37 protein-coding genes and 1 tRNA gene are annotated in these 46,227 nt (G+C 66.4%); 22 read left to right on the top strand and 16 right to left on the bottom strand.

Annotation, left to right across the window (positions count from 1 at the left end; translation table 11 throughout):
* Positions 1-154: 154 nt before the first annotated feature.
* Genes ABE472_RS16505 through thiS form a run of 4 tightly spaced genes read right to left on the bottom strand, consistent with a single transcriptional unit; the run spans position 155 to position 3,794 of the window.
* A complete protein-coding gene (locus tag ABE472_RS16505; RefSeq protein ID WP_121039313.1) occupies positions 155-2,002 on the bottom strand; it encodes an SLC13 family permease in 1,848 nt (615 codons plus the stop codon).
* A gap of 24 nt (positions 2,003-2,026) precedes the next feature.
* Positions 2,027-2,761 (bottom strand): tRNA (guanosine(46)-N7)-methyltransferase TrmB, encoded by a 735-nt coding sequence (gene trmB, locus ABE472_RS16500; RefSeq protein WP_313210056.1) that lies wholly within the window; start codon positions 2,759-2,761, stop codon positions 2,027-2,029.
* Positions 2,761-3,555, bottom strand: a complete 795-nt coding sequence (locus ABE472_RS16495) for a thiazole synthase (protein WP_313210058.1) — start codon at positions 3,553-3,555, stop codon at positions 2,761-2,763. The genes trmB and ABE472_RS16495 overlap by 1 nt, the downstream gene beginning before the upstream one ends.
* 38 nt (positions 3,556-3,593) lie before the next feature.
* A complete protein-coding gene (gene thiS / locus ABE472_RS16490; protein WP_121039303.1) occupies positions 3,594-3,794 on the bottom strand; it encodes a sulfur carrier protein ThiS in 201 nt (66 codons plus the stop codon).
* A 204-nt stretch (positions 3,795-3,998) separates the two neighbouring features.
* Here thiS and ABE472_RS16485 point away from each other — a divergent pair, with 204 nt between their 5' ends.
* Together ABE472_RS16485 and ABE472_RS16480 are read left to right on the top strand one after the other, a co-directional pair.
* Complete coding sequence (locus ABE472_RS16485) at positions 3,999-5,819, top strand: autotransporter domain-containing protein (RefSeq protein WP_346466650.1); 1,821 nt, start codon at positions 3,999-4,001, stop codon at positions 5,817-5,819.
* Between the two features lie 125 nt (positions 5,820-5,944).
* A tRNA-Gly gene (locus tag ABE472_RS16480) sits at positions 5,945-6,018 on the top strand.
* Between the two features lie 23 nt (positions 6,019-6,041).
* Here the strand turns inward: ABE472_RS16480 and ABE472_RS16475 are convergent.
* The gene (locus ABE472_RS16475; RefSeq protein WP_346466649.1) at positions 6,042-6,788 is read right to left on the bottom strand and encodes a hypothetical protein; all 747 of its coding nucleotides are present in this window, start codon (positions 6,786-6,788) and stop codon (positions 6,042-6,044) included.
* A 142-nt stretch (positions 6,789-6,930) separates the two neighbouring features.
* Here ABE472_RS16475 and rimK point away from each other — a divergent pair, with 142 nt between their 5' ends.
* The 4 genes from rimK to ABE472_RS16455 all read left to right on the top strand — a co-directional run bounded on the left by rimK (position 6,931) and on the right by ABE472_RS16455 (position 10,720).
* Positions 6,931-7,824, top strand: a complete 894-nt coding sequence (gene rimK, locus ABE472_RS16470; protein WP_121039296.1) for a 30S ribosomal protein S6--L-glutamate ligase — start codon at positions 6,931-6,933, stop codon at positions 7,822-7,824.
* Positions 7,825-8,074: 250 nt separating this feature from the next.
* On the top strand, positions 8,075-8,563 hold the full coding sequence (locus tag ABE472_RS16465; protein ID WP_346466648.1) for a hypothetical protein: 489 nt from the start codon (positions 8,075-8,077) through the stop codon (positions 8,561-8,563).
* A 152-nt stretch (positions 8,564-8,715) separates the two neighbouring features.
* Positions 8,716-9,393: a response regulator transcription factor gene (locus tag ABE472_RS16460; protein ID WP_019183933.1), complete on the top strand. Its 678-nt coding sequence runs from the start codon at positions 8,716-8,718 to the stop codon at positions 9,391-9,393.
* Positions 9,356-10,720, top strand: a complete 1,365-nt coding sequence (locus ABE472_RS16455) for a HAMP domain-containing sensor histidine kinase (protein WP_346466647.1) — start codon at positions 9,356-9,358, stop codon at positions 10,718-10,720. The genes ABE472_RS16460 and ABE472_RS16455 overlap by 38 nt, the downstream gene beginning before the upstream one ends.
* Positions 10,721-10,800: 80 nt before the next feature.
* Here the strand turns inward: ABE472_RS16455 and coaE are convergent, their stop codons facing one another.
* From coaE to ABE472_RS16440, 3 genes are read right to left on the bottom strand one after another with little or no spacing between them, the layout of a single operon-like run.
* Positions 10,801-11,412 (bottom strand): dephospho-CoA kinase, encoded by a 612-nt coding sequence (gene coaE / locus ABE472_RS16450; RefSeq protein WP_346466646.1) that lies wholly within the window; start codon positions 11,410-11,412, stop codon positions 10,801-10,803.
* A gap of 10 nt (positions 11,413-11,422) precedes the next feature.
* Positions 11,423-12,286 (bottom strand): A24 family peptidase, encoded by an 864-nt coding sequence (locus tag ABE472_RS16445; protein WP_346466645.1) that lies wholly within the window; start codon positions 12,284-12,286, stop codon positions 11,423-11,425.
* Positions 12,287-12,293: 7 nt separating this feature from the next.
* Positions 12,294-13,553 carry a type II secretion system F family protein gene (locus ABE472_RS16440; RefSeq protein WP_346466644.1) on the bottom strand — a complete coding sequence of 420 codons (1,260 nt, stop codon included), beginning with the start codon at positions 13,551-13,553 and terminating at the stop codon, positions 12,294-12,296.
* 362 nt (positions 13,554-13,915) lie between these two features.
* Between ABE472_RS16440 and ABE472_RS16435 the strand changes: the two genes are divergently transcribed.
* The 3 genes from ABE472_RS16435 (at position 13,916) to pilB (ending at position 16,887) form a co-directional block, all read left to right on the top strand.
* Positions 13,916-14,353, top strand: coding sequence for a pilin (locus tag ABE472_RS16435; RefSeq protein WP_346466643.1), 438 nt, complete (start codon positions 13,916-13,918; stop codon positions 14,351-14,353).
* A gap of 226 nt (positions 14,354-14,579) precedes the next feature.
* Entirely contained in the window at positions 14,580-14,987 is a 408-nt protein-coding gene (locus ABE472_RS16430) for a pilin (RefSeq protein WP_346466642.1), read from the top strand.
* A 172-nt stretch (positions 14,988-15,159) separates the two neighbouring features.
* Entirely contained in the window at positions 15,160-16,887 is a 1,728-nt protein-coding gene (gene pilB / locus ABE472_RS16425) for a type IV-A pilus assembly ATPase PilB (RefSeq protein WP_293983316.1), read from the top strand.
* 89 nt (positions 16,888-16,976) lie between these two features.
* Here the strand turns inward: pilB and ABE472_RS16420 are convergent, their stop codons facing one another.
* On the bottom strand, positions 16,977-18,362 hold the full coding sequence (locus tag ABE472_RS16420) for a sigma-54 dependent transcriptional regulator (protein WP_121039246.1): 1,386 nt from the start codon (positions 18,360-18,362) through the stop codon (positions 16,977-16,979).
* Positions 18,363-18,432: 70 nt separating this feature from the next.
* Positions 18,433-20,046, bottom strand: a complete 1,614-nt coding sequence (locus ABE472_RS16415) for an ATP-binding protein (protein ID WP_346466641.1) — start codon at positions 20,044-20,046, stop codon at positions 18,433-18,435.
* A 333-nt stretch (positions 20,047-20,379) separates the two neighbouring features.
* On the opposite strand from ABE472_RS16415, the gene sucC reads away from it, so the two are divergent.
* The 3 genes from sucC to ABE472_RS16400 all read left to right on the top strand — a co-directional run bounded on the left by sucC (position 20,380) and on the right by ABE472_RS16400 (position 24,392).
* Entirely contained in the window at positions 20,380-21,549 is a 1,170-nt protein-coding gene (sucC, locus tag ABE472_RS16410) for an ADP-forming succinate--CoA ligase subunit beta (RefSeq protein ID WP_313210085.1), read from the top strand.
* Between the two features lie 21 nt (positions 21,550-21,570).
* Positions 21,571-22,446 (top strand): succinate--CoA ligase subunit alpha, encoded by an 876-nt coding sequence (sucD, locus tag ABE472_RS16405; RefSeq protein ID WP_137190155.1) that lies wholly within the window; start codon positions 21,571-21,573, stop codon positions 22,444-22,446.
* Between the two features lie 311 nt (positions 22,447-22,757).
* The gene (locus ABE472_RS16400; protein WP_313213006.1) at positions 22,758-24,392 is read left to right on the top strand and encodes an NAD+ synthase; all 1,635 of its coding nucleotides are present in this window, start codon (positions 22,758-22,760) and stop codon (positions 24,390-24,392) included.
* Between the two features lie 160 nt (positions 24,393-24,552).
* Here ABE472_RS16400 and ABE472_RS16395 read toward each other — a convergent pair whose 3' ends face one another.
* A complete protein-coding gene (locus ABE472_RS16395; RefSeq protein ID WP_121039231.1) occupies positions 24,553-25,437 on the bottom strand; it encodes an outer membrane protein assembly factor BamD in 885 nt (294 codons plus the stop codon).
* 116 nt (positions 25,438-25,553) lie between these two features.
* On the opposite strand from ABE472_RS16395, the gene rluD reads away from it, so the two are divergent.
* The 3 genes from rluD to ABE472_RS16380 are packed head-to-tail and all read left to right on the top strand — an operon-like array spanning position 25,554 to position 27,750.
* Positions 25,554-26,549 carry a 23S rRNA pseudouridine(1911/1915/1917) synthase RluD gene (rluD, locus tag ABE472_RS16390; RefSeq protein ID WP_123730367.1) on the top strand — a complete coding sequence of 332 codons (996 nt, stop codon included), beginning with the start codon at positions 25,554-25,556 and terminating at the stop codon, positions 26,547-26,549.
* Positions 26,549-27,328 (top strand): peptidoglycan editing factor PgeF, encoded by a 780-nt coding sequence (pgeF, locus tag ABE472_RS16385; protein WP_346466640.1) that lies wholly within the window; start codon positions 26,549-26,551, stop codon positions 27,326-27,328. Before rluD ends, pgeF begins: the two co-directional genes overlap by 1 nt.
* Positions 27,313-27,750 carry a thiol-disulfide oxidoreductase DCC family protein gene (locus ABE472_RS16380; protein ID WP_346466639.1) on the top strand — a complete coding sequence of 146 codons (438 nt, stop codon included), beginning with the start codon at positions 27,313-27,315 and terminating at the stop codon, positions 27,748-27,750. Before pgeF ends, ABE472_RS16380 begins: the two co-directional genes overlap by 16 nt.
* Positions 27,751-27,832: 82 nt before the next feature.
* On the opposite strand, the gene otsA is transcribed toward ABE472_RS16380, so the two are convergent.
* From otsA to ABE472_RS16360, 4 genes are all read right to left on the bottom strand, one after another.
* Entirely contained in the window at positions 27,833-29,197 is a 1,365-nt protein-coding gene (gene otsA, locus ABE472_RS16375; protein ID WP_313213011.1) for an alpha,alpha-trehalose-phosphate synthase (UDP-forming), read from the bottom strand.
* Complete coding sequence (locus ABE472_RS16370) at positions 29,194-30,975, bottom strand: glycoside hydrolase family 15 protein (protein WP_313213013.1); 1,782 nt, start codon at positions 30,973-30,975, stop codon at positions 29,194-29,196. Before ABE472_RS16370 ends, otsA begins: the two co-directional genes overlap by 4 nt.
* Positions 30,976-31,061: 86 nt before the next feature.
* Positions 31,062-31,820: a trehalose-phosphatase gene (gene otsB, locus ABE472_RS16365; RefSeq protein WP_088433909.1), complete on the bottom strand. Its 759-nt coding sequence runs from the start codon at positions 31,818-31,820 to the stop codon at positions 31,062-31,064.
* A gap of 172 nt (positions 31,821-31,992) precedes the next feature.
* Complete coding sequence (locus tag ABE472_RS16360; RefSeq protein WP_313219711.1) at positions 31,993-34,443, bottom strand: TonB-dependent receptor; 2,451 nt, start codon at positions 34,441-34,443, stop codon at positions 31,993-31,995.
* Positions 34,444-34,684: 241 nt separating this feature from the next.
* Between ABE472_RS16360 and ABE472_RS16355 the strand changes: the two genes are divergently transcribed.
* From ABE472_RS16355 to ABE472_RS16340, 4 genes are all read left to right on the top strand, one after another.
* On the top strand, positions 34,685-35,167 hold the full coding sequence (locus ABE472_RS16355; protein WP_313219712.1) for a DUF3574 domain-containing protein: 483 nt from the start codon (positions 34,685-34,687) through the stop codon (positions 35,165-35,167).
* 35 nt (positions 35,168-35,202) lie between these two features.
* On the top strand, positions 35,203-36,063 hold the full coding sequence (locus ABE472_RS16350) for an SH3 domain-containing protein (protein WP_346466638.1): 861 nt from the start codon (positions 35,203-35,205) through the stop codon (positions 36,061-36,063).
* 84 nt (positions 36,064-36,147) lie between these two features.
* Positions 36,148-37,869 carry a thiamine pyrophosphate-dependent enzyme gene (locus ABE472_RS16345; RefSeq protein WP_313219714.1) on the top strand — a complete coding sequence of 574 codons (1,722 nt, stop codon included), beginning with the start codon at positions 36,148-36,150 and terminating at the stop codon, positions 37,867-37,869.
* Between the two features lie 138 nt (positions 37,870-38,007).
* A complete protein-coding gene (locus tag ABE472_RS16340; RefSeq protein ID WP_313212525.1) occupies positions 38,008-39,606 on the top strand; it encodes a hypothetical protein in 1,599 nt (532 codons plus the stop codon).
* Positions 39,607-39,861: 255 nt separating this feature from the next.
* Here ABE472_RS16340 and ABE472_RS16335 read toward each other — a convergent pair whose 3' ends face one another.
* Positions 39,862-40,572 (bottom strand): glutathione S-transferase, encoded by a 711-nt coding sequence (locus ABE472_RS16335; protein ID WP_313212524.1) that lies wholly within the window; start codon positions 40,570-40,572, stop codon positions 39,862-39,864.
* Positions 40,573-40,686: 114 nt separating this feature from the next.
* On the opposite strand from ABE472_RS16335, the gene ABE472_RS16330 reads away from it, so the two are divergent.
* The 3 genes from ABE472_RS16330 (at position 40,687) to ABE472_RS16320 (ending at position 46,120) form a co-directional block, all read left to right on the top strand.
* The gene (locus tag ABE472_RS16330; protein ID WP_313219715.1) at positions 40,687-42,036 is read left to right on the top strand and encodes a retropepsin-like aspartic protease; all 1,350 of its coding nucleotides are present in this window, start codon (positions 40,687-40,689) and stop codon (positions 42,034-42,036) included.
* Between the two features lie 72 nt (positions 42,037-42,108).
* Positions 42,109-44,694, top strand: a complete 2,586-nt coding sequence (gene clpB, locus ABE472_RS16325) for an ATP-dependent chaperone ClpB (RefSeq protein ID WP_313212522.1) — start codon at positions 42,109-42,111, stop codon at positions 44,692-44,694.
* A gap of 124 nt (positions 44,695-44,818) precedes the next feature.
* The gene (locus ABE472_RS16320; protein WP_346466637.1) at positions 44,819-46,120 is read left to right on the top strand and encodes an aminotransferase class I/II-fold pyridoxal phosphate-dependent enzyme; all 1,302 of its coding nucleotides are present in this window, start codon (positions 44,819-44,821) and stop codon (positions 46,118-46,120) included.
* Positions 46,121-46,227 lie beyond the last annotated feature (107 nt).

Below are 46,227 nucleotides of genomic sequence, written 5' to 3'. Positions count from 1 at the left end.
GCTCTTGATGGCCAACCGTACGTGGAGCCGGCCAGCGGCCGGCACTACTACGTCTTCAATGCCGGCCAGCGGCCGGCACTACTACGTCTTCGATGCCGGCCAGCGGCCGGCACTACCTGGGGCATCGGGCGAGCCGGCCAGCGGCCGGCACTCCCTAGAACATCAGGTTGATCATCAGCACCACCACCGCCGTATAGATCAACGACAGAGGGGCGCCGACGCGCCACAGCTCGCGCGGGGTGTAATTGGCCGGGCCGGTGATCATCGAAATCACCGGGTTGGAGGCTGTCATCAGATTGTTCGAGGCCGACAACGCCACGATCAGCGCGAACGCGGTCGGGCTGCCCCCGGCGGCCAGCGCCAGGTTCACCGCGATGGGCACCATCACGATGGTTGCGCCCACGTGGCTGATCACCAGCGAGAACATCGTGGTCAACAACGCCAGCGCGATTTCCAGCACCCACACCGGGATGCCGGTCGGCAGGCGGTCGATGGTGTGCCCGGCGATCCACGCCGCCGCGCCGCTGCTGTCCATCGCCCAGCCGAGCGGAATCAGCCCGGCCATCATGAACACGGTTTTCCAGTTGATCGAGGCGTAGGCCTCGTCCATGCGCAGCACGCCGGTCAGCAGCATGCCGGCCACGCCGGTCATCAGGGTCAGCGCCACCGGCAGCTTGGAGGTCAGCGCGATCAGGATGGTGATGGCGAAGATACTCATCGCGATCTTGAACTTGTGCGGCCGCTGCTCGCCCTTGGGGTAATCGGTCACCACCACGAAGTCGCGGCTCTTGGCCGCCTGCGCCAGGTCGGTCCAGATGCTGTGGAAGACCAGCATGTCACCGGCGCGCAGCGCCACGTTGCGCACGTCTTCGCGGATCACCTGCTTGTCGCGGTTGATCGCCAGCAGGCTGATCCCACGCTGCTTGCGCAGGCGCAGGTCCGAGGCGCTCTTGCCGATCACATCGGAGGTGGGCGGCACCACTGCTTCGGAAATGCCGGCGCGGCTGGGGTTGAACAGGTCGCCCAGGTGCTTCAGCCGCGAGGACATCCGCAGGAACTGGTTCTGTGCGAAATCGCTGACCTGCTGGCGCGCGCCCATCACGCCCAGCACGCTGCCCACCCAGATCCGCATCTCGGCCGGCGGGGCCAGACGGGTGTCATTGCCGGTCTTGAGCGCCAGCAGCAGCGGCGCATCGTGCACGTTCTCGGCCTCGCCCAGGGTCATGCCGACCAGGGGGCTTTCGGCGGTGACCACCAGTTCGAACACATCGCCTTCGATGCCGTAGGTCTTGGCGAAGTAGCTTTCGGTGCGTGACGGGGTGACGCCATCGTTGGCCAGCGTCTCTTCCTCCACCAGCTTGCGATCACCGAAGTAGCGGAAATACAGCAGCGAGGCGATCAGCAGCGCCACGCCGATCGGCAGCGGTGCGAACATGCGCAGCGGTTCGATGGTGGCCAGGCCCGAGGGCAGGTTGTTGTTGGCCGAGGCCAGCAGATCGTTGAGCAGGATCAGCGGCGAATTGCCGACCATGGTCAGCGCGCCGCCCATGACGATGGCCGCGGCGATCGGCAGCAGCAGGCGCTGCAGGGTCAGCCCGGTGCGCGCGGCCAGCCGCGAGGCGACCGGCAGGTACAGCGCCATCACCGAAGGGTTCTGCATGAACGAGGAGTTCAAGCCGGCGATCGCGGTGGTCATCATCAACAGGCGTGTCTCCACGCCATGCCCGCGCCGCAGCAGCCACGCCGCCAACCGGTTCAATGCCCCGGTGCGGTCCAGGCCCGCGCCGAGGATGGTGGTGGCGATGATGCTCATCACCGCGTTACCGGAAAAGCCGCCGAAGATTTCCTCCGGCGCGATCAGGCCGGTAACGCCGAGCACCACCAGCACCACCAAGGCCACCACGTCGGCGCGGATGCGCTCGAACAGGAACATCGCCATCGTGAAGCCGACCAGCCCGAGAACGAGCTTCATGTCGGTAGTCAGCGTCAGCGCGGTATCCATGGGGTGGCGCGGTTCCTTGTGGGATCAGGTGCGGTCGTACAACAGGTCCCACACGCCATGGCCAAGCTTCTGGCCACGGGTTTCGAAGTGGGTCTGCGGGCGCCATTCCGGCCGCTCGACCTGCCCACGCGGACCGGCGCGGTTGCTCAGCCCGGCGGTGGCGTCGAGCACGTCCCACATCTGCTCGGCATAGTCTTCCCAGTCCGTGGCGCAGTGCAGGCGGCCACCGACGCGCAGCTTGCGCACCAGCAGCTCGGCAAAGCCAGGCTGGATCAGGCGACGCTTGTTATGGCGCTTCTTGTGCCACGGATCCGGGAAGTAGATGCGCACTTCATCCAGCGCGCCATCGGCGATTTCCTTCTCCAGCACCTCCACGGCATCGTGGTGGTACAGGCGCACGTGGTCGGCGTTGTCGTCGGCCAGTGCATTGAGCAGGCGTCCCACGCCGGGCGCGTGCACTTCCAGGCCGATGTAATCGCGGCTCGGGTCCTGCTGCGCGGCGAAGCGCAGCGCGGCGCCATTGCCGAAGCCGATCTCCAGCACCTTGTGCGCATCGCGCCCGAAGGTGGCATCCAGATCGCGCGGCTCGCCGGTGAAATCCAGCCCGAAGCGCGGCCAGCGGTCGTCGAACGCACGCTGCTGGGCGGGAGTGAAACGCCCCTGGCGCAGCACGAAACTGCGGACCTCGCGGCGGCCTTCGGTGATGGTGAAGGGCTTGGGCGGTGCCTTGGCACCGGCGCTGTCGAAAGGATTGGTCATCAGCCGATCAACCCGTCGATCGGCGAGGACGCACTGGCGTAGCGCTTGCGCGGAATGCGCCCGGCCAGGAAGGCCTCGCGGCCCGCCTCCACGGCCTTGCGCATCGCGCTGGCCATGAGGATCGGGTTGCGCGCGCCGGCGATGGCGGTGTTCATCAGCACGCCATCGCAGCCCAGCTCCATCGCAATGGCTGCATCGGAGGCCGTGCCCACGCCGGCATCGACGATGATCGGTACCTTGGCGTCTTCGATGATCTGCAGCAGGTTGTACTTGTTCTGGATGCCCAGGCCCGAGCCGATCGGCGCGGCCAGCGGCATCACCGCAGCGCAGCCGATGTCTTCCAGGCGCTTGGCCAGGATCGGGTCATCGGAGGTATAGACCATCACCTCGAAGCCATCCTTGACCAGCTGCTCGGCCGCTTTGAGGGTCTGCACCACATCCGGGTACAGGCTCTTCTGGTCGCCCAGCACTTCCAGCTTGGTCAGGTTGTGGCCGTCCAGCAGCTCGCGGGCCAGCCGGCAGGTGCGCACGGCGTCTTCGGCGGTGTAGCAGCCGGCGGTGTTGGGCAGGATGGTGTAACGGTCCGGCGGCAGCACGTCGAGCAGGTTCGGCTCGCCCGGGTTCTGCCCGATGTTGGTGCGGCGGATCGCCACGGTGACGATCCGGGCGCCAGCGGCCTCGGTGGCCAGGCGGGTTTCTTCCAGATCCTTGAACTTGCCGGTGCCGGTGAGCAGGCGGGAAGCATAGGTCTTGCCGGCGATCACCAGCGAATCAGTGGGGGCAGGTGCATTCATGGCCCGAATTATCGCCTATCGCGCGTCACGATGCTGCCTCAGCCGCCGCCCAGTGCATGCACGATCTCGACCACGTCGCCCTCGCGCAGGGGGTGGCTGGCGTGCTGGCTGCGGGTGACGATCTCGCCATTGACTTCGACCGCGACGCGGCGCTCGAGCAGGTCCTCGCTGCGCAGCAGGTCGTGGACAGTGGCGGTGTGCGGAAGCTGGCGGTTCTCGCCGTTGAGCTGGATGTTCATGACGGTATTGTCCCGTAATCACATCCCAGTGCGTACCCTGTGCGCCCCGCGGCAGAGGTGCCGCGAGCGCCAGGCCAACGATGGCCGGGCGGCGGGCTGCGGCGTTCATGCCGCAGCGCAGCGTGATGCCGGCCAGGTGCAGTGGAACCATGGCACCGTGCGCCGGCGTACGTCCGCCGTCTTCCCCACCCTCAAGGAGTTTCCATGTTGCTCAGCAAACGCCCGATCCGTTCCCTCATGGCCGTGGCCATCGCCCTGGCGGCGATGCCGGCCATGGCCCAGTCGCCGTACACCAAGACCGTCTTCATCGGCGACAGCCTGACCGATTCCGGCTACTACCGCCCGCTGCTGCCGGCCGCTGTCCGCCCGGTGACCGGCCAGGCCACCACCAACCCGGGTTGGCAATGGGCGCAGCACGTGGCGAACTACTACGGCACCGATGCCAGCCCGAACGGTAACGGCCAGAACGGCGACAACTACGCCGTTGGCGGGGCCCGCGTGGGCGTGGACCTGACCCAGCCCGCGCTGGGCGGTGTGCCGATTCCTTCGCTGAAGACCCAGACGGCCAACTATCTGGCGGCCAACGGTGGCAAGGCCGACCCGAACGCGCTGTACACCGTGTGGGGCGGTGCCAATGATCTGTTCGCGATCCAGACCGGTGCGCCGCTGGTCCCGACCCTGACCGGTGCCGTCACCGACCAGGTCGGCATCGTCGGCACGCTGAAGGCAGCGGGCGCTGAATACATCGTGGTGCCGACCATCCCGGACATCGGCCTGACCCCGGGCGCCCGCGCCGGCGGCCCGGCTGGCATGGCCGCCGGCACCGCGCTGGCCAAGGCCTACAACGACGCCCTGTTCGGTGGCCTGAAGGCCGCCGGCCTGCAGGTGATCCCGGTCGACACCTTCCACATCCTGCAGGAAATCGTCGCCAACCCGTCGACCTACGGCTTCAGCAACGTCAGTGGCACCGCCTGCACGGTGCCTTCGTCGCTGACCTGCAACCCGACCAGCCTGGTCACCCCGGACGCATGGCGCACCTATGTCTTCGCCGACGGCGTACACCCGTCCTCGGCCACGCATGAAATGCTGGGCCAGTACACCCTGTCGATCCTGGAAGCGCCGCGCAACCAGCAGATCCTGACCCATTCGGCACAGACCATCGGCCGCTCGCGCGCTGACCAGGTCAGCTGGCACGTGGATGGCCGTCCGGCCGACGGCCTGAGCTGGTGGGGCAACCTGCGCGGCGACATGCAGCGTTACGCCCACGCCGATCTGTACGACGGCATGGCCCCGGCCGGCCTGTTCGGTGTGGATTGGGCGCGTGACGGCATGGTGGTCGGCGGCTTCGCCGGCTATGGCCGCATGGACGCCGATTTCGGCAACAACAAGGGCGACTTCACCCAGTCCGATACCACCCTGGGCCTGTTCGCCGGCTGGTACGGCGAGCGCGCCTGGGTCAACGGCCAGCTCAGCTACAGCTGGCTGGACTACGACGTGACCCGCAAGCTGCAGCTCGGCCCGGCAACGCGCATCCACAAGGGCTCGCCGGAAGGCAGCAACCTGACCGCCGCGTTGAACGCCGGTTACGAGTTCGGCACCGAAGGCGGCTTCCGTCACGGTCCGGTCGCCGCGGTGATCTGGCAGAAGGTGAAGCTGGATGGCTACACCGAGTCCAACCTGAGCGCCTCGGCGCTGGGCTATGGCGACCAGGATACGGATTCGACCGTCGGCCGCGTCGGCTGGCAGGCCCGCTTCGATGGCGGCAACGTCAAGCCGTACGTGCAGGTCACCTATGACCACGAGTTCGAGGACAGCAAGCAGGCCAGCGCCTGGCTGCAGACCATGCCGGACGTGGGCATGTACAAGGTGCCGGGCCTGGAGTTCGACAAGAACTACGCCACCGCCGTGCTGGGTGCGCGCCTGAACCTCTGGGGCCTGAGCAGCAACATCGGCATGAGCACCACCACGATGCAGAAGCGTGCACGTGACCTGTCGCTGTTCGCCAGCTTCGGCGGCAGCTTCTGATCCCACGTGCGCAGCGCCCGCCCGCGGGCGCCGTGCACGGCGGTGGAAAAGCGTGAAACAACGGGCGGCCCAGTGCCGCCCGTTGCGTTTGAGGGCCCCGCCCGAATAGACTTACGCCGCGCCTTGCGGGTGTAGCTCAATGGTAGAGCTGTAGCTTCCCAAGCTACTGACGAGGGTTCGATTCCCTTCACCCGCTCCACGCTTCACCTCCCATGCCGCCCGTCACCGCACGCGCGATGCCTCGAAGGTGAAGGGGTCGCTCTGATCCGGAAAGCGCAGCAGATAACGCGCAACGCGTGTCGTGCCATCCGATAGCAGATAGTCCACCTGCAGGCCGCTTGGATTCGTTTCCATCCCCGGGCCCAGATAGGTCGTGCTCGGATAACTGAATCCATCGCCCGCCGCCTTCTGTATGGCCACGCAACTGCCAAAGAGCGGGGGCAGGGTGTACAGATGCTCACCGTGCAACAGCATCACCAGCGTGTAGCGACCGCCTTTGCCACTGCTCACATAGTGCATGTCCAGGCACACCGACGTGCCCTGCTGCCAGGCGGTGACGTTCGCCAGATTCTCCGGGTCGATGGGGGTGCGGCTGGGCCAGTCCGGTGGTGCGAGAGCGACAGCGCTGCGCAATGGCCATCGCCGCGCACCGACCATCAGCGTCTGGCCGTCAAAGGCAACGTCGGGTGCGCCATCGGCCGGGTTCATCTGCAAGGTGCCCGGAACGATCCAGTCGGTCGCCTCGTAGCGCCGCAGGGCCTGCGTCATCGAGGTGGTCCACAGGCGCGCGCGCGGTGCGTCCGTGCAGGGCTTGTCGAGTGCGGTCCCCTTTCCCTCGAACAGGGGATCGCCCAACGACCTGTAGAAGTCGTTGTAACTGGTGAAATGGGCCGGCGCGGCCTGCGTGCCCGCTGAGAGCAGAACCGCGAGCAGGGCCGCGAAACAATGACGGGTGGGAGGCGTGGTCATCCGTGTTGCCGGGGCATCTCTGTGGGCGCCCATTATTGTGGAACAACCGCTGGATGCGGGCCGCAGCATCCTCGGGCCGGTCCGTCATCGCGGCCTACGCACCGCACGCTATGCTTCGCGCTTTCCCGTCCCCTGCGCCGCGATGAAACTCGCCATCCTGTCCCGCAACAGCAAGCTGTACTCCACGCGTCGCCTGGTGGAGGCCGCGCGTGCGCGGGGCCATACCGTGCGCATCCTCGATCCGTTGCGCTGTTACATGCGCATCGCCGCGGATGGCTTCACCATGCATTACAAGGGGCGGCCGATCACCGGGGTGGACGCGGTGATCCCGCGCATCGGTGCCTCGGTCACCCGCTACGGGACGGCCGTGCTGCGCCAGTTCGAGATGATGGGCGCGCGCACGCCCAACCCCTCCGATGCCATCCTGCGCGCCCGCGACAAGCTGCGCGCCCACCAGATCCTGGCCTCCAAGGGCATCGACATGCCGGTCACGGTGTTCGGCGACAACCCCGATGACACGGTCGATCTGCTCTCGATGCTGGGGCCGCCGCCGCATGTGGTGAAGCTCAACGAGGGCACCCAGGGCCGCGGCGTCATCCTGACCGAGAAGGCCAGCGCCTCGCGCGGCATCGTGGAGGCACTGCGCGGGCTCTACGCCAACTTCCTGATGCAGGAGTTCATCGGTGAGGCGCAGGGCGCCGACCTGCGCTGCCTGGTGGTCGGCGACCAGGTGGTCGGGGCGATGCAACGGCAGGCGCCGGAGGGGGATTTCCGCTCCAATCTGCATGCCGGGGGCAGTGCCCGCGCCGCCAAGGCCAGCCGGGCCGAGCAGCTGGTGGCGGTGCGCTCGGCCAAGGCGCTGGGCCTGGGCGTGGCCGGTGTGGACCTGATCCGCTCCAGCCGCGGCCCGCTGGTGTTGGAGGTCAACTCCACGCCTGGGCTGGAAGGCATCGAGGCGATCTGCCAGGCCGATCTTGCCGGGCGCATCATCGATCATGTTGCTTCCTTGAAAAAACCTGCAAATACAAAGGGTTGATGCGGTTTTCCAAGGTGGGGCAGGGCCTTAACATCGGTTTAATCGGCCCCGGCGTAGGCTCTGTCGAACCGCAGCTCTGCCCTCCTCAGCAGGATCGGTAATCGGGAAACAGCTTCAGGCCCGGCCAGCGTCAGTTGGTCGGGCCTTTTTCCGGCCTGCAGCGGTGCCAAGCCCCTGCCATCGGTAACTTGTCGGCCCGGTTCCATCCTCGTAGAGTTGGCGTTCATTCATGTGGATAAGGAAGTCGCAGATGTCACAGATGCATCGAATCATCGCTGTCGCGCTGCTCGGCTGTCTCTCGCTGGGTGCCCATGCCAAGCCGCCTGCGAACGCCGACGAGGCCGCGATGGCGCTTGCCGACGATGCGCCTGTTGCCGAACAGCTGGCCAAGGTCGAGCGCGCGCTGCACAGTGAGGACTACAGCGAGCTGAGCGTGGCCGACAAGAGCCGCGTTCAGGCCGCCTTGGACCGCATCCGCACCAAGATGGGTGATCGCGAGCGCTTCGATCAGCTCACCCCGCCGCAGAAAGTAGAGGTCTTCAATGACCAGGAAGTGGTCAATACCTTGATGACCAACGCCAAGGAAGACAGCCGCATGGTCTGCCGCAGCGAACGTCCGATCGGCAGCAACCGCCCTCAGCGCACCTGCATGACGGTGGCTCAGCGCCGCCAGGCGACGGAGGACGCCAGGCAGATGAAGCGTGATCTTCGGATTTCCGAACCCAAAGATGCCAGGTGATGATCGCCGGGTTTTGACGCTGCGCCAGCATTCGACGGTGTCTAATGTTAAGAATCGAAGCTGTATGGTCAGCTTGAGGTCGCGCAGTCCTGTTCCCATTGCTGCCCTGCGGCTCCGTTCTTTCCGTTGAACCCCACGAATCAGAGGTCCCAGTGCGAATTCTCGTCATCGAAGACAACAGCGACATTGCCGCCAACCTGGGCGATTACCTCGAAGACCGCGGTCACACCGTGGACTTCGCAGCCGATGGCGTCACCGGCCTGCACCTGGCGGTCGTCCATGAGTTCGACGCGATCGTGCTGGACCTCAACCTGCCCGGCATGGATGGGATCGAGGTCTGCCGCAAGCTGCGCAACGAGGCGCGCAAGCAGACCCCGGTGCTGATGCTGACGGCCCGCGATTCCCTGGATAACAAACTGGCCGGCTTCGATTCCGGCGCCGATGACTACCTGATCAAGCCGTTCGCGCTGCAGGAAGTGGAGGTGCGTCTGAACGCCCTGTCGCGTCGCGGCAAGGGCGTGCAGACCCGCGTGCTGGAAACCGGCGATCTGGAGTACAACCTGGACACGCTGGAAGTGCGCCGCCAGGGCAAGCTGCTGCAGCTCAACCCGACCGCGCTGAAGATCCTGCAGGCGCTGATGGAGGCCTCCCCGGCCGTCGTCACCCGCCAGGAGCTGGAAACCCGCGTCTGGGGCGAAGAGCTGCCGGATTCGGATTCCCTGCGCGTGCATATCCATGGCCTGCGCGCCGTGGTCGACAAACCCTTCGAGGTCCCGATGATCCAGACCCGTCATGGCATCGGATACCGCATCGCCGCGCCGGAAGCCTGATCCGGTGACGGGCAGGGGGGGGCGTCGCCGCGCGCCATACCGGCGCCGGCTGCGCAGCCGCATCATCGTCTCGTTCGTGCTGTTGGGCTTCTGCCTGACCACGTTGTTTGCGTTCGCCACCAACTGGGCGCGTGCCCGTGTGGAGAACCAGCTCGTCGAAGACGTGATGAACCGCAACATCGATGAGTTCGCCAAGCGCTTCTATTCCGACCGTACCCGTAATCCGGATCTTCCCGTGCAGCAGATGCGGGCCTTCGCGTATCCGCGCGAAATGCTCGACCGTGTACGGGTAGAGCGGGCGGAATGGGCGGCGTTGCCAAACGGCAACCACAACGTGAGCGGCCTGGACGAAGAGGGCAGGCCTTACGCCTACAAATTGGCGGTCCGCAAAGCTGACGATGCCTGGTTCTTCCTGGCGTACGACATGACCGAGGCCACGCGCGGGGAGGCCCAGCTCAAGCGCGCGCTGTGGATTTCGGTGCTGGTGTTCAGCGCCCTGTCCCTGGTGCTGGGCTGGTGGTCCGCCTCCAAGGTGATGAAGCCGGTGTCCGATCTGGCCGCCCGCCTGCGCGCCTACCGCGGTGGCACCAGCGAGCCCGAGCCGCTGGCACCGCGCTTCCCGGACGATGAGGTGGGCCAGCTGGCCCAGGCGCTGGATGACTATTCCGCGCGGCTGACCGAAGTGGTGCAGCGCGACCGCGAGTTCAATGCGGACGTCAGTCACGAGCTGCGCACGCCGCTGGCCGTGATCCGTGGCGCCACCGAGCTGCTGCTGACCCGCCCGGACCTCGATCCCAAGGTGCTGCAGCGCCTGCAGCGCATCCAGCGGGCCGAGCAGCAATGCACCGATCTGATCGGCGCGCTGCTGCTGCTCTCGCGCAACGAGCGCGGGCAGGGCAGCAGCAATGTCGCCCGCGTCTCCGAGCAGCTGCTGGATTCGCACCGTGCCCAGCTCGGCGGCAAGCCGCTCGAACTGATCCTGGAAGGCAACCACGACCTGGTGATCGATGCGCCGGAATCGGCCCTCTCGGTCGCGTTGGGCAACCTGATCGGCAATGCCGTGAAGTACTCGAAGGAAGGCGCGGTGCGCGTGCGCGTGGGCAACAACGCGGTCGAAGTGATCGACAGCGGCCCCGGCCTGAGCGAAGAAGATGCCGCCAAGCTGTTCCAGCGCGGCTACCGCGGAACGCATGCGGGTCATTCGCAGGGTGGGGGTATCGGCCTGTCCATCGTCAGCCGCCTGTGTGATCTCTACGGCTGGCAGGTCAACGTACGGCCAGGCGCCGGGCGTGGCGTCATCGCCACGCTGACGTTCTCCCCCGCCTGACACGGTAGAGCCGACCGTTGGTCGGCTCCTCCACGACCGTTGGTCGGCTCCTCCACAACCGTGGGTCGGCTCCTCCAGATCTACCGCGCCGCCAAATCCCGATAGGCCCGATCCAGCCGCGCCACATGCGCCTGCAGGTGGTCCGGGTGGCCATCATTGACCACCACATCATCGGCCAATGCCAGGCGCGCCTCGCGGCTGGCCTGGGCGGCGATCATGCGGTCCGCCAGGGCGCTATCGATGCCATCGCGCTGCATCAGCCGCGCGTGCTGCACGGCCACCGGCACGTCCACCACCAGGATCCGGTCCAGCCACGGGTACTGCTGGCGGCCACCGGCCTCGGTGAGCAGCGGAATCGCCGCGATCGCATACGGTCCCTCCGCCTGCTCGCAGGTCTCGCGCAGCAACTGACGAATAGCCGGATGGGTGATCGCTTCCAGCGCCTGACGCTCCTGCGCCGACGCGAAGATGCGGGCCCGCAGGGCGGCACGGTCCAGCTGGCCATCGGCCAGCAGGATCTCGGTGCCGAAGTGGGCGGCGATCCGCGCCAGCCCCTCGCTGCCCGGTGCCACCACCGCGCGTGCGGCCAGGTCGGCATCGGCAACGGTGATGCCCAGCGCCTCGAAGCGGCGGCTGACCTCGCTCTTGCCGGCGGCAATGCCGCCGGTCAGCCCAATCACGAAGCGGCTCATCGTGCGGCCCTCAACGCAGGCCGGCGTAGCTCAGGTAGCCGTCAATCAACGGCTCGCCCCACATGAACACGATCCAGCCGGCAATGGCCAGGTACGGCCCGAACGGGATCGGCGTGGCCCGGTCACGGCCGCGCGAGTACAGCCAGATCGAGCCGATGATCGCGCCCACCACGGACGACAGCAGGATGATCGGCAGGATGCCCTTGAGCCCGCACCACGCGCCCAAGGCCGCCAGCAGCTTGAAATCGCCGTGGCCCATGCCTTCCTTGCCGGTGATCTGCTTGAACAGCCACCACACCGACCACAGCGACAGATAGCCCGCCAGCGCACCCAGCAGGGCAGGCTTGGCCGGCATATAGAGATTGTCGCTGGCCGCGATCAGGCCCAGCCACATCAAGGGCAGGGTCAATTGGTCCGGTAACAGCTGGGTACGCAGGTCGATCCCGGACAGTGCCACCAGGAAGCAGCTCAGCACGATCGCGCCGAAGCCCTGCCAGCCGAACCCGAACTGCCAGACGCTGGCGGCCACCAGCGCGGCGGTCAGCAGCTCCACCAGCGGGTACTGGATCGAGATCGGGGCATGGCAATGCCGGCACTTGCCGCGCAGGGCCAGCCAGCTGAACAGCGGGATGTTCTCGTACCAGGACAGCTTGTGCTTGCAGTGCGGGCAGTGCGAGGGCTCGACCACGATGCCCGGTGGTGGCGGCTCGTAGATGTCCGGCTCTTCCAGCACCTCGCGCGCATCGCGCTTCCACTCCCACTCCAGCCGCTTGGGCAGGCGCAGGATCACCACGTTGAGGAAACTGCCGATCAGCAGTCCCAGTCCGACCGCGGCGGGGTAGCCGAGACCGGGATGCTGGTCGAGAAATGCCATTGATTAGTTATCCAACTACCGCGCCGAGTTTGAAGATGGGCAGGTACATGCCGATCACCATGCCGCCGACAATGGTACCAATGAACACCATGATCATCGGTTCCAGCAAGCTGCTCAGGGCGTCCACGGCATTGTTGACCTCCTGCTCGAAATACTCGGCCACCTTGAACAGCATGGTATCCAGCGCGCCGGCCTCTTCACCGATGGCGGTCATCTGCACCACCATGTGCGGGAAGATGTTGACCTGCTTCATGGCCATGTTGACCGGGTAACCGACCGACACGTCGTCGCGCATGCGCAGGACGGCCTCTTCATACACCTTGTTGCCTGTGGCGCCTGCGACGATGCCAAGCGCCTCGACCAGTGGCACGCCGGCTTTGAAGGTGACGGCGGTGGTGCGGGCGAAGCGCGCGATCGCACTGTTATGCATGATCTGGCCGATCACCGGGACCTTCAGGATCAGGCGGTCCATGCCGTGCTGCATCTTGGGCGATCGTTTATAGGCGTAGATGAAGCCTGCCGCCGCACCCAGCAGCACGAAAAGGATCACCCACCACCAGGACACGAGGAACCGCGACAGGTTGACGATCATCTGCGTGAAGGCAGGCAGCTCGGCGCCAAAGCCTTTGAACACATCTTCGAACTGAGGCACCACGAAGATCAGCATGATGGAACTGACCAGCATGGCGACAACGATCACCATCACTGGATAGAACAGGGCCTTCTTGATTTTGCCTTTCAGGCCTTCAATGTTCTCTTTATAAGTGGCGATGGTGTCCAGCACTGTTTCCAGGACACCAGCGCCCTCGCCTGCGCGAACCAGGTTGCGGTAGAGCTCGTCGAACTGAACCGGATGACGACTGATCGCTTCGTGTAGCGAGGAGCCGCCTTCAATGTCGGTACGGATCGTTTCCACGAGCTTCTTCATTCGTGGATTCTTATGTCCGCTGGCGATGATCTCCAGCGCACTGACGATCGGTACACCCGATTTCATCATGATCGCCATCTGGCGACTGAAGAAGGCGATGTCTTTGGCCCCGACCGCCGAGCCTGCCCCGCCGAACAGGGGCTTGGGCTTCTGCTTGACGATGCTGGGCGTAATACCCTGCCGTCGCAGTTCCGCGCGGAGCAGGTTGGCATTCTTGGCGGGCTGTTCGCCCTTCATCTTGACGCCCCGCTTGTCGGTCCCCTCCCAGACAAACGGTTGCAACTCCATGGTGCTTCGCGCCACGGGCTCTTTCTTGATCGCGCTACGGCTGACAGACATACAGGGCTCCCCAGCCACACCATCCCCAGGCGGGCTATCTCGCCGCATGGTAACGGGTTCCGGGAAGTGTTGGCAGTCCTGTCAGGCGTCCGGCTTTGGGCAGCAAGGCTGGACCGGGGGTGTCAAAAGGTGACGTAACAGGTCACATTGCCGGATGCGTCGCAAATTGTTGTGCGGGGGGTTCCAATCCTGAAGATTGGTGCCATGATTGCGCCGGGGAATGCTGGGGAGCATTGCTGGCACTGTTGGCACGCAACCTGCTTCGATCCACCCGCACAGGGCGCCCGCCTAGCTCACCCGGTCCGCCGGTCAGGCAATGGCCCAGTGCCCTATCTAAATTTCTACCTCTAGGGGATGTACTCATGAAGAAGCAGCAGGGCTTTACCCTGATCGAACTGATGATCGTTGTGGCGATCATCGCCATCCTGGCCGCTATCGCGCTGCCGGCTTATCAGGACTATGTGTCCAAGTCCAAGGTGACCGCTGCGCTGGCCGACCTGGCGTCGCACAAGACCCAGTTCGAAATGGAAGTCAGCGAAGGTCGTACCCCGACGCCTGTGACTGCAGGTTTCCAGGCCGAAGAAACCGGTGCCTGTTCGGAGATTGCTGTTGACGATTCGGGAATGACCTGCACGATCCGTGATCCGGGCCGCATTGGTGAGGGTTCGACCATCGCTCTGACCTATGCAGAGGCAGCCGTGGATGACGATGACGGCACCATCACCAAGGCAGGCGGCTTCACCTGTGAGGCGACTGCGGTTGCTGCCAAGTATCTGCCGAACGGTTGCACTGGTAGCTAATTTTTCTGCTCGTATCGGGTCGGCAGAGAGGCCATTGCCTGAAGCTGGAGCCTGAAAATGCCACACAAGGCCCGCTTTTGCGGGCCTTGTGCTGAGGGGCAAGGACTCGTCGAGCAACTTTTGGCCGTTTTTTATGGTGGGCTATTGCAACTCCAGCCTCCCTTGTCGTCCAAGGCGTACGTAAATTTCTGCGAAGCAATGGGGATTGCTTGGATCAGGGGGAGTCATGAACAAGCAAAAGGGCTTCACGCTCATCGAACTGATGATCGTGGTCGCCATCATCGCTATCCTGGCCGCGATTGCGATCCAGGCGTTTCCGTACTACATCGCCAAGACCCAGGTAACGGCTGCACTCGCAGACATGCATCCCGGGAAAACACTGGTGGAAGCGGTCATCGTGGAAGGTCGTAGCCCCGCGGTGGTGACACCTGCTTACCTTGGGCTCACGCGAAGCGTCCACTGTTCAGCGGTAGCGGCTCAATTCAATGATTCCGGTGTCGGGTTCATTCTCTGCACGGTCAAGGGCACCAGCACCGTAGACGGAAAGGATCTGCTCCTGCGCAGAAGCATTGAAGGCATATGGTCCTGCGATGGCAGCGCCTTCGATGCACGCGTACGCCCCACGGGTTGCTGATCTTCGGAGAAGCGATTGAGTGATGTAGGTCTTGAATCGACAGGGTTATCATGATTGCCCAGCTCGGTTTCCAGCCCCGCATGCGTGACGGGCGAAACACGTGGGGCAAGGCGCAGGGCTTATCCGTGAGCCGGCGCGCTGTCCGATGCCGCCATCGAAGAGAAGGATTGATATGAATGCCGTAACCACTGCAAACCTCGTCGGCATCACTGGAATCGCACGCCGCCTCGTTCAAGACGGCGTGCTTGAAGAGGCCGTCGCCCGCGAAGCCATGGCAAAGGCGGGTGCTGCCAAGCAGCCACTGCCGCAGTGGTTTGCAGAGAAGAAGGTGGTCACGAGCGCCCAGCTTGCCGCAGCGAACTCCCTGGAGTTCGGCATGCCGCTGCTGGATGTGTCGGTGTTCGATAACAATCAGAATGCCATGGGTCTGGTCAGCGAGGAGCTGCTGCGCAAGCATCATGTGCTTCCGCTGTTCAAGCGCGGTGGCAGGCTGTTTGTCGGTACCAGCAACCCGACCCATTCGCTGGACGAGATCAAGTTTCACACCAATCTGGTGGTGGAGCCGATCCTGGTCGATGAGGACCAGATCCGCCGTACGCTGGAGCAGTGGCAGTCCAAGCAGGACACGCTTGGCTCGGCGCTAGGCGCTGACGAGGAGGGGATGTCCGATCTCGACGTCTCCGCGGGCGACGAAGAAGGCGGTATCAGCGACTCCGGCATCGACGCCAAAGGCGACGACACCCCGGTCGTAAAGTTCGTCAACAAAGTCCTCGTGGACGCCATCCGCAAAGGCGCCTCGGACATCCACTTCGAACCCTACGAAGACGACTACCGCGTGCGCCTGCGCATCGATGGTCTGCTCAAGAACGTGGCCAAGGCCCCGGTCAAGCTCAACCAGCGCATCGCCGCGCGCCTGAAGGTGATGGCGCAGCTGGATATCGCCGAAAAGCGCGTGCCGCAGGATGGGCGCATCAAGCTCAACCTCTCCAAGACCCGCCAGATCGATTTCCGCGTCAGCACGCTGCCGACCCTGTTCGGCGAGAAGGTGGTGCTGCGTATCCTCGATGGCAGCGCGGCCAAGCTGGGCATCGACAAGCTCGGTTACGAGCCGGCGCAGCAGAAGCTGTTCCTGGATGCGATCCACAAGCCGTATGGCATGGTGCTGGTCACCGGGCCGACCGGCTCGGGTAAGACGGTCTCGCTGTACACCGCGCTGGGCATCCTCAACGATGAAACGCGCAACATCTCCACCGCCGAAGACCCGGTGGAAATCCGCCTGCCCGGCGTCAACCAGGTGCAGCAGAACGTCAAGCGCGGCATGACCTTCGCCGCGGCGCTGCGCTCGTTCCTGCGCCAGGATCCGGACATCATCATGGTCGGCGAAATCCGCGACCTGGAAACGGCGGAGATCGCGATCAAGGCGGCGCAGACGGGCCACATGGTGCTCTCCACGCTGCATACCAACGATGCGCCGCAGACCATCGCGCGCCTGATGAACATGGGCATCGCGCCGTACAACATCACCAGCTCGGTGACGTTGGTGATCGCCCAGCGCCTGGCGCGCCGGCTGTGCAACAACTGCAAGCGCCCGGTGGAACTGCCGGCCAATGCGCTGCTGGCCGAGGGTTTCACCCAGGCGCAGCTGGATGCGGGGATCAAGCTGTTCGAGCCGGTCGGCTGCGATGAGTGCACCGAGGGTTACAAGGGCCGTACCGGTCTGTACCAGGTCATGCCGATGACCGATGAAATTTCGACCATCGTGCTGGCCGGTGGCAATGCGCTGCAGATCGCCGAGGCCGCGCAGCTGGCGGGAGTGAATGATCTGCGCCAGTCGGCGCTGATCAAGGCCGCGGCGGGGGTGACCGGTCTGGCGGAGATCAATCGTGTGACCAAGGATTGAGCCGCGTCTACAGATGAGAAAAGGCCCGCGCAAGCGGGCCTTTTGGTTTCTGGGGCGGTGGATCCAAAGCAGCCACCCATGGGGTGGCGCTACTCCATGCCTAGCTTTTTCAGCTTGTACCGCAGTGCGCGGAAGGTGATGCCCAGCTGTGCGGCAGTACGCGTCTTGTTCCAGCGGTTTTCTTCCAGCGCCTTCTGGATCGCGGTGCGCTCCATCTGCTCGATGTAGGAGGGCAGGGCGCCATTGCCGGCCGGCAGGTCGACCACCGCTTCTTCCTGGGTGGGCGGCGCATTGCCGGCGCCGAAGCGTGGGGCGTGCTGGGGCAGGCGCAGGTCGCTGGCCCCGATGCGGTCTTCCTCGGCCAGGGCGAGGGCGCGCTCGAGGATGTTCTCCAGTTCGCGCACGTTGCCGGGGAAGTGGTACTGGGCCAGGGCTTCCAGCGCCGAGGGCGCCAGCAGCGGGGTCGGGCGGCCGTGGGTGCGGGCCAGCCGGGCCAGGATCGAGGCGGCCAGCGCGGGCAGGTCGCTGCGGCGTTCGCGCAGCGGTGGCACGCGCAGTTCGATCACGTTGATGCGGTAGTACAGATCGTGGCGGAAGCGGCCGTCTTCAACCAGTTCGCCCAGGTCCTTGTGCGTAGCCGAAAGGATGCGCACGTCCACCGGCACTTCGGTGGCGGCGCCGACCGGACGGATCGATTTCTCCTGGATCGCGCGCAGCAGTTTGACCTGCATCTGCAGGGGCAGCTCGGCCACTTCATCCAGGAACAGGGTGCCGCCGTGCGCGGCCTGGAACAGGCCGGGCTTGTCCGCATGGGCGCCACTGAAGCTGCCCTTCTTGTGCCCGAAGAACTCGCTTTCCATCAGTTCGGACGGAATCGCGCCGCAGTTGACCGGCACGAAGGCGCCGGGGGCGCGCGCGCTCTGCGCGTGGATGGTGCGGGCGACCAGTTCCTTGCCGACGCCGGATTCGCCAAGGATGTAGACCGGCGCCTGGCTGCGCGCGACCTTGCCGATGGTGGCGCGCAGCACATCCATCGAGGGCGAATCGCCGAGCAGGCGTGCGGCCTGTTCCGGGGCGAGCGGCGCGGGCGCGGCGCGCTCGGTGTTGTTGAGTTCCAGTGCGTGCTTGACCAGGCCGCGCAGCACCGAGATGTCCACCGGCTTGCTGACGAAATCGAAGGCGCCGGCCTTCAGCGCTTCCACCGCCAGGTCCATGCTGCCGAACGCGGTGATCATCGCCACCGGTGTGCGCGGGTAGTGCTGTGCGATCTCGGTGACCAGCTCGATGCCGTTGCCATCGGGCAGCCGCATGTCGGTGATGCACAGGTCGTACGGATTGCTGGCCAGCAGCTCACGGGCTTCGGCGAGGTTGGCTGCGGTGCTGATGCGCAGGCCCATGCGGCCCAGGGTCAGTACCAGCAGTTCGCGGATGTCACGCTCGTCATCGACGACGAGGGCGCTGCGGGTGTCATTCATAAGGAAGGAAGATAGCCGAGGGCGGTCGTTGGCGACAAATGTTTGACGGTGGCGTCCGGGTGTGCGCGGCTCATCCGGCCATCATCGTGTGGGGACCGGCCAGCACCAGCCGGAAACACGCACCGCCGGCAGGCACTGAGACGTACTCCAGCCGTGCCTGGTTGGCGCGGCACAGTTCGCGGGCGATATACAGGCCCAGCCCGGTGCCGTGCTCGGAGGTGGTGAAGAACGGGCGGAACAACTGGCTGGCAACCGTCTCGGGAATGCCGGGGCCGCGGTCCATCACATCGATGATGGCGGTGCGGTCCTGGCGCGCCACGCGCAGCCGCACGCGCGCCGGCTCTTCGGCCACGCGGCCGTACTTGAGCGCGTTGTGCACCAGCACGGTGAGGATCTGATGCAGGTGGCGCGGATCGACCAGGGCGTGCACCGAGGTCTCGCTGATGATCGGCTCCACGCTGTCGGTTTCCAGCGACAGGACCTGTTTGTACTCCAGCACGAAGCGGCGCACGAACGAGGCCAGATCCACGTTCTCCGGATTGGCACGCTCGCGCCGGGCCAGCCCGAGCACGCTTTCGACGATGCCGTTGGTGCGCTGGCACTGCTGGTTGATGATCTGCAGCAGGCGGCGGTCGGTGTCGCCGATATCGGTGGATTCTTCCAGCAGCTGGGCGGCGTAGTTGATTGCCGCCAGCGGGTTGCGGATCTCATGGGCCAGGCTGGCCGAGAAGCGCCCCATCGCCGAGAGCGTCAAGGACTCGGCACGCCGCGAGACCACGGTGGAATCATCCAGGAACACCAGGGTGAGGTCGCTGCCGGCCAGCAGGCGGGCAAAGCGTGGCTGCACTTCGGGCTGGTCCGGCGAGAGCTGCAGGGGCATTTCTTCGTTGGTCCAGCCGTTGCGCCAGCGCAGCAGCCGGCGGCTCAGCTCGGGCGAGGCACTGCCCAGTTCCAGCTTGCCGCTGCCACTGTTGCCGTCGGCATCGCCGAGCAGGGTGGAGGCGGCTTCGTTGGCCAGGGTGATGCGGTTGGCGCCGTCCACCACGATCACGCCGGTGCGCATGCGGCGGATGATCAGCTCGTTGATCTGGAACAGGTTGGCCACTTCATCGCCGCGCTGGTTGGCCAACTGCTGGTTCATGCGGGCGCGGTTGCCGACCTGGTAGCTGATGAAGGCGATGGCGAGATAGCTGGTGACGAACATGGCCAGCTCGGCCAGGGTGCGGGTCGGGTCGCCGCCTTCGAGCTGCTTCCAGAGGTACTCGCCGGCGGTGGCGGTGCTGGCGGCAGCGGCCAGGCCCAGCCCCATGCCCAGCGGCAGCAGGGTCGCGGCGGCGGCGATGTTGAACAGCAGCGACATCGAGATGCCCGCGCTGGCGCCCGGCAGGGCGTGGGCGAGCAGGGTGGCGGCGATGATGTCGGCGGCCACGCTCCACACCACGATGGTGCGCAGCCAGCGCTCGTTGCGCCCGAACAGCAGCACCAGCACGGCCACCACCAGGTAGCCGCTGGCCACGATGGTCGCCAGCGTCGGGTGGTCCGCGGTGCCGACCAGGCCGCTCAGCGGGCTGAACAGCAGCGCGCCGATGACGGTGGCCATCAGCAGGCGGTACAGCGCGAAGAAATACAGCTCGCGCCGCGGTATCGATTCGATGCGGTCGATCAATGAAGCACTGGGTGACACGCCGGAACTCCCCTTCTGGCATGGGGGCAGTGTAGGGGGTCCGGCCGGGTTTGGGGGCAGGCGGCGGGGGCGGGGCGTGTGAAGGCCGGGCGGTGCGCGGGCGCCGGCCAGCTGCGCGGCCGTGCCACAGGGGGCCCGGGTGGCCGTTTCCGGCCGCTGCCGCAACTGTCTGAAATTGCGCCGGAAACGCCTCCCTGCGCGTGTCTTGGGACTGACTTCTTTGCGCCCGCGCGCCGGGTCGTCCACAATAGTGGGCCCGCCGCGGTCCTTACCGGCGCCCCCGTGAGGGAGCCTTGGAGATGCGTGCGGTCGTTCCTATTCCCACGGTGACGCATGAATTTCCACGAATACCAGTCAAAACAGCTGCTTGCCGAGTACGGCATTCCCGTTCCGGCCGGCAAGGTCGCGGCTACCCCGGACGAAGCGGTTGACGCTGCCAACGCCCTGGGCCAGGGCCCCTGGATGGTCAAGGCGCAGATCCACGCTGGCGGCCGCGGCAAGGCTGGCGGCGTCAAGTTCTGCAAGACCACCGACGACGTGAAGGCCGCTGCGGCCAAGATGCTCGGCACCAAGATGGCCACCTACCAGACCGCAGGCGTTGAACTGCCGGTCAACCTGGTGCTGGTGACCACCGCCGGTGAGATCGTCAAGGAACTGTACCTGTCGGTGCTGGTTGACCGTGGCACCAAGACCATCACCTACATCGCTTCTTCGGAAGGCGGCGTGGAGATCGAGCAGGTCGCCGCTGAAACCCCCGAGCTGATCCACTCGCTCAACGTTGATTTCGTTGAAGGCGTGCAGGGTTACCACGGCCGTGATTTCGGCTTCAAGCTGGGCCTGACCGCCAAGCAGGCCGGCCAGTTCGCCAGCATCATGGTGAACCTGTACCGCCTGTTCAACGAAAAGGACCTGGCCCTGGTTGAAATCAACCCGCTGGCCATCCTGGACGACGGCAACCTGTACGCGCTGGACGGCAAGTTCGACAGCGACGACAACGCCGCGTTCCGTCAGAAGGCGCTCGTTGCCATGCGCGACAAGACCCAGGAAGACGAAACCGAAGTGACCGCTTCGGAGCTGGACATCAACTACGTCACCATGGACGGCAACATCGGCTGCATGGTCAACGGCGCCGGCCTGGCCATGGCCACCATGGACGTCATCAAGCTCAACGGCGGCGAGCCGGCGAACTTCCTGGACGTGGGCGGCGGTGCGAACAAGCAGCGCGTCATCGAAGCGTTCAAGCTGATCCTGTCCTCGGACAAGGTCGAAGGCATCTTCGTCAACATCTTCGGCGGCATCGTCCGCTGCGACATGATTGCCGAAGGCATCATCGCCGCGGTCAAGGAAGTGGGCGTCAAGGTTCCGGTCGTGGTGCGCCTGGAAGGCACCAACGTGGAAGAAGGCAAGCAGCTGCTGCGTGACAGCGGCATGGCCATCATCCCGGCCGACAACATCAACGACGGTGCCAAGAAGGTCGTCGCTGCTGTCAAAGCCGCCGCCTGATCCGACACCGAAGGAAATCCAATGTCAGTTTTGATCAATAAGAACACCAAGGTGATCGTGCAGGGCTTCACCGGCCAGCAGGGTACCTTCCACGCCACTCAGATGATCGAGTACGGCACCCAGGTTGTTGGCGGCGTGACCCCCGGCAAGGGCGGCACCACCCACATCGATCTGCCGGTCTTCAACACCGTTGCCGACGCCGTGCAGAGCACCGGCGCCAACGCCTCGGTCATCTACGTGCCGCCGCCGTACGCGGCTGACGCGATCCTGGAAGCGGCCGCTGCCGGCATCCAGGTCATCGTGTGCATCACCGAAGGCATTCCGGTGCTGGACATGCTGCGCGTCAAGAACGTGCTGACCCGTGCCCATCCGGACACCGTGCTGGTCGGTCCGAACTGCCCCGGCGTGATCACCCCGGGCGAGTGCAAGATCGGCATCATGCCGGGCCACATCCACATGCCGGGCAAGATCGGCATCGTGTCGCGCTCGGGTACCCTGACCTACGAAGCGGTCAAGCAGACCACCGAAGTCGGCCTGGGCCAGTCCACCTGCATCGGCATCGGTGGTGACCCGATCAACGGCCTGAACTTCGTCGACTGCCTCAAGCTGTTCAACGAAGATCCGCAGACCCTGGGCATCATCATGGTCGGTGAAATCGGCGGCGACGCTGAAGAAGCCGGTGCCGAGTACATCAAGAACCACGTGAAGAAGCCGGTCGTCGGTTTCATCGCGGGCGCCTCGGCTCCGGCCGGCAAGCGCATGGGCCACGCCGGTGCGATCGCATCGGGCGGCAAGGGCACTGCCGAAGGCAAGTTCGCCGCCATGGAAGCAGCCGGTGTTGTCACCGTCCGCTCGCCGGGCGACCTGGGCGCTGCCATCGCCAAGCTGGTCAAATAAGCCGCCGGCCGCACCCGCGGCCGACGCGCGGGTAGAGCTGACCGTTGGTCAGCTACCCGTAGAGCCGACCGTTGGTCGGCTGCCGGTAGAGCCGACCGTTGGTCGGCTGCATCAAACAGAAAGGCCGCCTCCGGGCGGCCTTTCTGCGTTTCAGGCGATCCCCACCTTGGTGGGTACCAGTCGCTGACCGGTACGCACGCCACGTAGTGCCGGCCGCAGGCCGGCTCCTCATCGTGCTGCCGCCGAATGCGTGGTTGCAGGCCAGCGGCCGGCACTACAATGAGCGCAGTACACCTACAGGCTGGACCCCCATGACGTCGCTCCGCATTGCCCTGGCGCAGTTCGATTTTCCGGTTGGCGCAGTGGCGCAGAACACCGACACCATCATCGCCATGATCGCCGAGGCGCGCGATGAGTACGGTGCCGAGCTGGTGGTGTTCCCCGAGCTGGCGATCAGTGGCTATCCGCCGGAGGATCTGCTGCTGCGGCCGGGCTTCCTGTACGACTGCCAGCAGGCGCTGGAGCGCATCGCCGCAGCCACCACCGGCATCGCGGCCGTGGTCGGTTGGCCCCAGGCCGCCGGTGCGGTGGTCTACAACGCGGCCAGCGTGCTGCGCGATGGCCAGGTCGAACACACCTACCGCAAGCGCGAGCTGCCCAATTACGCGGTGTTCGATGAGCGCCGTTATTTCGATGTCGATCCGGACGGCGGCAGCTGCGTGTTCGAGCTGAAGGGCGTGCCGGTGGGCGTGCTGGTCTGCGAAGACCTGTGGTTCGCCGAACCGCTGGCCGATACCGTCCGTGCGGGCGCGCAGCTGGTGGTGGTGCCCAATGCTTCTCCCTACGAGCGTGGCAAGCATGCCCAGCGCGATGCGCTGCTGGCCGAGCGTACCCGCGAGAGCGGGGCGGCGATCGCCTACCTCAACGTGGTGGGTGGGCAGGACGCGCTGGTGTTCGATGGCGCCTCGGTCGTCGCTGACGGCGACGGCACGGTGCATCCGGCGGCTGCGGCCTTCACTGACCAGTGGCTGGTGGTGGATTACGACGCCGGCACCCGCCGCTTCCTGCCGCGCGAGTGGATCGACGACGGCGACGAGAGCATGGATGCACTGGCCTGGCGCGCGGTGACCCGCGGGATCCAGGATTACTGCCGCAAGAACGGCTTCAAGAAGGTCTGGCTGGGCCTGTCCGGCGGCATCGATTCGGCCCTGGTGCTGGCGATGGCGGTGGACGCGCTGGGCGCGGCCAATGTCACCGCGGTGCGGCTGCCGTCGCGTTACACGGCGGATATGTCCAACGACCTGGCGGCCGAGCAGTGCCGCGCGCTGGGCGTGAAACTGGAAGCGGTCTCGATCGAGCCGGTGTTCGAGGGGCTGATGGCCGCGCTCGGCCCGATGTTCGAGGGGCAGGCGGCGGATGTGACGGAAGAGAACCTGCAGTCGCGCAGCCGTGGTGTGATCCTGATGGCGCTCTCCAACAAGTTCGGCGGGCTGCTGCTGACCACCGGCAACAAGAGCGAGTACGCAGTGGGCTACGCGACCATCTACGGCGACATGTGCGGTGGCTACGCCCCGCTCAAGGACCTGTACAAGACGGAGGTGTTCGGGCTCTCCAAGTGGCGCAATACCGTGGGCGGCGCCCCGGTGATCCCGCCGGCGGTGATTTCCCGCCCGCCCTCGGCCGAGCTGCGCGCCAACCAGACCGACCAGGATTCGCTGCCGGCCTACGATGTGCTGGATGGCATCCTGTACCGCTATGTGGACCAGGAGCAGTCGCGCGAGGAGATCGTGGCCGCCGGCTACGCCGCCGAGGTGGTGGACCGTGTGCTGCGCCTGGTGCGCACCAGCGAGTGGAAGCGCCACCAGGCCGCCCCGGGGCCGAAGGTCTCGCGCCGGGCGTTCGGGCGTGAACGGCGGTACCCGATCAGCAATGGGTACAAGGGCTGAGACGCCAGCAGGTAGGCGCCGACCGGTGGTCGGCGCAGGGTTGGGGGCGAAGGGCGGCCGGGTGGCCGGGGTGACCGCGGAGAGCAGCCGACCAACGGTCGGCTCTACCGGCGTCGCTGCCGCCGGGGAACAAAAAAGGCCCCTTTCGGGGCCTTTTTTATTACTTGCGGTTCATCGTGGCGTTGCGTTCACCGGTACTGGCGGACTTCTCGCCGGCAAACGGGTTCAGCTTGCGGACCATCCACGGGTACTTCGGCCACTTGCCCTGCAACCAGGGGTGGTCGGGCTGGTTCAGCTCGAGCACGCGGCGGGCATCGTCGGCCAGGGTCTTGTTGCCCAGGTGGGTGTAAGCCTCGCCCAGGGCGGCCACGGCGTCGTACTGGAACGCGCTCTGCGGGTAGTTCTCCAGCAGGAAGTTGGCGCGGCCAGCAGCCGAGACGTACGCCTCGCGGCGCAGGTAGTACAGGGCGTTGTCCAGCTCGTACTGGGCGAACACGTCGCGCAGGGCGATCATCCGCTGGCGCGCATCGGCGGCGTAGCGGCTGTTCGGGTAGCGCTCGGTGACGATGGTGAAATCGGCATAGGCCTGGCGCGGGCTCGACAGGTCACGGCGGCTCGGGTCCAGCGACCAGACGCGGCGCAGGAAGACCGTGTCGCGGTTGCCGTTGGCCAGGCCGCGCAGGTAGTACAGGTAGGCGATGTTGCGGTGGGTCGGATAGGTACGGATGAAGCGGTCCACGCTGGACACCGCGTCATCGTGCTTGCCGGCCTTGTACTGCGCATAGGCGCTTTCGATCATGGCCTGTTCGGTATACGGGCCATACGGGTACTGGGCCACCAGGCGGCGGAAGCTGGCTTCGGCACCGCTCCAGTTCCCCCCTTCCATGAGCTTGTGGCTCTTCTCATAGAGCGTTTCGACCGGCAGGCCTTCATCCGGATTCTTGCCCTTGGTACCGCGGTGACAGCCGGTGGCGACGAAGAGCAGCACCAGCATCAGGGCGGCGAGGCGGACGGGCGCGGACAGCATAACGGAGCGTCGGATCATGGGGTCAGGGCGGGACGCGGCTGGAATACGAAGGGTCGATGATAGCCTAGTGGCCTGTCCCGCGACTGAAACTGGTCGCCCGGACCCCAAAATTGTCCCTATTGCGGTGTACCCCCATGTCCGATACCCCTGCTGATTCCGATTCCCCCCGCCAGGCCATCGTGCCCGATACCGCTGCCGGCCGGCGTTTCGACGCCGTCCTGGCCGAGCTGTTCCCCGAATTCTCCCGGTCCAAGCTGACCGAGTGGATCAAGTCCGGCGACGTCCTGCTGGACGGCGACACCGTGCGCGGGCGCGACCCGGTGCGCGGCGGCGAGGTGGCCAGCCTGCATGTCGTTCTCGACACCCAGACCCATGCCGAGCCGGAGGACATCCCGCTGGAGGTCCTGTACGAGGACGAGCATGTCTTCGTGATCAACAAGCCGGTCGGCCTGGTGGTCCACCCCGGCGCGGGCAACCCGACCGGCACCCTGGTCAATGCGCTGCTGTTCCGCGATCCGTCGCTGTCGGTGCTGCCGCGTGCGGGCATCGTGCACCGCCTGGACAAGGACACCAGCGGGGTGATGGTCATCGCCCGCACGATCCAGGCGCAGACCGCGCTGGTCGAGCAGCTCTCGGCGCGTGAAGTGCATCGCCAGTACCTGGCCGTGGTGGTGGGTGCGCTGGTCTCCGGCGGCACCGCCACCGCCGGTATCGACCGCCACCCGCGCGATCGCATCCGCATGGCCGTGCGCGAAGACGGCAAGGAAGCGATCACCCATTACCGCCTGCGCGAGCGTTTCCGTGCGCACACCGCGCTGGAGTGCCGCCTGGAAACCGGCCGTACCCACCAGATCCGCGTGCACATGGCGCACCTGCGCCACCCGATCATCGGCGATCAGCTGTATGGCGGCGCGCTGAAACTGCCCAAGGGCGCCAGCGAGGAGCTGGTCGCCGAACTGCGCGGCTTCAAGCGCCAGGCGCTGCACGCCGAAACGCTGGAGTTCGTGCACCCGATCACCGGCGAGAAGATCACCAACAGTGCGCCGCCGCCGGCCGACATGCAGGCGCTGCTGCACGCCCTGCGCGAAGACAGCAAGCGCTTCGCCGAGCAGGAACGCAACCGTCGCTGATGGAGCCCACCGTGCCCGTGCTGCGCGCCGACTGGCAGGCCCCGACCGGGGTCCATGCGCTGACCACCCTGCGCTACGGCGCGGGCGGTTCGGTGGCGCCGTTCGACCAGTTCAACATGGGCAACCGCTACGCCGCCGAGGGCGATGACCCGGCGCAGGTGCAGCGCAACCGCGACCTGCTCGTGCCCGGGTTGGGCCTGCCCTCGGCGCCGCATTGGCTGCGCCAGGTGCATGGCACCGGCGTGCGGCGCTTCACCGCGCCGCCCACGGCCATCGGCGTGGAGGCTGAACCCACCGCCGATGCCGCCGTGACGTCGGTTGCGGGCGTGGTATTGGCGATCCTCACCGCCGACTGCCTCCCGGTGGTCTTCGCCGCCCGCGAGGGCGGTGAGATCGGGGCCGCCCATGCGGGGTGGCGTGGGCTGGCCGACGGCATGCTGGAGGCCACCGTAGCCGCCATGCAGACCCCGGCCGCCCAGCTGCAGGCCTGGCTGGGCCCCGCGGCCGGGCCCGCGCTGTATGAGATCGGCGAGGACGTGTTCGAGGCGTTCGTGGAACGTGATGAAGGCGCTGCCACGGCCTTCGTGGCAACCCGGCCCGGGCACTGGAAGGTGGACCTGTATGCGTTGGCCCGCCGGCGGCTGCAATCGGCAGGGTTGGACCCGGTACACATCAGCGGCGGGCAGTACTGCACCCTGGCCGATCCGCAGCGGTTCTATTCGCATCGGCGCGACCGCCGCACCGGCCGCATGGCGACCCTGGCGTGGATCGCACCCTGACCGATGGACAGACAGTGAGTGGCGCGGCCGACGCGGTCATCGTCTTCGACGGCGTCTGCGCCCTGTGCAACCGCTGGGTGCGGTTCCTGCTGCGCTTTGATACGCGTGGCCGCTATCGCTTCGCTGCGATGCAGGGCGTGCACGGACGCGCCCTGCTGCAGGCGCACGGGCTGGATCCGGAGGATCCGTCGTCGTTCCTGCTGCTTGAACAGGGGCGCGCATGGACGGACACCGATGCGATCCTCCGCGTGCTGACCGGCCTGGGCGGTGCATGGCGTCTAGTGCAGGTGCTGCGCTGGCTGCCCCGCAGGCTGCGCGACCGCGCGTACCGCGCGCTGGCGCGCAACCGGTATCGGTGGTTCGGTCGTCACGACACGTGTTTCCTGCCGACACCGGAGCAGGCGGCGCGGTTCCTGGACTGACGGGCGGGCGCGTTGCCGGCCAGCGGCCGGCACTACCGCAAACGTTCGCGCCATCACCCGTCGTGCCGGCCGCTGGCCGGCATCACCCTTCCAGCGCCTGCAGATACGTCCGCCGCCAATGGTTGATGTCGTAGGTGCGCAGGTGCTCCATCATCGCCTGCCAGCGCTCCACGCGCTTTTTCAGCGGCATCGTCGCCGCCGTGGCGATCGCATCGGCGACGCCATCCAGGTCATGCGGATTGACCAGCAGCGCCTGCTTCAATTCATCGGCGGCACCGGCCAGCAGTGACAGCACCAGCACGCCCGGGTTCTCGGGGTCCTGCGAGGCGACGTACTCCTTGGCGACCAGGTTCATGCCGTCGCGCAGCGGCGTGACCAGGCCCACCGCGGCTGCCCGGTAGAAGCCGGTCAGCGTGGCATGGGTGAAGTTCTGGTTGACGTAGCGCAGCGGGGTCCAGTCCGGTGCGGCATGCCCGCCGTTGATGTGCCCGGCGATCTGTTCGAGCTGGCTGCGCAGCTGGCGGTACTCGGTGACATCCCCGCGCGAGACCGGGGCGATCTGCAGGTAGGTCAACGAGCCGTGCTGGTCCGGATGACGCTCCAGATACCGCTCGAACCCCTGGAAGCGTTCGGGCAGGCCCTTGGAGTAGTCCAGCCGGTCCACGCCGATCGCCAGCTGACGATTGCGCAGGCTGCCGCGCAGGTCCTTGACGGCGGGTTTGTTCGCCCCCGCTTTGGCCTGGCGGGCGATGAATTCGGTATCGATACCGATCGGGAAGGCCGCAGCGCGGAAACGCCGGCCGCCGGGTGCTTCCAGCTCACCGTCAGGCAGCACGCGGCCACCACCGAACAGGCGCACGTAGGACTGGAAGCGGTCCGCATCGCGCTGGGTCTGGAAGCCGACCAGATCGTAGGCGTACAGGCTGGAGAACAACCGCAGGTGATCCGGCAGCGCCTGCAGCAGATCGGCCGAGGGCATCGGCACGTGCAGGAAGAAGCCGATCCGGCAGCCGATGCCGCGCTCGCGCAGCAGCGAGGCCAGCGGGATCAGGTGATAGTCATGGATCCAGACGATGTCGTCCTCGCGCAGCAGCGGCGCGAGCTTCTCGGCGAACAGCGCGTTGACCCGGCGATACGTTTCGCGCGTGGCGCGATCGTAGTCGACCAGGTCCAGCCGGAAGTGCAGCAGCGGCCACAGCGTGCGGTTGGCGAAGCCGTTGTAGTAGCCATCCACGTCGCGCTTGTTGAGGTCCATGGTGACGTAGCGGATGTCTCCGTCCACCTGCTCGTGCAGCGTGCCGCTGTTGTCGCGGGTGGATTTCCCGCTCCAGCCGAACCACAGGCCGCCACGCTCCTTGAGCGCGGCCAGCAGGCCGACTGCCAGGCCGCCGGCGCGGGATTCACCGGGAACGGCGACCCGGTTGGACACGACGACCAGGCGGCTCATGATGCCTCCTGCCAGCTGCGCGACAGGCGCATGGCGGCGGTGATCAGGCCCACGTGCGAATAGGTCTGCGGGAAATTGCCCCAGGCCTCGCCGCTGTCGAACGCAAGATCCTCGGACAGCAGGCCCAGGTGATTGCGGCGTTCCAGCAGCATCTCGAACATCTCGCGTGCTTCGTCCAGACGACCGATCGCGGCGAGCGCATCGATGTACCAGAACGTGCAGATGGTGAAGCTGGTTTCCGGCTCGCCGAAATCATCCGGCGCGACGTAGCGATACAGCGCGTTGCCGTGCTTGAGATCGCGGCCGATCGCCTCGACCGTGGCGACGAAGCGCGCATCGGTGGCGTCGATGAAGCCGATATCGGCCAGCAGCAGCAACGAGGCATCCAGGCGATGGCCGCCGAAGGTATCGGTGAAGTGGCCGAGTGCTTCGCTCCACGAGTCGCGCATGATGCGCGCATGGATGATGTCGGCGCGCTCGCGCCAATAGGTGGCGCGGTCATCCAGTTTCAAGCGCACGGCGATCTTGCACAGGCGGTCACACGCGGCCCAGCACATCGCGCTGGTGTAGGTGTGCACTTCGGTGCGGCCGCGGAATTCCCACAGCCCGGCATCGGGCACGTCGTGCAGGGTGAAGGCCTGCTCGCCGAGCGGCTCCAGCCGCGCGAAGGTGTGCGCATCGCCCGGGTCCTGCAGGCGGCGATCGAAGAACAGCTGGGTGGAGGCGAGCACCACGCTGCCGTAGACATCGTGCTGGCGCTGCACCCAGGCCAGGTTGCCGCGCCGCACCGGGCCCATGCCGCGATAGCCGGAGAGCGACGCGACTTCGGTTTCCTCCAGCTTGGCCTCGAAGCTGATGCCATACAGCGGTTGCAGGCTGCCATCGGCCGTGGCCAGGTTGAAGATGTAGCCCAGGAACTGCTCCATCGTGCGGGTCGCACCGAGACGGTTGAGCGTACGCACCACGAAGGCGGCATCGCGCAGCCAGCAGTAGCGGTAATCCCAGTTGCGGATGCTGCCGGGTGCTTCCGGAATGGAGGTGGTCATCGCGGCGATGATGGCGCCGCTGTCCTCGTACTGGCACAGCTTCAGCGTGATCGCGCTGCGGATCACCGCGTCCTGCCACTCCAGCGGGATCGACAGATAGCGCACCCATTCGCGCCAATAGTCACGCGTGCGCTGGAAGGATTCCTGCACGTAGCCACTGAGCGAACGGTTGAGCGATTCGTCCACCCCGAGCACCAGATGCACCGGGTGGTTCAGCACGAACGGCAGGCCATCGCGGACGAAACGCAGCGGCACATCGGTGGTCAGGCGCAGCACGTGGTCGGGAAGCACCCAGCGGATGTGGTTGCTGCCCCACGTGGCATCCGGGACGCGGGCGCCCCAGTCGGCCAGTGGACGCGCGCGCACGATGATGCGCGGGTTGCCGGACAGCGGCCGCACCTGGCGGATCAGGCTGACGGGTCGGTAGAAGCGGTCGTTCTGACGCCAGCGCGGTGCGAAATCGATGATTTCCAACGCACCACCGTGCTTGTCGCGCAGCACGGTGCGCAGGATGGCGGTGTTGGTCAGGTAGCTCTGTTCGCTGTCGACCATGTCCTCCAGCTCGATGCCGAAGTCACCGCCGTCCTGTTGATTGGGGCCGAGCAGGGCGCAGAAGGTCGGGTCGCCGTCGAAGGTCGGCAGGCAGCTCCAGACGACGCGCGCATGCTTGTCGATCAGCGCGCCGAAGCTGCCATTGCCGACCACGCCCAGATTCAGATCGGGTTCGCTCATGATGCAGGAAGTCTCGTGTCATGCCGCGGCGGCACACCGGTGGGGGAGACCTGCGCGCGGCGTCAGGGGGCCTTGGGGTCAAGGCATCAGTAGGCATTCTCGCGAAGCCAGGCGTGCACGCTGCGTATCGTCGGCAGCGCGAACACCGCATCGCTGGGCTCGCGCGCACCGACCAGCACGCTCCAGCCATGCAGGTCGTTGGCCGCGCCGAAGCCGAATTCATCGGTGAGGTCATCGCCGACGAACACCGGCATGCGATCGCGGAACGGCGGCTGCAGCATCAGCTGCCGCATCGCACGGCCCTTGTCGCTGCCTTCGGGCAGAAACTCGATGACATGGTCACCGGGCTGCAGCCGGTAGCCGCCATGGCCACGGATATGCCGTTCGGCGAAGGCGCGCACGTCGTTGGCGGCGTGCGGGGCACCGCGCCAGTGCAGGGCCAGGCTGCGGCCTTTGTCCTCCACCAGTACGCCGGGATAGCCATGCGCGAAACGCATCGCCTGCTGGTGCAGGGCATGCAGCCACTCGCTGGTATCGGCAGAAGGATCGCTGCTCTGCGCGCGCTGCTCATGGTTGCGCAGCTCGTGGCCGTGCAGGCCGGCCGCGGGCAGGCTCAAGGGGGCGAAAAGTTTGTCCAGTTGCGCCAGCGGGCGCCCGCTGATCAGCGCGACCGCGCCATCCAGCCGGTCGCTGATGCGCCCGATCGCTTCACGCACATCGGGCAGCAGCGCGACCGACTCGGGGTCGTCCGCGAATTCGATAAGGGTGCCATCCACGTCCAGGAACAGCGCACAGGCATCGTCCAGCAGCGGCGGCGGCGGACGTTGGGGGAAGTCGTTGGCCATGCTGACCAACATGCCAGCGTGGATGTGATCGCCAGGTCATGGCATCACGCACGCGTCCTCCCCATTCACCACCGGTAGAGCCGACCGTTGGTCGGCTGCCCCCCTCCGGTAGAGCCGACCGTTGGTCGGCTGCCCCCCTCCGGTAGAGCCGACCGTTGGTCGGCTGCCCCCATCAGAACGTATACCGCACGCGCCCGTAGTAATACGCGCCATTGCTGCCGATCGGTGACAGCACGTCGTACGGCAGGTTACCGAAATAGTAGATGTCGTCGTTGGACAGATCCGAGTAATTGTCGGTCAGGTTCTGCCCACCCACCGCCACGCTCCACTGCGGGGTGATCTTGTACTCCACTTCGGCATCCAGCTGCCACTCGGCGCCGTAGGTCTGGCGCGGGATGTAGCCATCGCCGAAGTTGAACACACGGGTCACGCTGCCATAGCGGCTCAGACGGCTGGTCAACGACCAATGATCATCGGCCCAGCTGGCGGCCAGGGCAGCGCGGGTGCGCGGCGTGGCATCGGTCAGCGTATTGGTTTCTTCCACGCCGAACAGCACGTAGTCCGGATCCAGCGCGAGCAGGCCCGGCGGCGTGGCGAGCACGTTCTTCAGCGTGGTCTTGGTATAGGCATAGGTGCCGGTCAGCACCAGTTCGCCGCCACCCAGCGACTGCCGCCAGTTGCTCACCAGCTCCGCACCGCGGGTGCGGGTATCGGCGGCGTTGACGAAGAAGCTGGCGCTCTGCAGGCCGGCCACGCCGAACTGCTGCTGCACGTAGTCGGTCAACGCATCACCGGTGATGCTCTCCGACAGCGCGATGCGGTCATCGATGTCGATCTGGAAGAAGTCCAGCGAGACATCGAAGTGGTCGCCGATGCGGCTGGTGAAGCCCAGGCTGGTGTTGAGCGACTTCTCCGGCTTCAGATCGGTGGCACCCAGGCCACGCGCGATCGGATTGTTGACCGACAGCACGCGGCCCTGCACCAGCTGGCCGGCGGCGTTGTAACCGGTGGAGGTGGATTCGTAGCCGATCTGCGCCAGCGACGGGGCACGGAAGTTGTTGGAGATCGCACCGCGCAGCGCGAAGGCCGGGGTGAATTCATAGCGCAGACCGAGCTTGCCGGTGAGCTCACCGCCGAAGTCATCGCTGTGCTCGTAGCGCGCCGCCAGATCGCTGGAGAAATGCTCGCCGAACTGGCTGGAGAGGCTGGCGTAGGCGCTGGCGACATCGCGCGACAGCGAGGTCGCATCCTGCGGGGTCAGGCCGCCACCGGCCTGCGAGCCGGTCGGGCGATCCGTGAACGGGCCGGCAGCATAGCTGCTCGGGTCACCGGGGCGGGTTTGGTAATGGTCGCGGCGCGCTTCCAGGCCCAGGCCCAGGCTGTGGGTGATGCTGTCGCCCTGCGAGAACACGCGGCCGAGGTCGAAGTTCGCCACCGTCAGCTCGTTGCGGTAATCACCGGTCTTGAAGCGGGTCGGGCTGGTCGGGCCGAGCGAGGCGTTGAGCGAGTTGCGCAGGCGGTAGGTGAACGTGTTGACGCCGTAATCCAGGCTCGCGTCGTAGTTCCACTCGCCCCACTGGCCCTTCGCGCCGGCCACGGCCTGCACGTCGCGGTTCTCGCCTTCGGAGATCGGGCGGTAGCCGTTGGGGTAGATCTGCGCCCAGTTGGCGTCGCTGTCCGGGTAGCGGAAGTAGTTCGCGCCTTCGCTGTCGCGCTGGTTGAAGGTGGCGAAGCTGTAGAAGGTGGAGGTCTCACCGAACGGCAGCTGCGCGTTGTACCAGGCGTTCAGATCCTTGGTCCTGCCATCGCCGAGCACGTAGTTGCGCTTGCCCTGCAGGGCCAGGTTGGTCGGGGTCTGGTCCCACGGCGGAATCTGGTCGAAGCCGGCGCGGTTGGTGCCCTCGCGATTCTTCAGCTCCAGGCCGACCCGCAGGAAGCCGCCGTTGTCACCCAGCGCGGTGCCGACCTTGGCGCTGGCGTAGCTGGTCTGGCCATCGGTGAGGGTGCGGTCGATCGGCTTGAGATCGGTGTGGTTGGCGCCGAAGCTGGCTTCGAACGCGCCACCTTCCGGAGCGTCATCCAGGATCACGTTGATCACGCCGGCCACCGCATCCGAGCCATACAGCGCGCCGGCGCCATCGCGCAGCACCTCGATGCGCTTGATCGCGCTGACCGGGATCGCGTTGAAGTCGACCGGGGTGGTGCCCTTGCCGATCTTGCTGTCGGTGTTGACCAGCGCGCTGCTGTGGCGGCGCTTGCCGTTGACCAGCACCAGCACCTGGTCTGGCGAGAGCCCGCGCAGCTGGGCGGCACGGATGTGGTCGGCACCGCCGGAGTTGGACTGGCGCGGGAAGTTGAACGAGGGCAGCAGCGCCTGCAGCGCGCTGCCCAGTTCGCCATTGACCACACCGGCCTTGCGGATGTCCTCGGCGGTGAGCACGTCCACCGGCGAGGTGGATTCCAGCACGGTCCGGTCCACGGCGCGGGTGCCGGTGACGATCACGGTGTCCAGCGTTTTGGCGGTGTTCGGCGCGTCCTGCGCAAGTACGTCCTGGGCCAGCAGGGGGGAGGAGAGGACGAGCGCGATGGCAAGGCCAAGGCGCGACGCGGACGGACGGGACATGCGGACTCCAGCAGAACGACGAGGGGGAGGAACGGGGGAGGGGGGACCGGCGTTGCCGCCTAATGGCCGGCGCTACCAATCCATCCGGATGAAGCGATATATTATCTTCGCGTGATGTCCCTGTGTGATGCAAGTCCCATCGGGGTGGTTATCAGCAGATAGCCGTTGGCGATCTGCGCCGGACCCGGATGTCCGGCACGCTCCTTCCCCTGCCTGTCCCTGTGTTTCCGGAGAGTTGTCCATGTCGTTCCGCGCCATTCTGTTTGCCCTGGTCCTGGCCACCAGCGGCTGTGCCACTGCCGCCCCGGCCGCCAAGCCGACCCCGCCCGCCACCGCCACGGCCACCCTGCAGGGCGACGCCGCGCGCCCGGATACCGCCGCCGGCTGGGTCCGCAGCGAGCTGTACTTCGGCGTGGGCGAAGAAACCGGCGTGGCTGACCGCCCGCAGACCGAGGGCATCAGTGACGCGCAGTGGCGCGCCTTCCTCGACAAGGACGTCACGCCGCGCTTCCCGGACGGCCTGACCGTGTTCGACGCCTACGGCCAGTGGCTGTTCCGCGGTGCGCCCGAGCCGAATCGCCTGCGCACCAAGGTGCTGGTGGTCCTGCACGAGAACACCCCGCAGCGCCGCGCCGATATCGAAGCGATCCGGCTGGCGTGGAAGCAGGCCACCGGGCACCAGTCCGTGCTGTGGGCACAGCAGGCGGTTGAAGTATCGTTCTGAGCCAGGGCGCCGCGGTGGCGCTGCACGGAGCGATGATGAAACACAGGGATGCGATGCTGGCCGCGGTGGTGATGGGCCTGGCGGCAACGTGCGCGCACGCGCAGGATGCCGACCAAGCCCGGCTTCAGCTGGAGGTGGCCGCCGGCGTGCAGGCGCAGGCGACGCTGCAGGACGGCGGCGGCATCGCTGTCGTGCTGGCACCGTCGGGCAAGCGTCAGGTGCTGCCGGGCGTGGCCGATGCGGATGGCAACGTGCGCCTGTCGGCGGAGGACGTCGATTTCGATGGCCACCCGGAGCTGGTGGCGCGTGCCTCGGTCGGCATGGTCAACGAAGCGGTGGCGGTGTATCGCTTTGATCCGGCGCGACAGCAGCTGGTCGCATTGGAGCCGATCTCCACAGAAGGCGCGCAATGCGGTGGCCTGATGGGCCTGACCGTGGATGCAACGACGCGCACCCTGAGCAGCAGCTGCCGCGGTGGCCCGATGTGGTACGTGGACCAGTACCGCTACGACGGTGCGCGCCTGTATCTGTACCGCGCCGAGCGCCTGCTGATGCTCGACGATGTGCTCGAGCCTTACGTGTTCATCAAGCAGACCGCCGACAGCGGTCCGCTGGCGGTCTGGAGCACCTTTGATCCTGACGGCAACGTGCTGGAGACCGCCATCGGCGATGGTCTGGAGACGCCGCGTGCCGGGTCGCCGCTGCGGCGCATTTCCGGTCATGTGATGGTGGCGCGGCTGCCCCTGTACAGCCAGCCCGGTGATGCCACGACCCAGCGGTATCTGGTAAGCGATGACCGCGTGGAACTGCTTGATGAGCGCGATGGCTGGGTGCAGGTGCGTTATGACAATCCCACGCGGGGCGCGGTGCTGGGCTGGGTGAACACGCAGCCGTGATCGGGCGCTGCCACGGGCAAACCAACATGAGTGTCACTTGCCCGGGACTAGGCTGACCCTTCCCCCTCGTCGTGGAAGCATGTCATGAGCAAGCGCGTTGCCGAGATCGTGGTTGAAACCCTGCAGGCCGCTGGTGTCCGTCACTGTTACGGCATCGTCGGCGATACCCTCAACTACGTCACCGATGCCATCCACCACAGCGAGATCGAGTGGGTGCACATGCGGCATGAGGAAGTGGCCGCATTTGCCGCCGGTGCCGAGTCGTTGATCAGCGGGCAGCTCACCGCCTGCGCCGGCTCGTGCGGCCCCGGTGGCCTGCATTTCATCAACGGCGTGTTCGAGACCAACCGCAACCGCGCACCGATGGTGTTGATCGCCAGCCAGATAGTCACCGCCGAACTGGGTATGGAGTTCCCGCAGGAAGTCGATTTCAAGGCGGTGTATGGCAGCTGCAGTGTGTTCTGCGAACAGGTACAGAGCGCCGAGCAGGCGCGCCGCGTAGTGACCCTTGCCTGCCAGGCGGCCATCAGCCGCCGCGGGGTGGCGGTGGTGATTCTGCCCGCCGACATCAGCGAAGCCGAGGTCAAGCACGATGTGCCGTTCTCGGTGCACTACACCCAGCCGGTGTTGCGCCCCTCGGACGACGAACTGCAGCGCATCGCCGCGCTGATCGGCGAGGGCAAGCGGATCGGCATCTACGCCGGCGCTGGCTGCGAGCATGCGCACGATGCGCTGGTCGCCCTCGGCGCCCGGCTCAAGGCGCCGATCGCGCATACCTCGCGCGCGAAGGATTTCGTGGAGTACGACAACCCGTACAACATGGGCATGACCGGCATCTTCGGCATCGAATCCGGGTATCACACGCTGATGGCCTGCGACACGCTGCTGCTGCTCGGTGCGGACTTCGCGTGGGGCCAGTACTACCCGGACAAGGCCACGCTGATCCAGGTGGATCGCGATGGCAGCCATCTTGGCCGCCGTCACCCGGTGAACCTGGGCGTGGTGGGTGATATCGGCCCGACCCTGGAGGCGCTGCTGCCGTTGCTGCCCGAGCGCGAGGACCGCAGCTTCCTGGACGAATGCCAGGAGCATCGCGAAAAGGCGCTGGCCACGCGGGCCAAGGAAGAGCAGCCGGGCGAGGGTGAGCTGATCCACCCGCAGCACCTGACGGCACTGATCGACCGGCATGCAGCCGACGATGCCCTGTTCACTGCTGACGGCGGCTCGCCGATGGTCTGGATCCTGCGCCATATCCGCGTCAATGGTCGCCGCCGCACGCTGACCAGCCTGCTGCACGGCACGATGGCCAACGCGATGCCGCAGGCGCTGGGCCTGCAGAAGGCCTACCCGGGCCGGCAGGTGATCTCGCTGTCCGGTGATGGTGGCCTGGCGATGCTGCTCGGCGACCTGCTCACCGCCGTGCAGGAAAACCTGCCGATCAAGGTGGTGGTCTACAACAACAGCTCGCTGAACTTCGTGGAGCTGGAGCAGAAGGTCGAAGGCCTGCTGGACAACTACACCGACCTGAAGAACCCCGATTTCGGCCGGCTGGCCGAGTTGATCGGCTTCTACGGGCGCACGGTCACCCGCTCGGAAGACCTGGAGCAGGCCGTGCAGGACATCCTGGCCCATCCCGGCCCGGCGCTGCTGGACGTGCACACCAGCCCGACCGAACTGGTGATGCCGCCGCAGGTGGAAGCCAAGCAGGTGGCCGGTACTGCCCTGTACGCCGCCAAGGCGCTGCTGAGCGGGCGGGTCGGGGATGTGCGGGACCTGCTGGCCAACAACTTCCTCAACAAGCCCTGATCCTCACGCCAGCGGCCGGCACTACCGCACGGTGACGCGTTCCATCGGCGGACGTTTCCCGGCGTTCCATTCATGCGCCTGTTACTGGGGGCGGGGAGGCCCTACCATCGGCTACCCCTCCCCACGGCCGCCCTGCGCATGTCCGCCACTGCTCCCGTCCCCACCGGACGCCCCCGCTGGTTCGTTGCCGGCGATCTCAACGGCTTCTTCGGCCTGGTGGTCGACAATCTGTCGATCCTCGGCTTCATCGCGATGGCGCTGGTCGGCATCTTCCAGTTCCCGGCCGATGTGGTGTTCGGCCGCATGTTCCCGGGCACCGCCTTCGGCGTGCTGGTCGGCAACGTGCTCTACACCTGGATGGCCCGGCGCCTGGCGGCGCGCACCGGCCGTGACGATGTCACCGCGATGCCGCTCGGCCTGGATGCGCCGACCAGCATCGGCATGGCGCTGCTGGTGCTCGGCCCGGCCTTCCTCGCCTTCAAAGGGCAGGGCTTGGCACCGCACGATGCCGCCATCGCCACCTGGCAGCTGGGCATGGCCTCGCTGGTGATCATGGGCGTGCTGAAGGTGATCCTGTCGTTCTTCGGCGAAGCGGTCACCCGCGCGCTGCCGCGTGCCTCGCTGCTGGGCTCCATCGCCGGTATCGCGATCGTGCTGATGGGCTTCCTGCCGCTGCTGGAAACGCTGCGCTCGCCGATCGTCGGCTTCGTCACGCTGGGCCTGCTGCTGTACGTGCTGATCGCCAAGCGCACGCTGCCGATCCGCGCCCCCGGCGTGCTGGTCGCGTTCGTGTTCGGCACGATCCTGTATTACGGCCTCGGGCTTGCCGGGCTGGGCGCACCGGGCTTCAAGGTGCCCGAGTGGGTGCCGCCGCAGGTGGTGCTGCCGTGGCCGACGCTGGGCTTCATCGACGGCCTGCCGACCGCGATCACCTACCTGCCGCTGCTGCTGCCGTTCGGCCTGCTGATGGTGGTGGGCGGCATCAACGTCTCCGAGAGCGCGCGCGCGGCCGGTGACGATTACCGCACCCGCGACATCCTGCTGGTGGAAGCCATCGCCACGCTGGTGGCCGGCTTCTGCGGCGGTGTAGCGCAGACCACGCCGTACATCGGCCAGCCGGCCTACAAGCACATGGGCGCACGCAGCGGTTACACGCTGCTGACGGGCCTGTTCGTCGGCATCGGCGGCATGCTGGGCGTGATCTCCGGGCTGGTGCAGTGGCTGCCGCTGGCCGTGCTGGCACCGATCATCGTGTACGTGGCGATCGACATCACCACCCAGGCCTTCCAGGCCACGCCGCGCGAGCACGCCGGCGCGATGGTGCTGGGCTTCCTGCCCTCGGTGGCGTACCTGCTGGCGATCAAGGCCCCGGGCTGGATCGCACCGGAACAGCTGGCGGCGATGACCTCCACCCTGGACGGGCATGGCCTGCCGGAGCTGGCGGTGATCTTCACCCTGGGCAATGGCTTCATCATCACCTCGATGCTGTGGATCGCGGCGGTGGTGGCGATGATCGACGGGAAGCTGCTGCGCGCCTCCGGATTCCTGCTGGTGGCTGCGGCGCTGACGCTGTTCGGCCTGATCCACTCGGTGGACCCGCGCGGTGGCATCTACCTGCCGTGGCAGTTGGAAGGACTGCCGAAGATCATCAGCTGGCAGTTCACCGGCGCCTATGTGGCGCTGGCCGGGTTGCTGGCGCTGTTGTCGCTGCAGAAGCAGCCTGCGGAGCGGACGTAACGCCCCGGTAGTGCCGGCCGCTGGGCGGCTGCTTTTCCTTGCGCTCACGACCCACGGTCGTGAGCTACCGAATGGGCCGGTCCGCTGCGGAGCCGGCCAGCGGCCGGCACTACCTGCTCACGACCAAACCAGCGCTCACGACCAACGGTCGTGAGCTACCTGGTGGCAACGGTCGTGAGCTACCGGGTGGCAACGGTCGTGAGCTACCGGGTGGCAACGGTCGTGAGCTACCGGTGGAGGCGGGCCGGCGAGGGATCACGCTTCGCCATCCAGCTCGGGGTAGTGCCGGAAGATGCCGTTGGTGTTGAACGCCAGGCGCCGTTCGGAGGCGAGATAGGCGGCGATGTTGGGCCGGGTTTCCACCCGGTCCTTCAATGCACGCAGGTGTGGCAGCGTCGGCCACAGCGCCTGCATGCGGCGCGGGAACATGTACTCCAGCCCGCTCAGCAGCTGGAACAGGGCGAGATCCACGTAGGAATGCTCCCGCAGCGGGTGCCGCCCACCGTTGTGCTTGAGCACGTTCTCGAAATAGCCCAGGAACTTGGGCATGCGCTCGCCGCGCATCGACGCGGCGCGCGCGTTGGCTTCGTGCTTCTGATCCTCGTAGTACGCCGACATCGCGATCGGATGGTGGGTGTCGTGGACCTCGGCGACCAGATCGGCGATGGTCAATTGCAGCTGGAGTGCCTGCTGCCGCCGTGAGCTGGCATCCGGGACGAGGCCGAGTTCCGGGCCCAGGTGGTCCAGGATCGCGCCGACCTGGGCGATCACCTGCCGGCCGGTACGCAGAAACGGGGGAGCGAATGGCTGCAGGCCTTCAACCTTGCCCTGCAGGTACGGCTGCATTACCGCATCGCCATGGACGCGCGCCATATCGGTGTAGCCCGCGCCGGCATCCTCCAGCGCCAGCCGCACGAACTCGCCGCGGCCCTGGATGCCGGTCCAGTAATACAGTTCGTAATGCATGCCGCCACTCCGTATGGAACCGGCCTCCAGCATGGCCCGTGCTGCCGAAAGCAGGCGTGAGCGCAGCGTGGTTCCCGTGCTAGGGTCGAGCGGGGATGTTGATGGGAGTACGCGATGCGGAAGTGGGTCCTGGGCATGTGCGTGGCAGTGTTGCCCGCCACGGTGGCGGCCGATCCGGTGGCACTGCACGATGGGTTCGGCTACAGCGATGCGGTGCTGCGTGCGGAACTGACCACGTTGCGTGCGATGAGCGGCGCATCCGGCCCGCGCCGGCACCTCGGTGCAGCGGGCTACCATCGTGTCCGTGGCGAGCTGGCCGCTTCCAACCGTGCCGCACGCCAGTGCCTGGATGAAACCCGGGATGCACCGCCCGCGCTGCAGGGGCTGGCGTTCCTGTGCGAATCCACCCTCGCGGGCAATGCGCTGATCGAGGGTGATATCGCCGGATGGGCGCGCCTGATGCTGCGCGTGCGCGAGGACTACCAGCGCACCATCGTGCCGATGCTCCGGGCCGGCGATGAAGTACCCGATGTCACCCGGCCGGTGTTTGCGTCCTTCACCACATGGCCGCGCAGCGCGCTGCCCGCAGCCGAGCGGGCGCAGGACGTGGCGGTGCCGATCCAGTTCCGCAATGAGCTGCCCTCGGTGACCCTCACGCTGCACGGCACGCGCGAGGGCAGGCCGGTCGCCCACGAGGCCGCTTTCATCGTCGATACCGGGGCCCCGCGCTCGCACATCAGCCGCGCGCTGGCCGAGTCGCTCGGCCTGGCGGTCACCGAGGGCTTCGTGGTGTCGCGCATCGTCGAGGGCGATATCCAGCAGGCTGGCCTGGTGGCACCGATCGATATCGAGGTGGGTGGGCAGCGGGTGCGTGATGTGTCGTTCAACAGCGAGGCGGCGCGCGAGCTCAACCTGATCGGCCTGGACGTGCTGCGCGCGCTGGGACGGATCACCCTCTCGCGTGAAACGCTGACGCTGCTGGGCGCACGGACACCGGCAGCGTGCACGCGGCGGACGGTCTTCACCTCCTCGCTGTGGGGTCCCTTCCAGCAGGTCCGCTTTCCGATCCGGGGCCGCGAGAACAACCTGATGCTGGTCGATACGGGCTTCCATGGGGCCTTCCAGATGCGTGGTGCGCCGCGCTCGTCGGTGCCGGCCGCCGCGATCCAGCGCAGGAACGTGATCACCACGCGCGGTGCGGAGGACATCGAGTACGCGCCCGCCAGCACGCCACTGCAGGTCACCGATACGTTGAGCGACATTGCCGTGGATATCGCGTTCCAGCCACCGGATCTGTTCCCGTCGTCGTGGCGGATCGGCTACGGCGTCACCGGGGGCTACACCGTGGCACTGGACCTGCCCGCCGCGCTCGGCTGCCTGGTCCCGCAGCCGGCCGAACCATCGCTTCTGGCCCGTCCACCGACGGCCTGGCGAACCCTGAATCGGCATCTCATCCACCCTTGAAACACGCCCCCGTAACCGCATTTCAGGGACAGTGCTGGCACGGCCAGCCCCGTTTACATCGAGGACAAGAACATGCGGATGGACAAGCTTACCTCGCGTTTCCAGCAGGCGCTGGCCGACGCGCAGTCGTTGGCCGTGGGCCGCGACCACAACATCATCGAACCGGTGCACGTGTTCAGCGCGCTGCTGGACCAGCAGGGCGGCAGCACGCGCCCGCTGCTGGCCCAGGCCGGCGTCAACGTGCCGGTATTGCGCGAACGCTTGAATGAAACCCTGGAGGCCCTGCCCAAGGTCTCCGGGCAGGAAGGCAACCTGTCGATCGGCAACGATCTGAACCGGCTGCTCAACAACACCGACAAGCTGGCCCAGCAGCACGGCGATGCCTTCATCGCCAGCGAGTGGTTCGTGCTGGCTGCGGTGGACGATGGCGGCACCCTGGGCATGGCGCTGCGCGCCGCCGGTGCCGACAGGAAGAAGATCGAGACCGCGATCGACAAGGTCCGCGGCGGCGAGACCGTGCAGTCGGAAAACGCCGAAGACCAGCGCCAGGCGCTGGAGAAGTACACCATCGACCTGACCGCGCGGGCCGAGAGCGGCAAGCTGGATCCGGTGATCGGCCGCGATGAGGAAATCCGTCGCACCATCCAGGTCCTGCAGCGCCGCACCAAGAACAACCCGGTGCTGATCGGCGAACCCGGCGTGGGCAAGACCGCCATCGTGGAAGGCCTGGCCCAGCGCATCATCAACGACGAAGTGCCCGAAGGCCTGCGTGGCAAGCGCGTGCTCTCGCTGGACATGGGCGCGCTGATCGCCGGCGCCAAGTTCCGCGGTGAGTTCGAAGAGCGCCTCAAGGGCGTGCTCAACGACCTGGCCAAGAGCGAAGGGCAGGTGATCCTGTTCATCGACGAGCTGCACACCATGGTCGGTGCGGGCAAGGCCGATGGCGCGATGGACGCCGGCAACATGCTCAAGCCGGCGCTCGCGCGTGGTGAACTGCACTGCGTCGGTGCGACCACCCTGGACGAATACCGCAAGTACATCGAAAAGGATGCTGCGCTGGAGCGCCGCTTCCAGAAGGTGCTGGTCGGCGAGCCGAGCGTGGAAGACACCATCGCGATCCTGCGCGGGCTGAAGGAAAAGTACGCCGTGCACCATGGCGTGGAAATCACCGACCCGGCGATCGTCGCGGCGGCCACGCTCTCGCACCGTTACATCGCCGACCGCCAGCTGCCCGACAAGGCCATCGACCTGATGGACGAGGCCGCCTCGCGCATCCGCATGGAGATCGACTCCAAGCCGGAAGAGCTGGACCGCCTGGAACGGCGCCTGATCCAGCTCAAGATCCAGCGTGAAATGCTCAAGAAGGAAAAGGACGATGCCTCCCGGCAGCGCCTGGCCGATCTTGAGAATGACATCGATGCGCTGGAGCGCGAGTTCTCCGACCTCAACGAAATCTGGAAGTCGGAGAAGGCAACGCTGCAGGGCGCGACGCGGATCAAGGAGCAGATCGAACAGGCCAAGCTGGAGCTGGAATCGGCGCAGCGCCGCCAGGATTTCGGCCGCATGAGCGAGATCCAGTACGGGCAGCTGCCGCAGCTGGAGAAGCAGCTCGCGGCCGCGCAGGAAGTGGAAACCAGCGAGTTCAAGCTGGTGCAGGATCGGGTCACCGCCGAAGAAATCGCCGAAGTGGTCTCGCGTTGGACCGGCATCCCGGTCAACCGCATGCTGGAAGGCGAGCGCGACAAGCTGCTGCGCATGGAAGACATGCTGCACAACCGCGTGGTTGGCCAGGAAGAGGCGATCAAGGTGGTCTCCGATGCGGTGCGGCGCTCGCGTGCGGGCCTGTCCGATCCGGATCGCCCGAGCGGCTCGTTCCTGTTCCTGGGGCCGACCGGCGTGGGCAAGACTGAACTGTGCAAGGCGCTGGCCGAATTCCTGTTCGACAGCAGCGACGCGATGATCCGCATCGACATGAGCGAGTTCATGGAGAAGCACAGCGTCGCGCGCCTGATCGGTGCGCCCCCGGGGTATGTGGGCTACGAAGAAGGCGGCTACCTCACCGAGGCGGTGCGCCGTCGCCCGTACTCGCTGATCCTGCTGGACGAAGTGGAGAAGGCGCATCCGGATGTGTTCAACATCCTGCTGCAGGTGCTCGACGACGGTCGCCTGACCGATGGCCAGGGCCGCACGGTGGACTTCCGCAACACCGTCATCGTGATGACCTCCAACCTGGGCTCGCACCAGATCCAGGACATGAGCAGCGATGACAGCCCGGAGGCCTACACGCAGATGAAGGCGGCGGTGATGGGGGTGGTGCAGGCGCACTTCCGCCCGGAATTCATCAACCGCCTGGACGACATCGTCGTGTTCCATCCGCTGGACAAGGTGCAGATCAAGCAGATCGCCCGCATCCAGATGCAGGGCCTGGAAAAGCGCCTGGCCGAGCGTGGCCTGCGTATCGAGGTCAGTGACGAGGCCTTCCAGCTGCTGGGCAACGTCGGTTTCGATCCGGTCTACGGCGCCCGCCCGCTCAAGCGTGCGATCCAGTCGCAGCTGGAGAACCCGCTGGCGCAGAAGATCCTCTCCGGCGAGTTCCTCAACGGCGATGTGATCCGGGTCGATGCGGCCGAAGGCAAGCTGGTGTTCGTGAAGGGCTGAGCCCCGCGCGCACCGGCGGCCTGATAACCGTTGGGCCTCACGCCATGCATGTTTGGCATGAACCCCCGCTTCGGCGGGGGTTTTTTGTTCGGTATCGTCGGCATTCACCTGGAGACGATGCGCTATGTCCGAACACGGCAGTCCCGAATCACAGTGGCGCGCGGAGACCATCGCGGTGCACGGCGGTTACCAGCCTGACCCCACCACCCGCGCGGTGGCGGTGCCGATCTACCAGACCGTGGCCTACGCCTTCGATGACACCCAGCATGGCGCGGACCTGTTCGACCTGAAGGTGCCGGGCAACATCTACACCCGCATCATGAACCCGACCACCGATGTGCTGGAGCAGCGCATCGCGGCGCTCGAAGGTGGCATCGGTGCGCTCGCACTGGCCTCGGGCCAGGCCGCGATCACCTACGCGATCCAGACCATCGCCGAGGCCGGCGACAACATCGTCTCGGCCAGTGCCCTGTACGGCGGCACCTACAACCTGTTCGCGCACACGCTGCCGCAGTTCGGGATCGACACGCGCTTTGCCGACTACCGCGATCCGCAGGCGTTCGGCGCGCTGATCGATGACCGCACCAAGGCCGTGTTCGTCGAATCCATCGGCAACCCGCGTGGCAACATCACCGACATCGAAGCGGTGGCGAAGATCGCGCATGCGCATGGCGTGCCGCTGATCGTGGACAACACGGTGGCGACACCGTACCTGCAGCGCTCGTTCGATTTTGGCGCGGACATCGTCGTGCATTCGCTGACCAAGTACCTCGGGGGCCATGGCACCAGCCTGGGCGGGGCGATCGTGGATTCCGGGCGCTTCCCCTGGGCGGAGCACAAGCAGCGCTTCCGCCGCTTGAACGAGCCGGACGTGAGCTACCACGGCGTGGTCTACACCGACGCACTCGGGCCCGCCGCCTACATCGGCCGCGCGCGGGTGGTTCCGCTGCGCAATACCGGCGCGGCGATCTCACCGTTCAATTCCTTCCTGATCCTGCAGGGCATCGAGACGCTGGCACTGCGGCTGGACCGCATCAACGCCAACACCCTGGCGGTTGCCAGGCACCTGCAGGGCCATGCCAAGGTGGCGTGGGTCAACTACGCCGCGCTGCCCGACCACCCCGAACACGCGCTGGTGCAGAAGTACCTGCGCGGCCACGGCTCCGGCGTGCTGACCTTTGGCCTGCCCGGTGGGCGCGCTGCCGGCGCGCGCTTCCTGGATGCACTGCAGCTGTTCACCCGCCTGGTGAACCTCGGGGATGCCAAATCCCTGGCCACGCATCCCGCCTCGACCACGCACCGGCAGCTGGATGCGGCCGAACTGGAGAAGGCGGGGGTCAGCGAAGACACCGTGCGTTTGTCGGTGGGCATCGAGCACATCGACGACCTGCTGGCGGATCTGGAGCAGGCGTTGGCCAAGGCGTAGTGGCAGGCCCCACGGCGGCCGGTGCGGGCCGGCCGCCGTGGGGGTCTTGCCATGGCGCCATGGAATTCTCCGCCATGGGGGTAGAGCCACGCCATGCGTGGCTGCGC

It is taken from the genome of Stenotrophomonas sp. TWI809 (assembly GCF_039673205.1).
Lineage (GTDB): Bacteria > Pseudomonadota > Gammaproteobacteria > Xanthomonadales > Xanthomonadaceae > Stenotrophomonas.
This window is presented reverse-complemented; position numbering and strand designations above follow the sequence as displayed.

Excerpts from the sequence above, each read along its gene's own strand:
- ABE472_RS16505 (WP_121039313.1), bottom strand. The coding sequence starts at position 2,002 with ATGGATACCGCGCTGACGCTGACTACCGACATGAAGCTCGTTCTCGGG.
- trmB (WP_313210056.1), bottom strand. The coding sequence starts at position 2,761 with ATGACCAATCCTTTCGACAGCGCCGGTGCCAAGGCACCGCCCAAGCCC.
- ABE472_RS16495 (WP_313210058.1), bottom strand. The coding sequence starts at position 3,555 with ATGAATGCACCTGCCCCCACTGATTCGCTGGTGATCGCCGGCAAGACC.
- thiS (WP_121039303.1), bottom strand. The coding sequence starts at position 3,794 with ATGAACATCCAGCTCAACGGCGAGAACCGCCAGCTTCCGCACACCGCC.
- ABE472_RS16485 (WP_346466650.1), top strand. The coding sequence starts at position 3,999 with ATGTTGCTCAGCAAACGCCCGATCCGTTCCCTCATGGCCGTGGCCATC.
- ABE472_RS16475 (WP_346466649.1), bottom strand. The coding sequence starts at position 6,788 with ATGACCACGCCTCCCACCCGTCATTGTTTCGCGGCCCTGCTCGCGGTT.
- rimK (WP_121039296.1), top strand. The coding sequence starts at position 6,931 with ATGAAACTCGCCATCCTGTCCCGCAACAGCAAGCTGTACTCCACGCGT.
- ABE472_RS16465 (WP_346466648.1), top strand. The coding sequence starts at position 8,075 with ATGTCACAGATGCATCGAATCATCGCTGTCGCGCTGCTCGGCTGTCTC.
- ABE472_RS16455 (WP_346466647.1), top strand. The coding sequence starts at position 9,356 with ATGGCATCGGATACCGCATCGCCGCGCCGGAAGCCTGATCCGGTGACG.
- coaE (WP_346466646.1), bottom strand. The coding sequence starts at position 11,412 with ATGAGCCGCTTCGTGATTGGGCTGACCGGCGGCATTGCCGCCGGCAAG.
- ABE472_RS16445 (WP_346466645.1), bottom strand. The coding sequence starts at position 12,286 with ATGGCATTTCTCGACCAGCATCCCGGTCTCGGCTACCCCGCCGCGGTC.
- ABE472_RS16440 (WP_346466644.1), bottom strand. The coding sequence starts at position 13,553 with ATGTCTGTCAGCCGTAGCGCGATCAAGAAAGAGCCCGTGGCGCGAAGC.
- ABE472_RS16435 (WP_346466643.1), top strand. The coding sequence starts at position 13,916 with ATGAAGAAGCAGCAGGGCTTTACCCTGATCGAACTGATGATCGTTGTG.
- ABE472_RS16430 (WP_346466642.1), top strand. The coding sequence starts at position 14,580 with ATGAACAAGCAAAAGGGCTTCACGCTCATCGAACTGATGATCGTGGTC.
- pilB (WP_293983316.1), top strand. The coding sequence starts at position 15,160 with ATGAATGCCGTAACCACTGCAAACCTCGTCGGCATCACTGGAATCGCA.
- ABE472_RS16420 (WP_121039246.1), bottom strand. The coding sequence starts at position 18,362 with ATGAATGACACCCGCAGCGCCCTCGTCGTCGATGACGAGCGTGACATC.
- sucC (WP_313210085.1), top strand. The coding sequence starts at position 20,380 with ATGAATTTCCACGAATACCAGTCAAAACAGCTGCTTGCCGAGTACGGC.
- sucD (WP_137190155.1), top strand. The coding sequence starts at position 21,571 with ATGTCAGTTTTGATCAATAAGAACACCAAGGTGATCGTGCAGGGCTTC.
- ABE472_RS16400 (WP_313213006.1), top strand. The coding sequence starts at position 22,758 with ATGACGTCGCTCCGCATTGCCCTGGCGCAGTTCGATTTTCCGGTTGGC.
- ABE472_RS16395 (WP_121039231.1), bottom strand. The coding sequence starts at position 25,437 with ATGATCCGACGCTCCGTTATGCTGTCCGCGCCCGTCCGCCTCGCCGCC.
- rluD (WP_123730367.1), top strand. The coding sequence starts at position 25,554 with ATGTCCGATACCCCTGCTGATTCCGATTCCCCCCGCCAGGCCATCGTG.
- pgeF (WP_346466640.1), top strand. The coding sequence starts at position 26,549 with ATGGAGCCCACCGTGCCCGTGCTGCGCGCCGACTGGCAGGCCCCGACC.
- otsA (WP_313213011.1), bottom strand. The coding sequence starts at position 29,197 with ATGAGCCGCCTGGTCGTCGTGTCCAACCGGGTCGCCGTTCCCGGTGAA.
- ABE472_RS16370 (WP_313213013.1), bottom strand. The coding sequence starts at position 30,975 with ATGAGCGAACCCGATCTGAATCTGGGCGTGGTCGGCAATGGCAGCTTC.
- otsB (WP_088433909.1), bottom strand. The coding sequence starts at position 31,820 with ATGGCCAACGACTTCCCCCAACGTCCGCCGCCGCCGCTGCTGGACGAT.
- ABE472_RS16360 (WP_313219711.1), bottom strand. The coding sequence starts at position 34,443 with ATGTCCCGTCCGTCCGCGTCGCGCCTTGGCCTTGCCATCGCGCTCGTC.
- ABE472_RS16355 (WP_313219712.1), top strand. The coding sequence starts at position 34,685 with ATGTCGTTCCGCGCCATTCTGTTTGCCCTGGTCCTGGCCACCAGCGGC.
- ABE472_RS16350 (WP_346466638.1), top strand. The coding sequence starts at position 35,203 with ATGAAACACAGGGATGCGATGCTGGCCGCGGTGGTGATGGGCCTGGCG.
- ABE472_RS16345 (WP_313219714.1), top strand. The coding sequence starts at position 36,148 with ATGAGCAAGCGCGTTGCCGAGATCGTGGTTGAAACCCTGCAGGCCGCT.
- ABE472_RS16340 (WP_313212525.1), top strand. The coding sequence starts at position 38,008 with ATGTCCGCCACTGCTCCCGTCCCCACCGGACGCCCCCGCTGGTTCGTT.
- ABE472_RS16335 (WP_313212524.1), bottom strand. The coding sequence starts at position 40,572 with ATGCATTACGAACTGTATTACTGGACCGGCATCCAGGGCCGCGGCGAG.
- ABE472_RS16330 (WP_313219715.1), top strand. The coding sequence starts at position 40,687 with ATGCGGAAGTGGGTCCTGGGCATGTGCGTGGCAGTGTTGCCCGCCACG.
- clpB (WP_313212522.1), top strand. The coding sequence starts at position 42,109 with ATGCGGATGGACAAGCTTACCTCGCGTTTCCAGCAGGCGCTGGCCGAC.
- ABE472_RS16320 (WP_346466637.1), top strand. The coding sequence starts at position 44,819 with ATGTCCGAACACGGCAGTCCCGAATCACAGTGGCGCGCGGAGACCATC.